General features: G+C 58.6%; 58 protein-coding genes (2 of these 58 only partly in view). 29 read left to right on the forward strand and 29 right to left on the reverse strand.

Going from position 1 to position 55629, the window contains the following annotated elements:
* The 3 genes in view from tatB to MUY35_RS12955 are tightly spaced (each overlapping or abutting the next) and all read left to right on the forward strand, a layout consistent with a single transcriptional unit that may run on beyond the window.
* Nucleotides 1-254 carry the end of a Sec-independent protein translocase protein TatB gene (tatB, locus tag MUY35_RS12945; protein WP_248369187.1) on the forward strand. 430 nt of this gene lie to the left of the window's left edge, so the window shows 254 of its 684 coding nt (coding positions 431-684); its start codon lies off the left edge, out of view; the stop codon is at nt 252-254.
* Entirely contained in the window at nt 251-1156 is a 906-nt protein-coding gene (gene tatC, locus MUY35_RS12950; RefSeq protein WP_248369190.1) for a twin-arginine translocase subunit TatC, read from the forward strand. The genes tatB and tatC overlap by 4 nt, the downstream gene beginning before the upstream one ends.
* Nucleotides 1153-1995 carry an ATP-binding protein gene (locus MUY35_RS12955; RefSeq protein WP_248369193.1) on the forward strand — a complete coding sequence of 281 codons (843 nt, stop codon included), beginning with the start codon at nt 1153-1155 and terminating at the stop codon, nt 1993-1995. Before tatC ends, MUY35_RS12955 begins: the two co-directional genes overlap by 4 nt.
* 51 nt (nt 1996-2046) lie before the next feature.
* Here the strand turns inward: MUY35_RS12955 and serS are convergent, their stop codons facing one another.
* Nucleotides 2047-3339, reverse strand: coding sequence for a serine--tRNA ligase (gene serS / locus MUY35_RS12960; protein ID WP_248369196.1), 1293 nt, complete (start codon nt 3337-3339; stop codon nt 2047-2049).
* 155 nt (nt 3340-3494) lie between these two features.
* Here serS and yajC point away from each other — a divergent pair, with 155 nt between their 5' ends.
* From yajC to MUY35_RS13005, 9 genes are all read left to right on the forward strand, one after another.
* The gene (gene yajC, locus MUY35_RS12965; RefSeq protein ID WP_248369199.1) at nt 3495-3824 is read left to right on the forward strand and encodes a preprotein translocase subunit YajC; all 330 of its coding nucleotides are present in this window, start codon (nt 3495-3497) and stop codon (nt 3822-3824) included.
* Between the two features lie 60 nt (nt 3825-3884).
* The gene (secD, locus tag MUY35_RS12970) at nt 3885-6515 is read left to right on the forward strand and encodes a protein translocase subunit SecD (protein WP_248369201.1); all 2631 of its coding nucleotides are present in this window, start codon (nt 3885-3887) and stop codon (nt 6513-6515) included.
* Entirely contained in the window at nt 6508-7263 is a 756-nt protein-coding gene (locus tag MUY35_RS12975) for a TSUP family transporter (protein WP_248369204.1), read from the forward strand. Before secD ends, MUY35_RS12975 begins: the two co-directional genes overlap by 8 nt.
* A 21-nt stretch (nt 7264-7284) precedes the next feature.
* Nucleotides 7285-7638: an Mth938-like domain-containing protein gene (locus tag MUY35_RS12980; RefSeq protein ID WP_248369207.1), complete on the forward strand. Its 354-nt coding sequence runs from the start codon at nt 7285-7287 to the stop codon at nt 7636-7638.
* A 10-nt stretch (nt 7639-7648) separates the two neighbouring features.
* Entirely contained in the window at nt 7649-8290 is a 642-nt protein-coding gene (gene ccmA, locus MUY35_RS12985) for a heme ABC exporter ATP-binding protein CcmA (RefSeq protein ID WP_248369210.1), read from the forward strand.
* Entirely contained in the window at nt 8287-8943 is a 657-nt protein-coding gene (gene ccmB, locus MUY35_RS12990; RefSeq protein WP_248369213.1) for a heme exporter protein CcmB, read from the forward strand. The genes ccmA and ccmB overlap by 4 nt, the downstream gene beginning before the upstream one ends.
* Before the next feature lie 67 nt (nt 8944-9010).
* Entirely contained in the window at nt 9011-9745 is a 735-nt protein-coding gene (locus MUY35_RS12995) for a heme ABC transporter permease (RefSeq protein ID WP_248369215.1), read from the forward strand.
* On the forward strand, nt 9738-9893 hold the full coding sequence (locus tag MUY35_RS13000) for a heme exporter protein CcmD (protein WP_248369218.1): 156 nt from the start codon (nt 9738-9740) through the stop codon (nt 9891-9893). Before MUY35_RS12995 ends, MUY35_RS13000 begins: the two co-directional genes overlap by 8 nt.
* Nucleotides 9886-10440, forward strand: a complete 555-nt coding sequence (locus tag MUY35_RS13005) for a DsbE family thiol:disulfide interchange protein (protein WP_248369221.1) — start codon at nt 9886-9888, stop codon at nt 10438-10440. Before MUY35_RS13000 ends, MUY35_RS13005 begins: the two co-directional genes overlap by 8 nt.
* Before the next feature lie 423 nt (nt 10441-10863).
* On the opposite strand, the gene acnA is transcribed toward MUY35_RS13005, so the two are convergent.
* On the reverse strand, nt 10864-13554 hold the full coding sequence (acnA, locus tag MUY35_RS13010; protein ID WP_248369224.1) for an aconitate hydratase AcnA: 2691 nt from the start codon (nt 13552-13554) through the stop codon (nt 10864-10866).
* A gap of 309 nt (nt 13555-13863) precedes the next feature.
* Here acnA and MUY35_RS13015 point away from each other — a divergent pair, with 309 nt between their 5' ends.
* Nucleotides 13864-14520, forward strand: a complete 657-nt coding sequence (locus tag MUY35_RS13015; RefSeq protein WP_248369227.1) for a DUF1223 domain-containing protein — start codon at nt 13864-13866, stop codon at nt 14518-14520.
* A gap of 24 nt (nt 14521-14544) precedes the next feature.
* Here the strand turns inward: MUY35_RS13015 and MUY35_RS13020 are convergent, their stop codons facing one another.
* From MUY35_RS13020 to MUY35_RS13060, 9 genes are all read right to left on the reverse strand, one after another.
* The gene (locus MUY35_RS13020) at nt 14545-15426 is read right to left on the reverse strand and encodes a lysophospholipid acyltransferase family protein (protein WP_248369232.1); all 882 of its coding nucleotides are present in this window, start codon (nt 15424-15426) and stop codon (nt 14545-14547) included.
* Between the two features lie 117 nt (nt 15427-15543).
* Nucleotides 15544-16662 (reverse strand): FliG C-terminal domain-containing protein, encoded by a 1119-nt coding sequence (locus MUY35_RS13025; protein ID WP_248369237.1) that lies wholly within the window; start codon nt 16660-16662, stop codon nt 15544-15546.
* Nucleotides 16663-16734: 72 nt separating this feature from the next.
* Nucleotides 16735-16896 carry a hypothetical protein gene (locus MUY35_RS13030; protein WP_248369242.1) on the reverse strand — a complete coding sequence of 54 codons (162 nt, stop codon included), beginning with the start codon at nt 16894-16896 and terminating at the stop codon, nt 16735-16737.
* A 75-nt stretch (nt 16897-16971) separates the two neighbouring features.
* Complete coding sequence (gene purB / locus MUY35_RS13035; protein ID WP_248369247.1) at nt 16972-18279, reverse strand: adenylosuccinate lyase; 1308 nt, start codon at nt 18277-18279, stop codon at nt 16972-16974.
* Between the two features lie 165 nt (nt 18280-18444).
* The gene (locus MUY35_RS13040; RefSeq protein WP_248369250.1) at nt 18445-19944 is read right to left on the reverse strand and encodes a replicative DNA helicase; all 1500 of its coding nucleotides are present in this window, start codon (nt 19942-19944) and stop codon (nt 18445-18447) included.
* A 145-nt stretch (nt 19945-20089) separates the two neighbouring features.
* A complete protein-coding gene (locus tag MUY35_RS13045) occupies nt 20090-20770 on the reverse strand; it encodes an orotate phosphoribosyltransferase (protein WP_248369253.1) in 681 nt (226 codons plus the stop codon).
* A gap of 24 nt (nt 20771-20794) precedes the next feature.
* A complete protein-coding gene (pyrC, locus tag MUY35_RS13050; RefSeq protein ID WP_248369255.1) occupies nt 20795-21835 on the reverse strand; it encodes a dihydroorotase in 1041 nt (346 codons plus the stop codon).
* A gap of 96 nt (nt 21836-21931) precedes the next feature.
* Entirely contained in the window at nt 21932-22864 is a 933-nt protein-coding gene (locus MUY35_RS13055) for a phosphoadenosine phosphosulfate reductase (protein ID WP_248369257.1), read from the reverse strand.
* A gap of 158 nt (nt 22865-23022) precedes the next feature.
* Complete coding sequence (locus tag MUY35_RS13060) at nt 23023-24069, reverse strand: glycosyltransferase family 2 protein (protein ID WP_248369533.1); 1047 nt, start codon at nt 24067-24069, stop codon at nt 23023-23025.
* Nucleotides 24070-24585: 516 nt separating this feature from the next.
* Here MUY35_RS13060 and MUY35_RS13065 point away from each other — a divergent pair.
* A complete protein-coding gene (locus MUY35_RS13065) occupies nt 24586-25563 on the forward strand; it encodes an XdhC/CoxI family protein (protein ID WP_248369259.1) in 978 nt (325 codons plus the stop codon).
* Between the two features lie 17 nt (nt 25564-25580).
* Here the strand turns inward: MUY35_RS13065 and MUY35_RS13070 are convergent, their stop codons facing one another.
* Together MUY35_RS13070 and MUY35_RS13075 are read right to left on the reverse strand one after the other, a co-directional pair.
* Nucleotides 25581-26201, reverse strand: coding sequence for a trimeric intracellular cation channel family protein (locus MUY35_RS13070; protein ID WP_248369263.1), 621 nt, complete (start codon nt 26199-26201; stop codon nt 25581-25583).
* Nucleotides 26202-26296: 95 nt separating this feature from the next.
* A complete protein-coding gene (locus tag MUY35_RS13075; RefSeq protein ID WP_248369267.1) occupies nt 26297-27196 on the reverse strand; it encodes a LysR family transcriptional regulator in 900 nt (299 codons plus the stop codon).
* A gap of 85 nt (nt 27197-27281) precedes the next feature.
* Between MUY35_RS13075 and MUY35_RS13080 the strand changes: the two genes are divergently transcribed.
* A complete protein-coding gene (locus tag MUY35_RS13080; protein ID WP_248369269.1) occupies nt 27282-27914 on the forward strand; it encodes a class I SAM-dependent methyltransferase in 633 nt (210 codons plus the stop codon).
* 93 nt (nt 27915-28007) lie between these two features.
* Here MUY35_RS13080 and infC read toward each other — a convergent pair whose 3' ends face one another.
* Entirely contained in the window at nt 28008-28553 is a 546-nt protein-coding gene (gene infC / locus MUY35_RS13085) for a translation initiation factor IF-3 (protein ID WP_248369535.1), read from the reverse strand.
* 301 nt (nt 28554-28854) lie between these two features.
* On the opposite strand from infC, the gene MUY35_RS13090 reads away from it, so the two are divergent.
* On the forward strand, nt 28855-29457 hold the full coding sequence (locus MUY35_RS13090; RefSeq protein ID WP_248369271.1) for a hypothetical protein: 603 nt from the start codon (nt 28855-28857) through the stop codon (nt 29455-29457).
* Between the two features lie 58 nt (nt 29458-29515).
* On the opposite strand, the gene MUY35_RS13095 is transcribed toward MUY35_RS13090, so the two are convergent.
* The 6 genes from MUY35_RS13095 to MUY35_RS13120 all read right to left on the reverse strand — a co-directional run bounded on the left by MUY35_RS13095 (nt 29516) and on the right by MUY35_RS13120 (nt 34457).
* Nucleotides 29516-30262, reverse strand: coding sequence for a DUF6639 family protein (locus tag MUY35_RS13095; RefSeq protein WP_248369274.1), 747 nt, complete (start codon nt 30260-30262; stop codon nt 29516-29518).
* A 145-nt stretch (nt 30263-30407) separates the two neighbouring features.
* The gene (locus MUY35_RS13100) at nt 30408-31262 is read right to left on the reverse strand and encodes a ferredoxin--NADP reductase (protein WP_248369277.1); all 855 of its coding nucleotides are present in this window, start codon (nt 31260-31262) and stop codon (nt 30408-30410) included.
* A 68-nt stretch (nt 31263-31330) separates the two neighbouring features.
* Nucleotides 31331-31741 carry a DUF934 domain-containing protein gene (locus MUY35_RS13105; protein WP_248369280.1) on the reverse strand — a complete coding sequence of 137 codons (411 nt, stop codon included), beginning with the start codon at nt 31739-31741 and terminating at the stop codon, nt 31331-31333.
* Nucleotides 31738-32478 (reverse strand): phosphoadenylyl-sulfate reductase, encoded by a 741-nt coding sequence (locus tag MUY35_RS13110; RefSeq protein ID WP_248369282.1) that lies wholly within the window; start codon nt 32476-32478, stop codon nt 31738-31740. Before MUY35_RS13110 ends, MUY35_RS13105 begins: the two co-directional genes overlap by 4 nt.
* A complete protein-coding gene (locus MUY35_RS13115) occupies nt 32468-34138 on the reverse strand; it encodes a nitrite/sulfite reductase (protein ID WP_248369284.1) in 1671 nt (556 codons plus the stop codon). The genes MUY35_RS13110 and MUY35_RS13115 overlap by 11 nt, the downstream gene beginning before the upstream one ends.
* Nucleotides 34131-34457, reverse strand: a complete 327-nt coding sequence (locus MUY35_RS13120) for a DUF2849 domain-containing protein (protein WP_248369285.1) — start codon at nt 34455-34457, stop codon at nt 34131-34133. The genes MUY35_RS13115 and MUY35_RS13120 overlap by 8 nt, the downstream gene beginning before the upstream one ends.
* Nucleotides 34458-34597: 140 nt before the next feature.
* Between MUY35_RS13120 and MUY35_RS13125 the strand changes: the two genes are divergently transcribed.
* On the forward strand, nt 34598-35059 hold the full coding sequence (locus MUY35_RS13125) for an Lrp/AsnC family transcriptional regulator (RefSeq protein WP_248369286.1): 462 nt from the start codon (nt 34598-34600) through the stop codon (nt 35057-35059).
* Here the strand turns inward: MUY35_RS13125 and MUY35_RS13130 are convergent, their stop codons facing one another.
* Nucleotides 35060-36235: a cytochrome P450 gene (locus tag MUY35_RS13130; protein WP_248369288.1), complete on the reverse strand. Its 1176-nt coding sequence runs from the start codon at nt 36233-36235 to the stop codon at nt 35060-35062.
* A gap of 59 nt (nt 36236-36294) precedes the next feature.
* On the opposite strand from MUY35_RS13130, the gene MUY35_RS13135 reads away from it, so the two are divergent.
* From MUY35_RS13135 to MUY35_RS13155, 5 genes are all read left to right on the forward strand, one after another.
* Nucleotides 36295-38052 carry an ATP-binding protein gene (locus tag MUY35_RS13135; protein ID WP_248369290.1) on the forward strand — a complete coding sequence of 586 codons (1758 nt, stop codon included), beginning with the start codon at nt 36295-36297 and terminating at the stop codon, nt 38050-38052.
* Complete coding sequence (locus MUY35_RS13140) at nt 38049-39290, forward strand: sigma-54 dependent transcriptional regulator (RefSeq protein WP_248369292.1); 1242 nt, start codon at nt 38049-38051, stop codon at nt 39288-39290. Before MUY35_RS13135 ends, MUY35_RS13140 begins: the two co-directional genes overlap by 4 nt.
* Nucleotides 39291-39536: 246 nt before the next feature.
* Nucleotides 39537-40538: a TRAP transporter substrate-binding protein gene (locus MUY35_RS13145; RefSeq protein WP_248369294.1), complete on the forward strand. Its 1002-nt coding sequence runs from the start codon at nt 39537-39539 to the stop codon at nt 40536-40538.
* Nucleotides 40539-40650: 112 nt separating this feature from the next.
* Nucleotides 40651-41310 (forward strand): TRAP transporter small permease, encoded by a 660-nt coding sequence (locus MUY35_RS13150; protein WP_248369297.1) that lies wholly within the window; start codon nt 40651-40653, stop codon nt 41308-41310.
* Between the two features lie 3 nt (nt 41311-41313).
* The gene (locus MUY35_RS13155) at nt 41314-42705 is read left to right on the forward strand and encodes a TRAP transporter large permease (protein ID WP_248369301.1); all 1392 of its coding nucleotides are present in this window, start codon (nt 41314-41316) and stop codon (nt 42703-42705) included.
* 125 nt (nt 42706-42830) lie between these two features.
* Here MUY35_RS13155 and MUY35_RS13160 read toward each other — a convergent pair whose 3' ends face one another.
* From MUY35_RS13160 to MUY35_RS13185, 6 genes are all read right to left on the reverse strand, one after another.
* Nucleotides 42831-43025 (reverse strand): DUF2892 domain-containing protein, encoded by a 195-nt coding sequence (locus MUY35_RS13160; RefSeq protein WP_248369303.1) that lies wholly within the window; start codon nt 43023-43025, stop codon nt 42831-42833.
* Nucleotides 43026-43105: 80 nt separating this feature from the next.
* Nucleotides 43106-43765, reverse strand: coding sequence for a Crp/Fnr family transcriptional regulator (locus MUY35_RS13165; protein ID WP_248369305.1), 660 nt, complete (start codon nt 43763-43765; stop codon nt 43106-43108).
* Between the two features lie 25 nt (nt 43766-43790).
* Complete coding sequence (gene mmsB / locus MUY35_RS13170; RefSeq protein ID WP_248369307.1) at nt 43791-44663, reverse strand: 3-hydroxyisobutyrate dehydrogenase; 873 nt, start codon at nt 44661-44663, stop codon at nt 43791-43793.
* Nucleotides 44664-44674: 11 nt separating this feature from the next.
* A complete protein-coding gene (locus MUY35_RS13175) occupies nt 44675-45703 on the reverse strand; it encodes an enoyl-CoA hydratase/isomerase family protein (RefSeq protein ID WP_248369309.1) in 1029 nt (342 codons plus the stop codon).
* On the reverse strand, nt 45703-46854 hold the full coding sequence (locus MUY35_RS13180) for an acyl-CoA dehydrogenase family protein (RefSeq protein ID WP_248369311.1): 1152 nt from the start codon (nt 46852-46854) through the stop codon (nt 45703-45705). Before MUY35_RS13180 ends, MUY35_RS13175 begins: the two co-directional genes overlap by 1 nt.
* A gap of 133 nt (nt 46855-46987) precedes the next feature.
* Nucleotides 46988-48121, reverse strand: a complete 1134-nt coding sequence (locus MUY35_RS13185; RefSeq protein ID WP_248369313.1) for a carboxylate-amine ligase — start codon at nt 48119-48121, stop codon at nt 46988-46990.
* Between the two features lie 191 nt (nt 48122-48312).
* On the opposite strand from MUY35_RS13185, the gene MUY35_RS13190 reads away from it, so the two are divergent.
* A complete protein-coding gene (locus MUY35_RS13190; RefSeq protein ID WP_248369315.1) occupies nt 48313-48747 on the forward strand; it encodes a hypothetical protein in 435 nt (144 codons plus the stop codon).
* Nucleotides 48748-48809: 62 nt separating this feature from the next.
* Here the strand turns inward: MUY35_RS13190 and MUY35_RS13195 are convergent, their stop codons facing one another.
* Nucleotides 48810-50309 carry a CoA-acylating methylmalonate-semialdehyde dehydrogenase gene (locus tag MUY35_RS13195; protein ID WP_248369319.1) on the reverse strand — a complete coding sequence of 500 codons (1500 nt, stop codon included), beginning with the start codon at nt 50307-50309 and terminating at the stop codon, nt 48810-48812.
* A 218-nt stretch (nt 50310-50527) separates the two neighbouring features.
* On the opposite strand from MUY35_RS13195, the gene MUY35_RS13200 reads away from it, so the two are divergent.
* The 6 genes from MUY35_RS13200 (at nt 50528) to MUY35_RS13225 (ending at nt 55429) form a co-directional block, all read left to right on the forward strand.
* Nucleotides 50528-51418: a LysR family transcriptional regulator gene (locus MUY35_RS13200; protein WP_248369322.1), complete on the forward strand. Its 891-nt coding sequence runs from the start codon at nt 50528-50530 to the stop codon at nt 51416-51418.
* A gap of 108 nt (nt 51419-51526) precedes the next feature.
* Nucleotides 51527-51961 (forward strand): CBS domain-containing protein, encoded by a 435-nt coding sequence (locus MUY35_RS13205; RefSeq protein WP_248369326.1) that lies wholly within the window; start codon nt 51527-51529, stop codon nt 51959-51961.
* 105 nt (nt 51962-52066) lie between these two features.
* Nucleotides 52067-52558 carry a pantetheine-phosphate adenylyltransferase gene (gene coaD / locus MUY35_RS13210; RefSeq protein ID WP_248369328.1) on the forward strand — a complete coding sequence of 164 codons (492 nt, stop codon included), beginning with the start codon at nt 52067-52069 and terminating at the stop codon, nt 52556-52558.
* Nucleotides 52559-52720: 162 nt separating this feature from the next.
* Nucleotides 52721-53737, forward strand: a complete 1017-nt coding sequence (locus MUY35_RS13215; RefSeq protein WP_248369330.1) for an AraC family transcriptional regulator — start codon at nt 52721-52723, stop codon at nt 53735-53737.
* Nucleotides 53738-53830: 93 nt separating this feature from the next.
* Nucleotides 53831-54871 carry an MBL fold metallo-hydrolase gene (locus MUY35_RS13220; protein WP_248369332.1) on the forward strand — a complete coding sequence of 347 codons (1041 nt, stop codon included), beginning with the start codon at nt 53831-53833 and terminating at the stop codon, nt 54869-54871.
* A gap of 54 nt (nt 54872-54925) precedes the next feature.
* Complete coding sequence (locus MUY35_RS13225; protein WP_248369334.1) at nt 54926-55429, forward strand: anthrone oxygenase family protein; 504 nt, start codon at nt 54926-54928, stop codon at nt 55427-55429.
* 102 nt (nt 55430-55531) lie between these two features.
* On the opposite strand, the gene gap is transcribed toward MUY35_RS13225, so the two are convergent.
* Nucleotides 55532-55629, reverse strand: partial view of a type I glyceraldehyde-3-phosphate dehydrogenase gene (gene gap, locus MUY35_RS13230; RefSeq protein WP_248369336.1) — the 3' end only. It continues 901 nt past the right edge of the window; the window shows 98 of its 999 coding nt (coding positions 902-999); its start codon lies off the right edge, out of view; its stop codon occupies nt 55532-55534.

The following is a 55629-nucleotide window of genomic DNA, read 5'->3' on the forward strand; positions in this document are numbered from 1 at the left end:
CCGCCAAGTCGGCCGAGATGCTGAAGGTGAAAAGGCCGCCTTCCAAACGGCCTACCGAAAGAACGATTGGCAAACCTGACGCCGCGAAAGCGCCCGCGAAAAAGACAGCCGCCAAAAAACCCGCTGCTAAAAAGCCTGCGCCTAAGACACAAGCTGCCAAGAAACCTGCAGCCAAGAAACCAGTGGCCAAGAAGCCTGCTGCCAAATCGGCAACCAAGCCCAAGACCAAACCCACGGACAAATCTAACGCATGAGCGACCCTGAAGAGATCGAAGACAGCTCGGCCCCGCTGATCGAGCATCTGACCGAACTGCGCACGCGCTTGATCCATTCGGTGCTGGCCTTCATCGTCGGCATGATAATTTGTTTCACCGTTTGGAACCCGATCTTCAACTTCCTGACCGAACCACTGTGTACAACAATGGCCGAACGCGGGCAGGACCAATGCGGGCTGATCCTGATCAAGCTGCAAGAAGGCTTCTTCGTTGCGATCTCGATCTCGCTGTTTGGCGGGCTGGTGCTGTCGTTTCCTTATATCAGTTATCAGCTTTGGCGGTTCGTGGCGCCGGGACTTTACAAGTCTGAAAAGAATGCTTTCCTGCCCTTCATGATCGCCTCGCCGGTGATGTTTTTCATCGGGGCGTCGTTTGCATTCTATGTCGTCATGCCGCTCGCCTTTGACTTCTTTCTAGGCTTCCAGCAAGCCGGAACCGTGGGCGAGACGGATGTCTCGGCCTCGATCGACTTTCAGGGGTCGGTGCAGGAATACCTGCGTCTGACGATCAAGTTTATCGTCGCCTTTGGCCTGTGTTTCCAACTACCGGTGCTGCTGACCCTGATGGGCAAGGCCGGGTTGGTCAGCGCGCAGGGTCTGGCGGACATGCGCAAATACGCGGTGGTCGCCATTCTTGTTTTGGCCGCGCTTGTGACACCGCCGGATGTGATCACACAGGTGATCCTGTTCGTGGTGGTTTATGGTCTTTACGAGATTTCGATCCAACTTGTGAAACGGGTCGAGAAGAAGCGCGAAGCCGATCTGCGCGAACAGGGCCTGTGGTTTGAAGATGACGAAGATGAGGCGTACGAAGACGAGTTGGTGGCCGAGTTTGACACCGATGAGGATGACGATCCGGGGCAGGTGGAGAAGGGCGAATGAGCGATGCAGACGCCGTGAAACGTATCGCGGATGCCCTGGAACGCATGTCGCCCGCGCCACTGTCTGCGCCGGATTTCTCAACCGCTGATGCATTCGTCTGGCACACATCCCCAGATCGGCTTGAGCCTGTTCTGAACGTCAATCGAGTCGCCATCGAACTTCTGATCGGCGTCAACCGGTCACGTGACACTCTACTGGAAAACACGCTGCAATTTGCCCGTGGTCTGCCCGCCAACAACGCACTTTTATGGGGCGCGCGCGGGATGGGAAAATCGAGCCTTGTCAAAGCAGTCCATGCCGAAGTTCTGAAACAGGGCGAAGCGTTGAAGATCGTTGAGTTGCAACGTGAAGACCTGCCATCCGTCAGCCGTCTTCTGGGGCTTCTGCGCGCCGCGCCGCACCGATTCTTGATGTTTTGCGATGACCTGAGTTTCAGCCATGACGACCAGCACTACAAAAGCCTGAAGGCGGTTTTGGATGGCGGGATCGAGGGGCGGCCTGAGAATGTTGTTTTCTATGCCACTTCGAACCGTCGCCACCTGATGCCGCGCGACATGATCGAAAACGAACGCTCGTCCGCAATCAGCCCGTCCGAGGCGGTGGAGGAAAAGGTTTCGCTGTCTGACCGCTTTGGTTTGTGGCTTGGCTTCCACCCCTGCGATCAGGACGAATATCTCGCGATGATCCGGGGGTATTGTGATGCTTACGGGGTCACAGTCGACGACGAAACTCTGCGCGCAGAGGCGATTGAATGGCAGGCGACCCGCGGGGCACGATCTGGCCGCGTTGCTTGGCAGTATTTTGTCGATCTGGCGGGGCGCAGCGGCGTCATGATCTAGCAAAAACCAGAGCCGCAATGGGCGCCGGTTTTTGTTAGAGATTTGAGCGGCTCAGATCAAGTTACCTTCAGCCGTGATCTGAGTTTTGCCACGCAGGTAAGGGTGCAGCGCTTCGGGCACATGGACCGACCCATCTTGTTGCTGGCCATTTTCCAGCACCGCGATTAGCGCACGGCCGACGGCCAGACCCGATCCGTTCAGCGTGTGCACAAACTGCGGCTTGCCACCATCGGCGGGCTTATAGCGTGCATTCATGCGACGCGCCTGAAAGTCACCGGCAAGAGAGACCGAGCTGATTTCACGATATTGATTCTGGCCGGGCAGCCAGACCTCGATATCGTGGGTGCGTTTCATGCCAAAGCCCAGATCGCCGGTGCACAGCACGACAGTGCGATATGCCAGCCCGAGGCGTTCCAGAATATCTTCGGCAAAGCCGGTCATCCGCTTGTGCTCGGCCTCTGAGTCTTCGGGGCGTGTGATCGACACCATTTCGACCTTTTCGAACTGGTGTTGGCGCAACATGCCCGCCGTGTCGCGGCCCGCGGACCCGGCCTCAGATCGGAAGCACTGGGTGTGGGCAACATAGCGGCGGGGTAGGTAGCTGTCGTCGACCGTGACGCCGTTGACGATGTTGGTCAGGGTAACTTCGGCCGTCGGGACGAGCCACCAGCCGTTGGTGGTTTGATAGCTGTCTTCGCCGAATTTCGGCAACTGGCCCGTGCCATACATCATTTCTTCTTTGACCAGAACAGGGGTCCAAGTCTCGGTCAGACCATTTTCCTCTGTGTGCACATCAAGCATAAATTGCGCGAGCGCGCGGTGCAGGCGGGCGACAGCGCCAGACAGAACCATAAAGCGCGAGCCCGACAGTTTGGCGGCGGTTTCAAAATCCATGCCGGATTTGACCGCCGGAAGCTCATAATGCTCCAAGGCTTTGAAATCGAACGTGGTGGGGGAGCCCCAGCGTTTGATCTCGACGTTATCATCTTCATCCGCGCCATCGGGGATGTCATCGCCGGGAATGTTGGGCAGCCCCATCAGCAGGTCAGTCAGCTTTGCGTCCAGTGCCTTGGCGTCTTCATTCAGCTTAGCGATCTCAGATTTCTTGTCGGCGACCAACGCGCGCAGACGTTCAAACTCTGTTTCGTCGCCGGATGCTTTTGCGGCTCCTACGGATTTCGCGGCCTTGTTCGCTTCAGCCTGGGCGGTTTCAGCGGCCAGGATCGACGCGCGCCGCGCTTCGTCCAGCGCCAGAATTTCGCCCGACAATGGCGACAGGCCCCGGCGTGCCATTCCGGCGTCGAAGGCTTCGGGGTTGTCGCGGATCAGACGAATATCATGCATTGTGTGCTTCCTCGTTTCTCATGCTCGGCATATGCCAGAAGCGCGTGCGTGGGGGAAGGGGGAAGATCGCTTTCGCTTGCTTGCCAACCCCAAGGCCCCCATATAGTGTGCGCCAACGTTTTGGGGCCGAGGCCCGCTTGAGAAGGAATATCCACATGTTTGCCACTCCTGCTTTTGCACAGGCCGCGGGCGCGCCCGCCGGGGGGCTTTTGAATTCGATGCTGGTGCCGATGCTGTTGGTATTCGCGATCATGTATTTCTTCATGATCCGTCCGCAGCAAAAGAAGATGAAAGAGCATCAGGCGATGCTGGGCGCGCTGCGCAAGGGTGATCAGGTGATCACGCAGGGCGGTGTCATCGGCAAGATTCTGAAGGTCAAGGACGACTCGGAAGTTGAGGTCGAGATCGCGACGGGCGTGAAGGTGCGCGTTGTGCGTGCCACGATCGTCAAGGTGATAGGCAAGACCGAACCGGTCGAAAGCTGATCAAGCGGCGGTTTGTCCGCCAATCAATAACGACATCAAACGCTTATAAGGCAGGGGCTTATGCTTCAAATCGCGACTTGGAAACGTCTTGTGATCTGGGGGCTGACGGCCCTTGGCTTGTATTTTGCGGCCCCCAACGGCTTTTACAGCCGGGTTGAGCTGCACAATGATGCGGCCACTTCAATTGAGGCTACGGGCGCGACGCCTGAACTGGAAGCGAACCTATCGGCCTGGCCCGACTGGGCGCCCAATTCGCTGGTGAATCTGGGGCTTGATCTGCGTGGCGGTGCGCATTTGCTGGCTGAGGTTCAGGTCGCAGACGTGTACGGCGCGCGAATGGATGCGATGTGGCCCGAGGTCCGCGACGTGTTGCGTGAGGAGCGTGCCACCGTTGGTACGATCCGTCGTCAGGACGGCGCAGCAGACGAACTTCGCATCCAGATATCGCAGCCCGAAGGTCTGCCCCGTGCCATCGAATTGGTGCAGTCACTGGCCCAGCCCGTTGTCAGCCTGTCCGGCGTCGGATCGACGGATATCGAGGTCAAGCCGGGTCGCGAAGGCGAGCTGGTCGTGACCCTGTCGCAAGCCGAACGCGTGGCGACTGACGACCGCACGATCCAGCAATCGCTCGAAATTATTCGTCGTCGCGTGGATGAGGTCGGTACTCGTGAACCCACCATCCAGCGTCAAGGTGACGCGCGCATTCTGATTCAGGTGCCGGGCATCGGCAGTGCGTCGGAGTTGAAAGAAATCATCGGCAAGACCGCCAAACTGACCTTCCACCCTGTGGTCAGCCGCACCACAGATGCCAGCGCGACCCCCGGTCCGCGTAACGTCCTTTTTCCGTCGCTGGACGAAGACGGCGTCTTCTATGAGTTGGAAAAAACGCCTGTCGTCACGGGTGAAGAACTAAACGACGCGCAGCCTGCCTTTGACCAGAACGGCCAACCGGCGGTGAACTTCCGGTTCAATGTGTCCGGCGCGCGAAAATTCTGCGACTATACTGGTGCCAACGTCGGAGCCCCCTTCGCGATCGTGCTAGATTCCGAGGTTATTTCCGCCCCGCGCATCAATGAACAGATCTGTGGCGGTTCGGGCATTATTTCGGGCAATTTCACGATCGAGGAATCAACGAACCTTGCCGTGCTACTGCGTGCAGGCGCGTTGCCTGCCGAACTGACTTATGTTGAAGAACGCACCATTGGGCCGGAATTGGGACAGGACAGCATCGATGCGGGCAAGATCGCCTCAATCGTTGCCTTCGTTGGGGTCCTGATCTTTATGGTCGTGTCTTATGGCTGGTTTGGCGTGATTGCCAACGTCGCGTTGATCCTGAATGTCGGGATGATTTTCGGCCTGTTGTCGATGATCGGCGCGACGCTGACACTGCCGGGGATCGCCGGGATCGTGTTGACCATCGGGATGGCGGTGGACGCCAATGTGCTGGTGTTTGAACGTATCCGTGAGGAGTTGAAATCCGGCCGTGGTCCGGCGCGTGCCATTGAACTTGGCTATGAAAAAGCCCTGTCGGCCATTCTGGACGCCAACATCACCACCTTCATCACGGCCGTGATCCTGTTTATCATGGGCTCAGGCCCGGTGCGCGGTTTCTCGGTCACGCTGGCGCTGGGCATCCTGACATCAGTGTTTACGGCGATTTACCTGACCCGCCTCATGCTGATCATTTGGTTCGAACGGAAACGCCCGCGCAAGCTTGAGATCAAAGGCTTGCGTATGGCGCCGCAAAACCGGGTCTTTGACTTCTTCCGCGCGTCGATTGCGACGATGGGGGCCTCGGGTTTGGCGATGGTGGCATCTGTCTTGCTGTTCCTGATCGTCGGCCTGAACTTCGGCATCGACTTCCGCGGTGGCACGACCATCCGCACCGAAAGCTCGCAAGCGGTGGATGTTGGTGTCTATCGTGACGCGCTGGCCCCGCTGGGACTTGGCGACATCTCAATTGCGCAAGTCTTTGATGTGAACTTCGCAGAGGACCAGCATGTGGCGCAGATCCGGATTGAGGCTCAGGAAGGCCAAGAAGCTATCACGCCCGAAACCATCATGATCATTGAGCAGGCGTTGATGGATGTGGATCCCGCAATCACCTTCCCAAGCGTTGAGAGCGTCGGCCCCAAAGTGTCAGGCGAGCTGGTCACAAGTGCCGTTCTGGCCGTCGTTGCCGCCATTGCTGCGGTTTTGGTCTATATCTGGCTGCGGTTCGAATGGCAGTTTTCGCTTGGGGCTGTAGCGGCGCTTGTGCATGACGTCGTGCTGACCATCGGGATATTCAGCCTGTTGGGCATCAAGTTTGACCTCGCCATCATTGCAGCTCTGCTGACCATTGTCGGCTATTCGCTGAACGATACCGTGGTTGTCTTTGACCGGGTGCGCGAAAACCTGCGCCGTTACAAAAAGATGGACCTGAAAGAGGTTCTGAACCTCTCGATCAATGAAACACTCGCGCGTACCATGATGACCTCGGTCACCACGCTTCTGGCGTTGATCGCGCTTTATGTTCTGGGCGGCGATGTCATCCGCGGGTTCGTCTTTGCGATGATCTGGGGCGTGGTCGTGGGGACCTATTCGTCGATCTTCGTGGCTTCGGTGATCTTGCTGAAACTGGGTGTGAAACGCGACTGGTCCAAGCCGGATGCCAACGCGGGCAACCAATTTGCGGACATAGATGCCTGATCTGCTGGCGCAAGCCCTGGCGCTGCCGGGGCTTGGCTGGTTATTAGCGGCCGCTTTTACCGCAGGGCTTGTGCGCGGTTTTGCGGGCTTTGGCACCGCGCTGGTTTTTCTGCCAGTGGCCGCACAGATTATCAACCCGGTCTGGGCTGTCACGGTTTTGATCGTGATGGATCTGGCCGGACCTGCCCCCGCAATCCCACGCGCCCTGAAAGACGGATATCCCAAGGATTTGATGCGGCTGGTCACAGGCACAGCGCTGGCGCTGCCGCTGGGATTGGCGGCGCTTTTCGCTGTCGACCCGGTCGTATTTAAGTTGGCGGTGTCGGTGGTCAGCCTGGCCATGCTCGCGGCTTTTATGACCGGCTTGCGATATTCCGGCCCTGTCACATCGCGCGTTGTCTGGGCGACCGGAGGCGCGGCGGGCCTGCTTGGTGGGGCTGCCGGCATTCCCGGCCCACCTGTCATCCTGCTTTACATGGCGTCGACCCACCCGGCGCGTGTCATCCGCGCGAATACGACAGCCTATCTGTTTTTCTTCGACGCGCTGATGCTGGTGGGCTTCTTCTTCGCCGGGCGTCTTGTTGGACTGCCCGTATTCCTTGGTTTGCTTGTCATGGTTCCCAACCTTCTGGGCAATCTTGTTGGGGGTGCGGTCTTTAACCCCAGACGCGAATCCCTTTATCGTCGTGTGGCATACCTGATCATTGCGGCCTCAAGCCTGTCCGGGCTTTATGCCGCACTCACCTGACCCAACCTGCAAGGACGCGACATGGAGTTCCATGAAGTCAAATATAACAATGCCCAACCGGTTGACGGTTACGGCCCAGGATTTTTCCGTGTCGCAGACGAAGTGATTCAAGGTGGGGTGCTTGTGACTGCGGACGCGGCGATCAAATGGGGTGGCCCCGACGAACTTGCACCGCTTTTGGCGTTGGCAGGTAAGGTTGACGTCTTACTTTATGGCACAGGCGCCGACCCCGCGCATCTGCCTGCCGACCTGCAAGAGGCGCTGGAAGAGGTTGGGGTCGCGGTCGAAGCGATGGCCTCTGCGCCAGCCTGCCGCACCTATAATGTACTGCTGGCCGAGGGGCGGCGCATTGCGCTGGCCGCCCTTCCGGTCTAAGGCTTCCCCCATGGAATTGAGGGTCGATAACCTGTCCGTCGCGCGCGGAGGCGTGCCAGTGCTGGAAGGCGTGAACTTCACGCTATCTGCCGGGCAAGTGTTGATCCTGCGCGGGCCAAATGGGTCGGGTAAAACCACGCTTCTGCGCACGTTGGCGGGGTTGCAGCCGCCAATCGCCGGGCAAGTGTCTGCGGACCCAGAGCACATCACCTACGGTGCCCATGCAGACGGGCTGAAAGCTACGCTGACTGTGGAAGAAAATCTGCGGTTCTGGGCCTCGGTGCATGGGATCGACAGCATTGCGCCCGCCGTCAACGACTTCAATCTGGAAGGGTTGACCCACCGTCCTGCGGGCAATCTTTCCGCTGGTCAAAAACGCCGTCTGGGTCTGGCGCGGCTGTTGGTCACAGGTCGCCCGATTTGGTTGCTGGATGAGCCGACCGTGTCGCTTGATGTGGCCTCGGTCGGGTTGTTCGCCGATGCGGTGCGCGCCCATGTCGCAAACGGAGGTGCGGCCCTGATCGCCACCCATATCGACTTGGGACTAGAGGCTGACACGTTTGACATCGGCCCCTTCCGCGCCGACCCCAAACGGGCCCGCGACCAGAAGACTCGCGACAATTATGCAGATTTCGACGAGGCGTTTTCATGATCGCCCTTTTGGTCCGGGACATGCGGCTGGCAATGCGCGCAGGCGGCGGCTTTGGGCTGGGGCTGGCGTTCTTTCTGATCGTATCAACGCTTGTCCCGTTTGGTGTTGGACCCGAGGCCGCGATCCTGTCGCGCATTGCGCCGGGCATTCTGTGGGTTGGGGCTTTGCTGGCCTGCCTTCTGTCGCTGGACCGTATTTTCCAATTGGATTTCGAGGATGGATCGCTGGACCTTCTGGCTACGGCCCCTATCCCGATGGAGGGGACGGTCGCGATCAAAGCGCTGGCGCACTGGCTCGTCACCGGCCTTCCCCTGACGCTGGCCGCGCCGGGGTTCGGAGCGCTGATGAACCTGCAATCGCCGGGCCATTACTGGATATTTATCACCCTTTTAATCGGGACACCTGCGCTGTCGATGATCGGCGCGTTCGGTGCAGCACTGACCGTTGGGCTGAAACGCGGCGGGTTGCTGTTGTCGCTGCTGGTCCTGCCGCTGTATATCCCGACGCTGATCTTCGGGGCCGAGGCGGCGACGCGTGGCACCGCAGGGCTGTCCGCTCTGACGCCGCTGCTTATGATGGCGGGGATCACTGCCGGATCCATCGCGCTTCTGCCCTTTGCCGCCGCCGCCGCCCTTCGTATTAACCTGAGATAGGTCAAGTCGCTGTGAGCCACAGAGCTCTATGCTTGCGCAAATCATAGCCACCGAATAGAGGAAGCAAATGTCACTTTGGGAATTCGCAAACCCGGTCAAGTTCATGGCGCTCAGCGGCAAGGTGTTGCCGTGGGTGATTGGTCTGGCTGCGTTGACGCTGGTACCGGGCCTGATCTGGGGCTTCTTTTTCACGCCAGAGGCCACGAACTTCGGCAACTCGGTCAAAATCATCTATATCCACGTGCCGTCGGCAATGATGGCGATCAACATCTGGGTGATGATGCTGGTCACGTCGCTGATTTGGATCGTGCGCCGCCACCACGTTTCGGTGCGCGCCGCCAAGGCTGCGGCCCTGATCGGCGTCACCATGACAGTCATCGCGCTGATCACCGGCGCGATCTGGGGTGAACCGATGTGGGGCACCTACTGGGCGTGGGACCCGCGCCTGACCAGCTTTTTGATCCTGTTCCTGTTCTACTTGGGCTATATGGCGCTTTGGGCGGCCATCGAAAACCCGGACACCGCCGCCGATCTGACCTCGGTCCTGTGTATTGTCGGGTCGGTCTTTGCGCTGCTCAGCCGCTATGCGGTGAACTTCTGGAACCAAGGTTTGCACCAAGGCGCTTCGCTGTCGCTGGACAAGGAAGAACATGTGGCCGATGTCTACTATCAACCGTTGCTGTTGTGCATTGCAGGCTTTGTCTTGCTTTTCGTCGCGCTGGTTCTGATCCGCACCCGGACCGAACTGCGCCTTGTGCGCCTGCACCGTTTGGAAATCCGCGAAAGGATGAAAGATGCTTGAGCTTGGCAAATATGCAAATGCAATTCTGTCGTCTTGGGGCATTACTCTCGGTCTTTTGATCGCCCTGATCCTTGTCACTTGGCGCCGTTCGGTCCATGTGAAGAAGGCACTTCATGCGGCTGAGAAAAGGGCGTCCGACAATGGCTGAAGAAAAGAAAAAAGGTATTTCGTGGTTGATGGTGCTGCCCCCGGTGCTGTTCATCGGGCTGGCCACGATGTTCCTGTGGGGCATGAAACAACCCGATCGAAATGCCCTACCATCGACACGCGAAGGTGGCATTGTTCCGGCCTTGCAGCTGACGGATTTTGACGGGGCCGAAGGCTTCACCCATGACGACCTGACCTCGGGCGGCGTGAAACTGGTGAATTTCTGGGCCAGTTGGTGTGCACCCTGCCGTGCCGAGCACCCGCAACTGGAAACGCTTGCGCAAGAGGGTTTGGCGATCAACGGCATCAACTACAAGGATGAGCCCGCCAATGCGCGACGCTTTCTTGAGCAATTAGGCGACCCCTATGCCAAATTGATGGCCGACGCCGATGGGCGCACTGGTCTTGAATGGGGGCTATATGGTGTGCCGGAAACATTCATTATTGCCGCAGATGGCACGGTGGTGAAACGCTTTGCCGGTCCGATCACAGAAAGCATTCTGGAAAACGTGATCCGTCCCGCGATCAAGGACGCCGAAAACCGTTAGCCTGCGGCGCTCAACATCAGGATGAACACGCTGAACGCAATGGCTTCAAGTATCGGCAGTGAGAATTGGCGCAATAATCTGAACATAAATCTTCTTTTGCTAAAAGCATCATAAGGTTAAATTCGGAAAAACCGGAAACAATTACCCAAAAATCATCGTATTATATGCAAACCAGTGAAGCAGATCACAGCCTGTAATACCAGTCTGGTTTCCCTTTAATTTACGAATATCGGCGACAGTTCGCCTGCGATTTTCTGATCATTGCGATCACACCAAGGGATAGAAGATGCAGCGATTGCGGTACGGTTGCTTGGCCAATTTACGGTTAATGTAGCGCAAACCTCTTTTGTCTTTGCGACGAAAAAATCATAGAAAAAACGCGCCCCCGAAGGGACGCGTTCAAATCTTTAGATGTCGTTCAGTTTACGACTTAGCGAGGTTACGCAGAACGTAGTGCAAGACACCGCCGTTCTCGACGTATTCAATCTCGACTTCCGTGTCGATCCGGCACTTCAGCTCGATCTCTTTCACCGAACCATCGGCAAATGTGATCTCGCAAGGGACGTTCGACAAGGGTTTCAGATCGCCTGCCAACCCTTTGATCGACACGGTTTCTTCGCCGGTCAGACCCAAGGATTTGCGGGTGTCGCCGCCGGTAAATTCGAACGGGATCACACCCATGCCAACAAGGTTGGAGCGGTGGATACGTTCGAAGCTTTCGGCGATCACGGCCTTGACGCCCAGAAGGCTTGTGCCTTTGGCCGCCCAGTCACGCGATGAGCCTGCACCATATTGTTCGCCACCAAAGACGACCAGCGGAGTGCCAGCGTCTTGATAAGCCATCGAGGCGTCATAGATTGACGTCTGCTGACCGTCAGGGCCTTTGGTATAGCCGCCTTCGACGCCGTCCAGCATCTCGTTCTTGATGCGGATGTTGGCAAACGTGCCGCGCATCATGATCTCGTGGTTGCCGCGACGCGACCCGTAGGAGTTAAACTCGCGCGGGGCGACCTGCCGTTCGGTCAGATACTGACCTGCGGGCGACGAGACAGGGAAAGACCCGGCCGGCGAAATGTGGTCGGTGGTGATCATGTCACCCAGAACGGCCAGCACTTTCGCGCCTTCGATGTCCGAGATCACGCCAGCATCTTTCGACATCCCTTGGAAATAGGGTGGGTTCTGGATGTAGGTCGAGGACGCCGGCCAGTCATAGGTTTCGTCCCCGGTCGTCTCAACCGCTTGCCACTTCTCATCGCCTTTGAAGACGTCAGCGTATTTCGATTGGAACGCTTCGCGGGTGACGGTTTGTTCGACCAGTTCGGCCACTTCTTGTGTCGAGGGCCAGATATCTTTCAGATAGACATCATTGCCATCCTTGTCCTGACCGATAGCTTCGGTGGTCAGATCAATATCCATGGTGCCAGCCAAGGCATAGGCTACGACCAGCGGTGGCGAGGCCAGATAGTTGGCGCGCACGTCGGGCGAAATACGACCTTCGAAGTTGCGGTTGCCGGACAGGACCGATGTTGCCACCAGATCGCCTTCGGCAATCGCTTCGGACAGCTCTGCCTGGATCGGACCGGAGTTACCGATACAGGTGGTGCAACCATAGCCCACAAGGTTGAAGCCGATCTTGTCCAGATCTTCTTGCAGGTTTGCGGCCTCAAGATACGCCGACACAACCTGGCTTCCCGGTGCCAGCGAGGTTTTAACCCACGGTTTGCGATCCATGCCCAGTGCTGCGGCTTTGCGGGCCACAAGGCCAGCGCCGATCATCACGTAAGGGTTCGAGGTGTTTGTGCACGAGGTGATCGACGCGATCACGACCTTGCCCGATTCCATAGTGTAGTCTTCGCCTTTGACAGCGACTTCCTTGCCCATGGGACGCTTGAAGGTTTCTTCCATTTCCTTGCGGAAAGCGTGCTTGGCGTTGGTCAGCGGCACATAGTCCTGCGGTCGTTTCGGGCCCGAGATGGCAGGAACGATGGTGCCCATGTCCAGCGACAGCGTGTCGGTATAGATGGGCGCGTAATCTGCATCACGCCAGAACCCATTTTCCTTGGCATAGGCTTCGACCAGCGCGATGCGGTCTTCGTCGCGACCCGTGGTGCGCAGGTAACGCAGGGTCTCACCGTCAATCGGGAAGAAGCCACAGGTCGCGCCATATTCCGGCGCCATGTTGGCGATGGTTGCCCGGTCGGCCAGCGGCAGTTTGTCCAGACCTTCGCCATAGAATTCGACGAACTTGCCGACAACACCCATGGTGCGCAGCATTTCGACGACTTTCAGAACAAGGTCGGTGCCTGTTGTGCCTTCCATCATCTCGCCGGTCAGCTCGAAGCCGACGACTTCGGGGATCAGCATTGAAATCGGTTGGCCCAGCATCGCGGCTTCGGCCTCGATACCGCCAACGCCCCAGCCCAGAACGGCCAGACCGTTCACCATGGTGGTGTGGCTGTCGGTGCCGACCAATGTGTCGGGATAAGCGACTTGATCACCGTTCTGATCTTCGTCTGTCCAGACGGTCTGTGACAGATACTCAAGGTTCACCTGGTGACAGATGCCGGTGCCGGGAGGCACAACGCGGAAGTTGTTAAATGCCGACTGACCCCATTTCAGGAAGGTGTAACGCTCAAGGTTGCGTTCGTATTCGCGGTCGACGTTCATCTGGAACGCGCGCGGGTTGCCAAATTCGTCGATCATGACCGAGTGGTCGATAACCAGATCAACCGGGTTCAGCGGGTTGATCATCTGGGCGTCGCCACCCAGTGCCTTGATGCCATCACGCATCGCAGCAAGGTCAACAACAGCAGGCACGCCAGTGAAGTCCTGCATCAGAACGCGGGCGGGGCGGTAGGCGATCTCGCGCGGGTTCTTGCCGCCTTTTTCGGCCCATTCGCTGAACGCCTTGATATCGTCCACGCTGACGGTGCGGCCACCGTCTTCAAAGCGTAGCATGTTTTCCAGAACGACTTTCAGCGCGGCAGGAAGGCGCGAGAAATTGCCAAGGCCTGCAGCCTCGGCGGCGGGGATTGAATAATAGGCGACGGATGAGCCACCAGCCGTGAGCGTCTTGCGCGTCTTGGCGGTGTCAGAACCTACGATAATGGTCATTGGAATGGCTCCCTTATGGTCAGGATACAGGGTTGGGCTGGCTTGCATTTGCCCCAAAAACCGGGTGCGACGCAAGAGGTTTCGCGCGCTTTGTATACTATTGCACACCAGAAATCGACCCCAATCTCTACTTATCAGCGAGAACTGTAACAAACCCCTCGCAAAACCTTGATTGGCGGCGCCGCGACGGGCGCGCTATCTAAAGGTTGACCCCGACGGAAAAGAGACCCGATGAAAGCTGTTTTGCCCCTGTTTTTAGTATGCGCCGCTTGGTTTGGCGCCCTGCCTGTAACCGCTCAAGAGCGGCCAGTGACAGTTGTTGAACTGTTTACATCGCAGGGGTGCTCGTCTTGCCCACCAGCCGATGCGTTGTTGGGCAAGCTGGTCGAATACGACAATATTCTGCCGCTGGCGATGCATGTGGATTACTGGGACTATATCGGCTGGAAGGACACGTTCGCGAAGGCTGCGCATACCAAACGGCAAAAGGCTTATGCGTATGGCTTCGGAACACGCTCGATCTATACACCGCAGATGGTGATTGGTGGCATTGATCAAGCGGTCGGCAGCCATGTTGTCGAAGTGATGGATGTCATTCACCGCCATCAAGCAAAAACACCGCGTGTGGTGTTGCAGACAACCACCAGTGATGCGGGTGCGCCGCGTTTGCGCGTGGCGCGCATGACCCATCGCGCGCTGCCGGGCAATATCCTTGTGCAGATCGTGCGCTTTTGGCCCATGGCGCAGGTGAACATCAGCCGGGGCGAAAATGCCGGGTTGTCGATCACGTCAACCAACGTCGTGACGGACATTCAAGGCTTTGGCGCTTGGGATGGGATGGAAACAGTCGAATTTGACCTGCCGGTTCCCGTCGCGCCCGAAGGACAGTCCGCCGCAATCGTTCTTCAAACCGCCACGAAAGGCGGATATCCCGGAGAGATTCTGGCCGCGATCAAGCTGAACTAGGCGATAGGCTGCTGGATTGGCGGCTCAATCCGCGCTGGGCAATTGCCAGCGGTTATGAATCCATAAAAACTGATCCATGTTCTGACGCACGCGTGCCTCTAGCCGATCATTGAATTGCTGCATCATTGTTTCCGCGTCGCTATGTGCGATCGGATCTTCGACCACAATGTCGAAATCCAGCCCGTTTTCCTGACGGATGGCGAAGATGGGAATGAACAATGTATCGTATTTCAAGGCCATTTCTGCCACCGCCAACGTGGTCATGGCGGGCTGACCAAAGAAGCTGAGCTTTGCGCCCTGATCTTCGCGCTGATCCAAAAGAATTGCCAGCAGGCCGCCTTGGCGAAGATGCTTCACCATCTCGGCCATGCCGCGGCGGGATTGCTCGAACGCCTTACCTTCGAAGCCTACCATGCGGGCTTTGTAGCTTTCGTTGAAATAGGCGTTGGACATCGGGCGATACAGCGCACCGGCGTTGTATCCGGCCTGAATTGTGACAGCGCGGGCCGCGTCGTAATTGCCGAAATGCCCCGAGATCGCGATGATGGGACGTCCGGCCGCTTTCGCGGTTTCCATAGCTGTGACGCCGGGGCCAGACAGTTTTGTGTTCTGCAGTCGCTTGTAAAAGGCGTCGCCAGACCACATCTCGGCCAGAAAGCGTCCGGCATTGGTCAGAACGGCGCGGACCATCTGTTTGACCTGTGCGGGCGGCATGTCCGGGCAAGCCACCGCCAGATTGTTACGGATGCGTTTGTCATATCCGGCAATTGGCCCGACGATGTTTGCGGCCAGCCAGCCGACCGCAGGCAAGCGCCGGTTATAGGGCAAAAGACGGGGCAGGTTCAGGACGGCAGACAGCGCCACATGAGTCAGGTAGGGGCCAACGCCCCGTTTTTCTTGCACCATCTTCCCTGTCTCCATAAGCGCGGCGGTCTGGCGCTGCGCGCGTGGTGTTCATAGGTTCTCAGACATAACCACAAGGGCTGGTGCTCGCAAGCACTTGCGGCCTGCGTTGGCGTGTGATCAGTCTTCTTCCTCCTCTTCTATGATCAAGGATATCTCACCCGCGGTTTCAAGTTCTCGGATTTGGGCGACGATTGCCGCCATCGCGGCCTCGCCATCCTTGGTTTTGACTTTGCCGCGCTCGGCCATCTCTTCGCGGATTTGTTCAGCCAGACGCTTGGACATAGCCCCAAGGATGAAGTCGGCCGCAGTTTCTAGATCGCCGGTGGCCGCAGTCAGCGCGGTGACCAGCACCGCTTGATCAATGTCCTTGGTGACTTTCGGAACGTCGGCGGGTTCGACCCGCGCGGGTATGTCCGCAAAGGTAAAGATAGCCTTGCGCACCGCCGAAGCGAACGCCGTATCATCCTGATCCAATCCGTCCAGAACATCATCACGGGTGGCAGCCGGTGAGGCGTTCAGGATCGCCCCCACCCGCGCCACCGGGCCGTTGTCGAAGGCTTTTGGTGGGCGGGCTCCCAGTTGATCCGCCAGCGAACGTCCGATTTTTTCGACCACATCGGGCGCGATCGACCCGGTTTGCGACACTGCGTACGCCACCTTGCGCGCCCGTGGTCCGGGCAATTGACCCAGCAGGTCAGCGGCGATCGAGACTTTCAGCTTCGACAGCAGAACTGCAGCAATTTCGATGCTTTCTTCTTGCAGAGTGGACAGCAGCACCTCTGGTTCCAGCTTGGCGATGGTGTCCCACGGATCGCCGCACAGATTGACTCCGGCCAGCTTTCGCACACGCGCAGCAGTGGCGGGGCTGATGGCCCCATCCAGCACCGTCAAAGCGCCTTCGATCCCGTTTGGAAAGGCCAAGCCAATATCTTCAATCTCGGCCACAAATTCATCAACAACGGCTTTCAGCGTGGCGCGATCCACGTAGCGCATACCTGATATTTGGCGGATCATTTCAGTTTGAAGGGCTTCGGGCAGGGCTTGCAACGACAGCTCCGCCCCCTCTGCAAGCAGCAAGCGCACGATGATCGCTGCTTTCTGTTTCCGTGACAAAGCTTGCGCCACATTTTCTGATCGGCCTGCCAAGGGCAGCCGATTGAACGTGCCGACGTTTTGGTTCGGCATCTCGATATCCGCTGACAGGATATCAGTATTGGCGATTTCAATTGCGGTCAACGCAGCCTCTTCAATCTGGTTTTTGCCAGATTGGCATGGTTTCGTTAAGGCGGGCTTACCGCCATCGCAATTTTAGCTTGAAACGGCGTCAACGCAGGCTTGCGTGGCGTCATCCCAAGTCTGACCTGCGTCACAGCTTGCTGCTGTGTGGTCGCCGCGCTCGCAGCCCATTGCAACGGAGAGCGTTGGCAAAATGGTCAGCACAAGTGCGCAGATAAGGGTCTTGAAACGCATTGGGGCCTCCTTTCGGAAGCCCCATGATAGCATGAATGTCGCGAGCGTCCAAATGGAGCGCCGCACGTGTCCCGATCAGGTCTCGCCGAACACGCGTTTGAAAATCGTGTCAACGTGTTTGGTGTGATAGCCAAGGTCGAATTTTTCTTCGATTCCATCGACACCCAGCGCCTTGACGACGTCTTCATCCGCCAATAGTTCGCCCTTGAAATCGCACCCGGTTTCCCAGACTTTCAATGCGTTACGCTGCACCATGCGGTAAGCGTCTTCGCGGTTCACGCCAGCTTGGGTCAGGGCCAAAAGCACGCGCTGCGACATGACCAGACCAGGGAACTTGTTCATGTTGGCGATCATGTTTTCGGGATAGACAAGCAGCTTGTCGATCACCGAGGTCAGGCGCGCCAAAGCGAAGTCCAGCGTGATCGTGGCATCAGGCCCGATGTTGCGTTCGACCGAGCTGTGCGAGATGTCGCGTTCGTGCCAAAGCGTCACGTTTTCCATCGCGGGCACCACGGTCATGCGCACCAGCCGGGCCAAACCGGTCAGGTTCTCGGTCAGCACCGGGTTCTTTTTGTGCGGCATGGCTGACGAGCCCTTCTGACCCATCGAGAAGAATTCGGCCGCTTCCAGCACCTCGGTCCGCTGCATGTGGCGGATCTCGGTGGCGACGTTTTCAATTGACGACGCCACGACACCAAGGGCTGCGAAAAACGCAGCGTGGCGGTCGCGCGGGATGACTTGGGTCGAGATCGGCTCGGGTTCCAGCCCCAGTTTTTCGCAGACATGATCTTCCACGGCGGGGTCGATATTGGCGAATGTGCCGACGGCGCCGGAAATCGCGCCCGTTGCGACCTCCATCCGGGCTTTCTTCAAGCGGTTCAGGTTGCGGTCCATTTCCGCATAGAAGCGCGCGAAGGTCAGGCCCATGGTGGTGGGTTCTGCGTGGATGCCGTGGCTGCGCCCGATGCGAATCGTGTCCTTGTGTTCAAGCGCGCGGCGTTTCAGAGCGGCCAGCAGGGCTTTCGTATCTTCGATCAGGATGTCCGCGGCGCGCACCAGCTGCACGTTGAAGCAGGTGTCCAGCACGTCCGACGAGGTCATGCCCTGATGCACGAACCGTGCCTCTTCGCTGCCGACATGTTCGGCAAGGTGGGTCAGAAAGGCGATGACATCGTGCTTGGTTTCGGCCTCGATCTCGTCAATGCGCGCCACATCGAATGTCACGTCCTTGGCCTTCCACACGGCGTCGGCATTTTCGCGCGGGATCACGCCCAGATCGGCCATGGCGTCGCAGGCATGCGCCTCGATCTCGTACCAGATCTTAAACTTGGTTTCAGGCGACCAGATGGCGACCATATCGGGGCGGGAATAACGAGGGATCATGCGGGCAGACCTTTTCGGTTGGTGAGCAGTCGCGCCGGTCATAAACCGCTGCGGCGCGGCAAACAAGAGAAGGGGCGGGGGACGATGCGGATTCGGGTGATGTTAGCGGCGCAAGATATAGACTCGATTGCGCAGGGAGACGCGCTGGTCAGGACAAAACGCCCATCAGAACCCGCTGTCCGACCCTTGCTGCCATTTCTGCACGAGGTTGCCGAAGCGTGTGAACTGCGCTTCGAAGGACAGATCTACAGTGCCGATGGGGCCGTGACGTTGCTTGCCGATGATGACCTCAGCCTTGCCGTGCAGGTTGGACATTTCGTCCTGCCAACTTGCCATACGGTCCAGCTCGTGATCGCCGGGTTTTTCGCGTTCTTTATAGTATTCCTCGCGGAACACGAACATGACCACGTCGGCGTCCTGCTCGATCGAGCCGGATTCGCGTAGGTCCGACAGTTGCGGGCGCTTGTCGTCGCGGTTTTCGACCTGACGGCTGAGCTGTGACAAGGCGATGACCGGAATGCCAAGTTCCTTGGCGATGGCCTTCATGCCCATCGAGATCTCGCCGATTTCGTTCACCCGGTTGTCTGATGTGCCGCGACACAGCTGCAGATAGTCGATGATCAGAAGGTCCAGACCATGGGTCCGTTTCAGGCGGCGCGCGCGGGCGGCCAACTGGCTGATCGGCAGGGCGGGCGTGTCGTCGATGAACAGTGGGCAGCTTTCCAAGTCCTTGGCCGCATTGACGAAACGGCGAAATTCGCCTTCGTCCATATCACCCTGACGGATTTTATGGGATGAAATTTCCGAGGCTTCCGCAAGGATACGACCAGCCAATTGTTCGGCTGACATCTCAAGCGAGAAGAACCCGACAACGCCACCATCAATCGCGCCTTCGCTGCCATCCGGGCGCGTGCCCTTTTTGTAAGCCTTGGCCACGTTGAATGCGATGTTGGTTGCAAGCGAGGTTTTCCCCATCGACGGACGACCCGCAAGGATCAGAAGGTCCGAGGGGTGCAGCCCCCCAAGCTTGTTATCCAGATCGGACAGGCCAGTTGACACGCCCGCCAGCCCGCCTTCGCGTTGATAGGCGGCGTTCGCGACCTGAACTGCATCAGTCACAGCTTTCAGAAAGCTTTGGAACCCGCTGTCGGTCTGGCCAGCCTCACCCAGTTTATAAAGCGCCTGTTCGGCTTCGACGATCTGCTCTTTCGGCTCAGACGAAATGTCGACCTTCTGCGCCTTGGAGGAAATATCCTGGCCCAACTGGATCAGCTCGCGACGGATCGCGAGGTCATAGATCATTTGCGCATAGTCACGCGCCGCGAAGCTGGAGATCGCAGCGCCGGCAAGGCGCGCCAGATAGGCGGGTCCGCCGAGTTCCTTCAGCCCCTCGTCATCTTCCATGAACGCTTTCAGCGTCACGGGGCTGGCGAGTGCGTTTTTCGAAATCCTGCTGGCGGCGATTTCCCAGATGCGGGCATGCACGGGTTCATAGAAATGACCCGCATTGATGATCGAGGCGACGCGGTCATAGACGTCGTTGTTCGTCAGGATGGCACCCAGAAGCTGCTGTTCAGCTTCGATATGGTGGGGCAGGGCGTCCTGCACACTTTCGCTGGCGTCGCCCGATTGTGCGCCCTGAGGAATACTGCTGATTTCGTTCATGACTGCCTGCCCCTTTTTGGGGATTGTTTAGCGCCTTGGGATGCACAAAGGCAAAATGTATGTTCCTGTGGGAATCCTGTGGATAACGTGAGCCTACCATATCTGGTGCGGTCCCGCAAAATGGTGCCTATGGATAGTAGGTGTGTTACTTGTTTGCGCGGGCTTTTTGCCACGCACGAGGATCGTTTAGGAAGCGTTCCACCTCGTCCAAAGTCTCGGTCGAAAACGTGCCTTGGGCCTTGGCCTCAGTCAGAACATCCCACCATGTGCACAGGTGGATCAGTTGAACACCATGATCGCCAAGGGTTTTTTCCGTCTCGGGGAAGATGTCGTAATAGAAGATCACGGCAGTGGCCGCACAGGTGGCCCCAGTGTCGCGAATCGCATCAACGAAGCTGAGCTTGGATCCGCCGTCCGTGGTCAGGTCTTCGACCAAGAGCACGCTCTGCCCTTCGCTCATCGCACCCTCGATGCGTGCGTTCTTGCCATAACCCTTCGGCTTCTTGCGCACATAGGTCATGGGCAGGGCCAAGCGTTCGGCGACCATGGCCGCGAAGGGGATGCCCGCGGTTTCGCCACCGGCGATGTTGTCAAACGCCTCGAACCCCGCTTCGCGCATGATTTCGACCGTCATGAAATCCATCAGAGTCGAGCGGATGCGGGGGAAGCTGATCAGTTTGCGGCAGTCGATATAGGACGGGCTAGGCAGGCCAGAGGCGAGCGTATAGGGCTCGTCGGTGTTGAAGTTCACGGCCCCAATTTCCAACAGCATCCGCGCGGTCAGGCGGGCGATTTCATCCTTGGTGGGGAAGGTCGAAGGGATCATGGGCAGCGGTCCTTGTTCAGTGGTTCAGGCCTCGACCCGCCAGTGCAGTGGAAAACCGGGGTCGAAGGTGGTGACGGTGTGTTCGCCTGTCTGCAATGTGGCAGGATAGGTGATCGGGTCGCCCTTGCGGAGCGTGATCATGTCCTCATTCACGGGAAGGCCATAGAAGGCTGGGCCGTGCAGCGATATGAAGCCTTCGAGCTTGTCCAGCGCGCCTGCTGCCTCGAATGTTTCGGCTAGGATCGACAGGGCGTTCGGCGCGGTGAAACACCCGGCGGAGCAGCATTCGCTTTCCTTGGCGTGGGTGGGATGTGGTGCACTGTCAGTGCCGAGAAAGAAGCGAGGGTCGCCCGATATGGCCGCGGCCAACAAGGCCTCGCGGTGTTCGCGGCGCTTCAGGATCGGCAGGCAATAATAGTGCGGGCGCATGCCACCGACCAGCATGTCGTTGCGGTCCAGGATCAGGTGCTGCACCGTGATGGTGGCGCCGATATTGGTGTCATTCGCCTTGACGTAATGGGCGCCGTCGCGGGTGGTGATATGCTCCATCACCACTTTCAGGTCAGGTGTCGCGCGGCGGATCGGGTCAAGCACGCGGTCGATGAAAACGGCCTCGCGGTCGAAGATGTCGATATCGCTGTCGGTCACTTCGCCGTGGACGCAGAGCGGCAGGCCGATCTCGGCCATCTTCTCAAGCACCGGGCGCACCTTGTCGAAATTCTGCACGCCCGAGGCGGAGTTAGTTGTGGCGCCTGCCGGGTAAAGCTTCACCGCTTTCACCAAGCCGCTGGCGGCCGCCGCAGCGACGTCTGCCGGGTCCGTATCCTCGGTCAGATAAAGCGTCATCAAGGGTTCAAAGCGCATGTCGGCGGGCAGCGCGGCCATGATGCGGTCGCGATAGGCCTTGGCGTCCGCGCTTGTGACCACCGGGGGCACAAGGTTCGGCATGATGATGGCGCGCGCAAAATGACGTGCGGTTTCGGGCAGGACGGCGTTCAGCATCGCGCCATCGCGCAAGTGCAGGTGCCAGTCATCGGGGCGGCGGAGGTTCAGTGTCTGGGTCATCGGCACAGGGCATAGCGCAGGGTCACGCTTCGTGCCAGATGATTCGATGGATAGGTGTCTCGAATCGAACGACCCGTAGGGGCCGCCGCGCAGGGGTCACGTGGGCGGACCCTGTAGATTGGACTGAGCCAGCGCGCGATTTGCGCGTTTAAGTGCTTTCTTGAACCGGGGCGCGCGATGGGTCGTCGTAACCGCGCCCGCCAACCATTTGATCAATTGGGGCTTTGCGCGCGCCTCGGCCCCCTTAAGAAGCTTGCGCAGGTAAGGAAGGTATCGCCGCCGCACCCGTAAGGCGCGATAGCAGTCGTGTTCGGTCAGCGCATCTTTCGCAGCCTGATCGACCAGAGTTTGTGTCACACCCATCGCAAAAAGCGCCTTGGGCAGGCTGTTACCGAAACGTCGGCAGCGAATGCGGTGGATGTGATCGCCCCTGAACAGTGCCGCGTGAACAGTGTCTTCGATGATCGCCGGATCGAACAGCACAAACACAGCCTGTGCCATTTCAGTCATCTCGGGTGCATAATCATAGCGGCCCTTGAAATCCCGTTGCTGAGCTTCGGGAAATCGGCGGTCGAAATCTACGCGATCCGGATCAAGGGTGGCTTGTGGCTGCACGGAAATGACCGTCACATCTGGCGCCACAACCGAGAAGGCCGCCGCTGCATAGCCGCACATGCCAACGCCATAAAAAACAACCTTTTCAAACTCTTCAAAGAACCCATCTTCGATCAACCGATCGAAATACCCATAGACGGCGCGATCACGGAACCACGTTTTTTTGTGCGCCAGAATGCATAGGTTGGACCAGTTGTTTTCGCGTACAAGATTCCAGCCAAGCGGCTCTTGCAGCGGGGCGGTTTCGCGGATGTCCTCAAGTGTTTCGAAGGTAACAATAAGCGTCGACCCTTCGTCGGTCAGGATGGCGGAATGATCTGGACCCAGCGGTTCGAAATATCCACGCTCGTCGCCAAGGCTCTCAATCTGGTTCAGCCAGTCCTCTCGGGATGCGTCCATAAGGTCCGGGCCCATCTCATCTTCTGGCGGATTATTTTGTATCACCCAAACCTCGGCACTGGTTGCTCTACTCGCCTTGTTCCTTGGGCGTGAAAGCAGGCGGATTTTAGTGAGCAATGCGGCAATAAAAGGGAGAGATGCGCCAGATGCACCGCACTGTTTCCGGCACCGTCTTAATCGGTGGAACTGCGAGGCATTTGCGCAAATTTGTATATCCTTTGCGCGTCTTCCAACAGCACCGGGCGGGCTGGCGGCGTCATCAGGAGCCGTCCAAACAGGGCGCGATTGGCTTCGTGCTGCATCAACTCATCAAACCGGTTTTTGCGCCAATTGACCGCCGCGTCATGCAGGTTGGCCAGTGTTGGATCGGCCATCAGGCGCGCCAGATGCGACTGGCGCGACGTCTCTGTTTGCTGGATTGAGGTGTCTTCGACGTCGGACCAGTTCCGCTCGCACCAGTAATCCATATCAATCGGACTGTCGGCCCGGTTCACACGCCCTCGATCGCATTTCAGAACGAAGCTTTCCATCGCCCCCAGCGGGTAGTGGTTCAGTTGTACAAACCCGTAATTCGGGCGGGTAAATGGCGAAAAGATTTGGTTGCGTTGAAATCTTTCATCCAGCGTACGGCCGCTGCCGTCAAACCAGCGCGTGGTTTCGACAATGCCGTCGACAGGCGCGCGCGGACGGTGCACGCCGAGTTTTCGGTAAGCCCCCCGATTGCGATAAAGCGTCTTGAACATGAAGGCGCGCCACGGCCAGGTCATGACCTCGGGCGCGGCGCGGCTAAACTGATTAGTGATCGGGTAATCGTGATAGTCCACCACGCCATCATTGCCGAAAAGCCGCCACGTCATCGTGATCGCGTCCGCGTCGGGCAGGGCGGCCAGCAGGGCGTCAAGCGTATGGTCGCCCGTGTGGATATTCACGAACTCGTCCACATCCAGCGTCATCAGCCAATCGGCGTCTTGCACCAAGGGATGCTTATCTGCGATCTTGAACCCGGTCCATTGGATGCCACCCTGACCGTAGGGGCCATCATTGCGCAGGTGCGTCAGTTCGCCCATTTCCTGCAAACGGTCCAGCATGATGTCGGTGCCATCGTCGCACCCGTTCGACAACACCAGAAAATCGGTGAACCCAATCGCCCTGTGGTGGGCCAGCCATTCCAACAAGAAGGCTGCCTCGTTTTTCATGCAGGTGACGGCGGTAATGCGCATAGTCACGCGGTATTCCGGTGGGCTGGCGTGCCGCGCGGGAAAGATTTTGTTCGTTGTAACATAAGCTTAGCGCGCGCCCTTTTTTATTGCTATGTTCAGTGCGCCTGACTGTGGCAGACCTGTCAAAACCCGTCAACGGCGGGCTAGGCGGGCATTAACGTTCAGCAACGCGCTATCGTGAGGGTAGAGCTTACGCAACGGAAGGCCTTAATTCCTTGCGGCGGACGTCCCTTGAATGGCAATTAGCATCTAATACGAAGATGGGAATCAAGCGCGAAGACCATTGGTCTAAGACCTCTGGAGAATTGCGATGATGACGGGTTTCGCGCGCCGACGCAGCTTTGTGAGGCGCGTAGTGAGTGAAATTTTGTGTGGTAAGCGGTATACTCCATAATGGGCCGTCTGACATGTCGGGCGGCCCTTTTTCATGGTCAAAGGCTGTTTTTTTCATTGCGGCCAAGCGTCAGGCCGGCGACATATCGCACTCGGATTTCGACGATGGTTGGCGACAGCAGAATGGCAGATGTGACAGGTTTGAAAACGGTCCCGGAAACGGCCTTGCATTGGCACTGCGCTGGGCGACGCGTGGCGATTGCCACGGTGGTTGAAACTTGGGGCAGTGCGCCGTGCCCGGCGGGCAGTCAGGTGGTGATTGCCGATGACGGAGCGATCGAGGGGTCAGTTTCTGGCGGGTGCGTCGAAGGGGCCGTCGTGGCCGAAGCGCAGGCGGCGCTGGAAGTTGGCGTGCCGCGTTTGCTGACCTACGGCGTGACGGACGACGATGCTTTCGCCGCCGGGTTGGCCTGTGGTGGCACCATCCGCATTCTGGTCGAGCCCGTGACAGATGGCGATGGGTCGGGCCTGCCGGTTGCGATCCTGTCGGACCTTGTTGAAAAACGCGCCGCGCGGGTGGCGGTGATGTATGAGGTCAACCTTAGCACCTGGGTGCGCCGCCTGTTGGCAATGACGCTGCCCCTTCCAAACGCCGAAACTGGTGTTAAAGGCGATCTATTTGTCGCCATTCACACCCCGCCGCCCCGTCTGATCCTTGTCGGGGCGGTGCATATCGCGCAGGTGCTGGCCCCGATGGCTGCGGCAGCCGGCTTTGACCCTGTGGTGATAGATCCGCGCAGCAGCTTTGCGACCCCCGAGCGTTTCCCAACGCTTCCCGTGATCTGCGATGATACCGAGGCAGCACTTGTACTGGTCGGCGTGGACCCCCAGACCGCCATCGTGACATTGGGGCATGATCCCAAGATTGACGACCCGGCGATCCTTAAGGGGCTGGCGAAAGGGGCCTTCTATATCGGATGCCTTGGCTCGCGCCGCACCCATCGTGCGCGGCTGGATCGGTTGCGGGCAGCAGGCGTGCTGCCAGCTGATGTGTCGCGCGTTCATGGTCCTGTGGGTCTGGACATTGGCGCAAAGGGCCCCGCCGAAATTGCCGTGTCGATCATGGCCGAACTGATCGCTGCCCGCCGGGGAAAGGTCTAGGTCTGGTGCGCAGCGCCCTAAGCTGTGTCACGCGGCGGTTTCAGCTGCAAGACCAACAGACGTGCCGCCAGAATGACCGCGAAGCTGATGCCCGCGGCCAGCGTGTCACCTAAATAGGTGAGCAGCGCCAGATATACCGCCCCGCCTAGAAGCGATAGCGTGGCGTAAAGGTCCTCTTTCAGCAGGCTGGGCGTCATGTTGCACAGAAGGTCGCGGATCATCCCGCCTGCTGTGCCTGTCACGCAGCCGATAACGATTGCCAGAACAGGTGAAATGCCAGCGTCTAAGGCCACCTGAACCCCTGTCAAAGTGAACAGCGCCAACCCGATTGCATCTAATTGCATGAGCATTTTCAGCCTGCGCCCACCGCCGGACGACATGCGTGTGGCGAAGGCAAAACTGATCAGTGCCACCGGAACCGCAGTTGCAAGATAACGGGTGTCGGTGATCCAGAACACCGGCGTCAGCCCCAGAAACAGATCGCGCAGCGTGCCACCGCCCATGGATGTGGCGATGGCCAGGACAGTGGCCCCGAACAAGTCCATATGAACCCGGTGGGCTTGGATCGCGGCGGATGCGGCCATGACCGCGGTTGCCAGAAGCGACAGCGGAACGAACAGGAAGGACAGTGTTTCCATAAGGGTAGCCTTAGGCGGTAAAATGGGACTGGGAAAACGGTGGGATGTGCGGCGGTCTTAACCCGACTAAGCTGTGCGCAGGAAGATCAAAATGATCACTTGCGGGGTGCGCGCGACAGAAAATCCGCCAGCGTGTCAAAGATCAGACGAATGCGGGGGCTGGTGTGCAGATCGCGGTGGGTGACCAGCCAGACGGGAAAGACGATGGGGTCCATGTCGGGCAGCACCCGTTCAACGCCGGGGGTTGCGTCGCCGACCTCGGCTGACATGAAGGAAATGCCCAAACCGCGCTGCGCATATTCCCATGCAACAACGCCGCTGTTTGAACCGATATGGAAATTGTCGCCGGTGATTGTGATCCCAAGGGGTGCGAGGTAGGCGATCATCGTCTCTGCAAACCCAAAGCTGATGAAATCATGATGCGATAAATCCGCTTTGGTGGATGGGCGGCCTCGACGCTGAATGTAGGGCTTTGCTGCATAAAGATGTGCCTCAGCCTCCTGCACAAGACGGCCGTATAGTTCTGGCTGTTCCGGGCGCACGTGGCGGATCGCGATGTCTGCCTCGCGCCGTTGGATGTCGCGGATGTCGTTGGCGGCGACAATCTCGATTTCCAGCTTCGGGGCGATTTCGCGCAGATGGCGCAGGACAGGCGGCAGAATATGCGCGGCAAACACGTCCGAGGCCGTGATACGCACCTTGCCGTCAATGGTCTGCGTCTGCGCCGCCGCCACGAGCGAGATTTGGACCGCCGCATCCGCCATCTTGCGCACATGCTCCAGCAGGTTGCGCCCCGCAGGCGTTAGAACCAGCCCACGCCCCACCCGTTCAAACAGCGCAATGCCCAGCTTGTCCTCAAGCCCCGAAACCTGACGCCCCAAGGTCGGCTGCGTCTGTCCCAGCGCACGGGCGGCGGCGGACAGCGATCCTTCCTCGGCGGTGGCCATGAAGGCCCGCGCTTGGTTCCAGTCAAAAGAGATTGCCGCCCAATTCATGCATTTACGTATAGCAAAGCAACGAAATTGGGCAATTTCTATCGGTGCTGTGCATAGATATAAATTGGCGCAAAGGAGATTACAGATGATCAACTCGGCCAAATTCTGGGACAAAATTGCCCCTAAATATGCGAAAGCCGCCATCAAGGACGTGGAAAGCTATCAATACACGCTGGACCGCACACGCTCGTATCTTGGTGCACAGGACAAAGTGCTGGAAATCGGCGCGGGCACCGGGTCGACCGCGCTGGAACTGGCCAGCTCGGCTGGTCATGTGACGATCACAGATGTGTCGCCCGAGATGATCAGGATTGGGCAGGAAAGGGCGCAAGAGCAGGGGATCACCAATGTCGATTTCCACGTCACGGACGCGGGTGTGTCAAACCTGACGGGTCCCTACGATGCGGTGCTGGCCCATAACGTGCTGCATCTGATCGAAGATCTGCCGGCTGCGTTGGACCGTGTGCACGACCTGTTGGCGCCCGGCGGGGTGTTCATCTCGAAAACCTTTTGCAAACCGACGCGGCGCGGACCTTGGTTTTACTATGCGATGAAACTGCTGCTGCCAGTGATGCAATTGGTCGGCAAAGCGCCGTTCGTGTCGATGATGACCATCCAAGAGTTGGAGGCTATGATCACCGCACATGGGTTCAAGATCATTGAAAGCGGGAACTTTCCGGCCAAAGAATTGCGCCGCTATATCGTTGCGCGCCGCTGATCGGGCTTAGGACCCGCGCCAACCGCCCAAAAAAGCAAAACGCCCCGCAATCGCGAGGCGTTTTCTTGTGTCAGCCACGTGCTTGGAGGTGGCTTACTTGGTCATCGGGCCGATCATCATTACCATCTGACGACCTTCCATCTTCGGCATGTTTTCGACCTTGCCAACCTCTTTGGTGTCTTCGGCAACGCGTTCAAGCAGTTGGCGGCCAAGGTTCTGGTGCGCCATTTCACGTCCACGGAAGCGCAGGGTCACTTTGACCTTGTCGCCGCCTTCCAGAAATTTGAACACGTTGCGCATTTTGACGTCATAGTCATGCGTGTCGGTGTTCGGGCGGAACTTGACCTCTTTAACCTCGATGGTTTTCTGCTTCTTGCGCGCTTCGCTTTCCCGCTTCTGCTGTTCATATTTGAACTTGCCGAAATCCATGATCTTACACACGGGCGGGGTGGCATTGGGCGAGATTTCAACCAGGTCCAGACCTGCTTCCTGTGCCATCACCATTGCCTGAGCCGGGGTGACGACGCCGGCGTTTTCGCCTTCGGCGCCAATAAGGCGGATTTCAGTGGCCTTGATGCGTTCGTTAACGCGGGGGCCGGTGTCGCGCGTCGGCGGCGCGTTGTGAGGTCTGCGGGCTATTGTGCCATTCCTTCTGACGTTACAGTAAACTTCGATTGCGGAAGGTAAGCCCCAACCGGGCGTGTTTCAACCCGATAAAGCGTTTTGCCAGTGGATTGTTTACAGTGAGCCGTGAATTGACCACTGATGGAGTTGGATTTTACCTGCGGCGCTGCTTTTACTACGTTTTTCCGGATGGATTGGCGTATTGACGCGCATCGGGTGGAACTGCCCTTGCGCTCGACCGGCTTAGCCCTCACATCCCTAGTGGATGCTGCGCAGATCTGTGCAGCGCATGTATAGAAAAGTTGAGGATGTCGATATGAAAAATAGCATTATCGCTCTTGTGATCGTGGGTGCGGCCGCCATTGGTGGTTACATCTGGTACAGTAACAGTCAGGCCGACATGGTGTCTGAAGATGCAGTGCCAGAAGCTGCTGCGGACGTAAATGCGGCGGAAACAGCCGCTGGGGAAGCCGCTGCGGCCGCTGAAGCCGAAGCTAAGGCCGCAGCCGATGCTGCCGCCGAAGAAGCCGCAGCCGCTGCGGAAGCTGCCGGCGAGACGCTGAACCAAGCCGGTGAAGCCGTGACTGACGCGGTCGAAGGCGCCGTAGAATCCGCGACCGACGCCGTCGAAGGTGCCGTCGAATCTGCCACCGACGCTGTAGAGGGTGCAGTCGAATCCGCGACCGACGCGGTCGAAGGTGCCACCGAAGCGCCCGCTGCAGAGGCATCCGACGAAGCTGCAATGGACGCTCTGACCACAGACGGCTTTGACGCCGCCAAGGTCAACGAAATGATTGACGGGTCGTCGCTGGGCGATGCTGAGAAGGCGGGCCTGAAAGCCGCAGTCGATGCAGCCGCACAAAACCCGGCATTGCTGGAAGCCGCGATCAACCAGGTGAAATCCGCTTTGGGCATGTAAGCCGCCTTAGCAGCCGAAATCACAACGCCGCGCGGGAAACTGCGCGGCGTTTTCTGTTTCACTCCGCGATGTCAAAACGCTCGTGATCAAGATAGACAGCGCCGCCGGTGAGCTTATGTATAAAGGCGCACGCATCAGGCCTTTGGGATAAATGCGCCCATGTTTTCTGTGCGAACCGATCTGGCGACAAGAACAGCAAAATTTCTGACAGTTCATCGCGCGAGACTTGATGATCAAGGTCAGATTTGGCTCTAAAAACCTCTTGTGCATCTACTGACAATGACATGATTTGCATTGCATAGGCGACATACTCATCTGTGACGATGCAGGTGTTAAAAGGACAGGGCACCTTGTCAAAGGAAGCGTGTGTAAGCTCGTGCACAATGACGCTTTGATAAAATGCGTCATCGGTCAGGAAACCGAAAGCACCGTCCTTGTTGCGATGCCGCCTCATGATTTCGGGAGACAACACTTCAATCCGGTTTTTGCCGCAATGATACTGGGCGTTGCATCCGTCCGGCAGCACCGAAACAACATCTATCTGGATTGTTTCTGCCAATGCGGGAAGATGACACTGGCTGAAAAGGCGCGCGGCGCGGTGGGCTGTATCACACACAGTTTCGACGATTTTCTTGTCGTTCGCGGACACGGCGACATTGACGTTCTTGCAAAGCGTAGTTTCAGCAGCGGCAGGCTGAGCAAACAGAAACGCAAGGATAAATCTGAGAATGAGTATGCGGCAATTCCGCATGATGCACCTGCGCTTGTTCAAATACCAGTTGGAACCTGCCTTTGAAGATTGCACAGGTTCCGATCCTGAGCAAATCCGCCACATGGACGCGCGTCGTCTTGGCTGAGTTTCCGTTGGAGGTTCTGCGCAAAAAAAGGGGAAGCCATTGCTTCCCCTTCCATGATTGGCGGCGGCGGTTGCCGCAATCGACGCTTGCATTTTATTCGAGGAACGCCTTCTCAACCACATATTGTGCGGGTTTCGAATTGGCACCTTCCTCAAGCCCTGCTTCTTCCAGCAGTTCCTTGAGTTCAAGGTTGAAGGGCAGGTTGCCGCAGATCATCGCGCGGTCGTTTTCGGGGCAGAGCGGGTCGATGCTCAGATCCTCGAACACCTCGCCCGAGCGGATCAGGTCGGTGATCCGGCCCATCTTCGGGCTCTCTTCGCGGGTGGTGGTCGGGTAGTATTTGATCTTCTTCCAGAAGCCTTCGCCGATCACCTCGTTCAGAAGTTCATCTTCCTTCAGCGCCTCGATCAGGTTGCGGCCATAGGTCAGTTCGCCCACTTCGCGGCAGGTGTGAGTGATGATGATCTCGTCATAATCCTCATAGGTCTGCGGTTCACGCAGCAGCGACGCAAAGGGGGCAAAGCCTGTGCCGGTGGCAAAGAACCAGATGCGCTTGCCGGGGATCAGCGCGTCATGCACCAAGGTGCCGACAGGCTTGGGCCGCAGAATGATCTGGTCGCCTTCCTTGATGTGCTGCAGTTTCGACGTCAGCGGGCCGTCTGGCACCTTGATCGAGTAGAACTCCAACTCCTCATCCCATGACGGGCTGGCAATGGAATAGGCCCGCAAAAGCGGTTTTTGCTTGCCGGTCTTGGGGTCCGGGTCGCCCATCAGGCCGATCATCACGAATTCGCCTGACCGGAAGCGCAGGGTTTGCGGCCGGGTGCAGCGGAACCGGAACAGGCGGTCGGTGTAATGCTCCACCTCGGTCACGGTTTGCGCGTCGGGCAGGGTTGGCACGGGTTTCACTTTGGCTTCAGCATCCATCACGGGCGTCACTTTGTTCATATGCATCAGCGGGGCACAACGCCCCGCCCTTTTCTGTTGGTGTGTATAAGAGGGATCGGCGGAAGGGTCTAGCCGGTCAACCGCGACCGATAGTCATAGGCCTGCCAGTCCGCACGTGACAGCCAATCGGCTTCGGGCTGGCGCAAGGACAGGTCTTCGCTGATCTGGACCTCGTCGAACCCGGACCGCCGCGCCATGGCGTATTGGTCCGAGATCACGTGCCCATGCGCACGCAGGCGACCCATGTATCCCAACAGGCGCAACTGGCGACCCAACGTGAAGCCACGCCCATCGGCGAAAGACGGAAAGTCGATGCGGATCATGTCAACGCCAGCCACCAACTGCGCCAGCATCGCGGGGTTGGTGTCAGACGCCAGATGCAGCCCGCGCGTGTCGTTGGCGGCGCGCTCGTCGGGCGTGGCAAAGCCGTGATCCCAATCATCATGGCTAAAGCCTTGGTCTGTTACGATCACAGTCATGCGCTTGCTCCTATCCGTTGCACCTTGCCATCCACGAAATGAATGCCGCATTCGGTCTTTTCCGCCCCGCGCCAGCGCCCGGCGCGCGGGTCTTCGCCGGGCTTTACCGGCGAGGTGCATGGCGCACAGCCGATCGACGGGAAGCCACGCCCGACCAGCGGGTGACGGGGCAGGCGGTTGTTGATCATATAGTCGCGCACGTCCTCGGACGCCCAATGTGCCAGCGGGTTGACTTTCAAGCGGTTGTCTTCGGCCTCGAAGAACTGAAGATCGACGCGTTTGCCGCCCTGAAACCGTTTGCGTCCGGTGATCCAACCGTCAAAGCCCTGAAGGGCGTTTTCCAGTGGCTCGACCTTGCGCAGGTCACAGCAGGCATCAGTGTCGGCCAGATGCAGGATGTTGTCCGGGTCGCGTTTGAACAGCTCGTTTGCGTCCGGGTGGATGACCCGCACATCGGTCAGGCCCAGCTTTTCCGAGACCTCGACCTGATACTCCAGCGTTTCCTGAAACAGCATCTGCGTGTCCAGAAAGATAACAGGAACTGTCCGATCAATGCGCGACACCATGTGCAACAGCACGACGCTTTCCGCGCCGAAGCTCGACACCATCGCCAGCGCGCCAATGGTACTGTCGGTCAGGGCGCGTTCAATCACCGAGGTGGCCGAATGGTGCTTGTAGCGCGCATTCAGCGTCTCGACTCGTTCAGCGGGGGCGGGAAGGGGGGCTTCAAGCGGCATTGGTCTTCGCCTCCTCTGGATAGAGCGCGGCCTTGAATGGCGCCTCGCCCAAGCGGCGGAAGGTGTCGATGAAGCTCTCGCCCGCGTCTTCGCGCAGGTCCAGATAGGTCAGCACAAGGCGCTCGATGGCGGGCACGATCTGGTCATAGGCAAAGCCCGGCCCGGCACGTTTGCCGATCAGGGTGTCGGGCCCGGCGTCACCGCCAAGAGTGATCTGGTAGTTCTCGACGCCCGCGCGATCCAGCCCAAGAATGCCGATATGACCCAGATGGTGATGCCCGCAGGCGTTGATGCAGCCCGAGATCTTGATTTGCAGGTGGCCGATATCGTGTTCGATCTTCAGCGCGTCAAAACGTTCAGCGATTTCTTGTGCGACAGGGATCGAGCGGGCCGTGGCCAACGCGCAGTAATCCATGCCGGGGCAGGCGATGATGTCCGAGATCAAACCGGCATTCGCCGTCGCCATGCCGTGGTCACGCAGCGCGGCAAAGAACGCAGGCAGGTCGGCGCGGTGCACATGCGGCAGGATCACGTTCTGTTCGTGACTGATGCGAATATCGCCGTGCGCGTAGTGTTCCGCCAGGTCAGCAATCACCCGCATCTGGTCGCCGGATGCATCGCCCGGCGTGGCCCCGTGGGCTTTCATCGAGATCGTGACGATCCCATAGCCGTCTGCGCGGTGCTCGGCGACGTTGGTGTCGCTCCAAGACCGGAAGATCGGGTCGGCGTCGCGCGCTGTGTGATAGCCGTCCAGCGGTGCGGACTTAAACTCAGGCGCTTTGAAGTTGGCGGCGATATCGGCGAAATGCGCCTGATCCACACCGGAAAACAGCGGGCGGAGTTGTGCAAACCGCGCCTCGACCAGTTCGTTGATCTTGTCGATCCCGTTCTCCATCGTGGTGATCTTGATGCGCGCTTTGTACTTGTTGTCGCGCCGTCCCAGCGTGTTGTAGACGCTGACGATTGCCTCGACATAGGGCAGCAGGTCTGTGCGGGGCAGGAAGTCTTTCAACACCTGACCAACGACAGGTGTGCGGCCAAGGCCACCGCCAACGATGATCTGGTAACCAACCTCGCCCGCCTCGTTCTTAACGATCCGGATGCCGATGTCATGCGCCTTGGTCACGGCGCGGTCGGCTTTTGATCCCGTCACCGCCAGCTTGAATTTGCGCGGCAGGAACTGAAATTCAGGGTGGTCGGTGGACCATTGGCGCAAAAGCTCGGCGGTTGGGCGGGGATCTTCAATCTCGTCCGCCGCGGCGCCTGCGAAATGGTCAGCGGTCACGTTGCGGATCGTGTTGCCCGAGGTCTGGATGGCGTGCATCCCCACATCGGCCAGCGCGTCCAGCATATCGGGAATATCTGCCAGACGCGGCCAGTTGTATTGGATATTCTGGCGTGTGGTCCAATGGCCGTAACCCTTGTCCCAACGCTCGGAAATCATCGCGAGCTGGCGCATCTGATTGGGGTTGAGCGAACCATAAGGAATCGCGACCCGTAACATATAGGCATGCAGTTGCAGATAGACGCCGTTCATCAGGCGCAGCGGTTTGAATTCATCCTCGGTCAGCGCGCCCGAGATGCGGCGCGCGACCTGGGCGCGGAACTGGCTGACGCGGTTGCGCACGAAGCCTTCGTCGAAATTGTTGTAATCATACATGGGCGGCGGCCTCCGGCTGCGCATGGGCAATCTGCTTGCCGTGGAAGCGGTTCGATGGCCCTCTGGCGCGGAAAACTTCGCGGAAATGGGTGGGAACGGGGCCATTGGGGCCAGCTTTGGCGTCGGCCAGATAGGCACCCACGGCGATCTCGGGCTGTATTTCGGCCAGCGCAAGCTGGGTGGCGGCCTCGACCTCATCCTCGATCAACCAAGCCATACACATGTCACGCACCCAGGCGCCATTCTGGGCCAGATAAATCACATCACCTTCGACAAGGTCGTTTGCGGTTACCACTTTGGGTGTGAAGGGGCGGGGCATGGCCGATCCTTTCTTATTGCGTTCCCGCTCTATATAGGACATTTTCCCACCAAACGGCGATACGCCGCGCCAGATAAGGAATATTGTTTCGGTTTTCGCCCTACGCGGAACGCCTGGACCAAAAGAAGGAAGAAAACGAAATGTCTGTTCGGCTGGACGAGATTGACCGGAAAATCCTGCGCGAGCTTCAGCGCGATGCGGGGCAATCGCTGGACGTGATTGCCAAGAAAGTCGGGTCATCCAAGACCCCAGTCTGGAACCGGATTCGCAAGATGCGCGGAGGTGGGGTGATCGGCAAAAACACCATGGTGATGGATGCCGAAAGCCTTGGGTTCGAGGCGTGTTTCTTCGTCCTGATCCGCACTTCGGAACATGATGCCGACTGGCAGGGCAATTTCCTGAAGGCGCTGATGGCGCGCCCCGAAGTGATGGAAGCGCACCGGCTGGCGGGCGAGATTGACTATATCCTGAAAGTCCGCGTCGAGAACGCCCGCGCCTATGACGAGTTCTATCAGGCGCTGATTTCCGAGGTGAAGATCTTCAACGTCACCGCGCTATTGTCGATGGAAGAGATCAAGTTTTCGACCGAGCTGCCGATCTGATCACGCCCTGACCATCAGCTTTTCCAGCCCGTGGAAGTGATAAACATTGCCGAAGTGCGGCGGGGCGGTCAGGCGCAGGTTCGGACAACGGTCAAACAGGATCGGCAGGGCGCGGTTCAGTTCCAGCCGTGCCAGCGGAGCACCAATGCAAAAATGCGCGCCTGCGCCGAAGGATGTGTTGGGCTTGATCGGGCGTTCGGGGTCGAAGATGTCGGGATCGTCCCAGATATCCGGGTCGCGATTGGCCCCGCCCAGAAGCAGCCCGATCTTGTCGCTGCGCTTGAAGTTTTCGCCGTAAAGCACTGTATCTTCGTAAACATATCGCGTGAACATGTGCAGGGGTGGGTCGAAACGCAGCGTTTCCTCGATGGTAGCATCGCGGGCCTGCGGGGCAAGGGCTGATGCGGGTGTCTGCTGCTCCAGAAGCGTTTTCACGGCAATCGCCATCGCGTGCACCGTCGCCTCATGCCCCGCGTTTAGCAGCAGGATACAGGTCGAAATCAACTCGTCGCTGGATAGTTTCTCACCTTCCGCTTCTGCGGCGATCAATTCAGTGATCAGGTCGTCGCGCGGGTCATTGCGGCGCTGGTCTACATAGTCGCGCATGAAGGCGACGAAGGCTTCGGTTGCAGCGATTGCCTCGTCCTCGACCGCGCGTGTGCGGCGCGCCTGATACATCGAGACCATGGCGTTGGACCATCTGAGCAGATCATCCGCCATGTCTTCGGGCACGCCCAGCAGGCGGCAGATGATGATGACGGGAATGCGCGTCGCAAAGGTGGGCAGCAAGTCGAATTCGCCGCCTGGAAAGGCGTCGATCAACTGATGCGCCAGAGCGTCAATCTCAGGCCCAAGACCGGCAATCCGGCGGCTGGTGAAGGCACGCAGCACCAGTTTGCGCAGGCGCGTGTGGCGCGGGGCTTCCAGTTCCAACATGGAATGCGCCTCGACCGCATAGAAGGGTGCGAGGTGGTCAGGAAACTCAAGCGGTTCAACGGGTTCGCGCCCAAACCGACGATCCCGCAACAGCGCATTCACTGCCCGGAAGCTGACCGCCATCGGCAGGTCATAATCCTCCCACCAGAAGATATCGCCACCTGCGCGGGCACGGTCATAGAACGCATAGGGGTTCTGGATGAAGTCGGGGTCGGTCGGGGACTGGGTCAGGCGCAACATCTGCGCATGGTCGTCAAAGCCGCTGGTCTTTGCAAGCGCGGCTTTCTATTCTTTCCCTCATGTTTCGATACCTGCGCACAAAATGGGTATTTCCCTTTCTGCTTGGCACCCTTGCGATCAGCGCGGGCGTCTGGGCGGTGGCGTGGCGCGCGGCGCTGTCGCCACTGTCCGAACAAGCGGCGTCCGAGCTTGCGCTGGCGTCTGACCAGCTGACGCGCCACCTGTTTCGCTATCGTGAACTGGCGGTGGTGCTCGCCGAACACCCCGTACTGCGTGACCGCCTTGGCGGTGAGGTGGACAGCGAAGGCGAGGCGGACAGGCTGCTGCAAGCCATGGCCGACATGACCGGCGCGCATCACCTGTCGCTGGTCGGGCCGGATGGAATGGTCTTGGCCGCGTCAGGAGAAGGCGAGGCGCAGGTTGACCCGCGCGCGCCGTTGATCCACCGCGCGCTGACTGGCGCTTTGGGGGTCGAGGCGCGATTTCAGCCAGTGCCAGACCGCCCCACGCAGCGCATCTTTTCCTTTGCAGCACCGATGCACGGGCAACAGGACCAAGCGCTGGGCACTGTTGTCGCGCGCACGGATTTGCTGGATTTCGAAGAAAACTGGCCTTCGACGGCTGCCGCCCTCTTCTTCACCCTGAACGGCAAACGGGTGTTTGCGGCCAACCGTTCCGAGCTTGTGAACGCAGAACGCCCCCGCGAAGGGTTCTTGAAAAACTCGGCCAGTCGCTGGACCGGGCACGAGGTCTGGACGCTGGACGCTGGCCCCTATCTACCCGACCGCGCAGTCCATCTGACACGTGATTTGCCGGTGATCGGCTTGGCCGGAGAGATATTGCTGGACACCGCGCCTGCCGAACGCAGCGCCACCCTGTTGTCCGCCGTCGCCGCAGCTATCTGCCTTGGCATTGGTGCTCTGTTGCTGGCCGTCGGCGAACGACGCCGCGCCCTGAACAAGCGCCTGCGGATGGAGGCCGCGGTGAACGCCCGCCTTGAAGCCCGCGTCGCGGAACGCACCACGGCGCTGTCCACGGCCAACGCCGACCTCGTGCGCGAAAACCGCGAACGGCGCGAGGCGGAGGCCGCGTTGAAAAAAGCGCAGGCCGATCTGGTGCAGGCCGGCAAACTGTCGGCCTTGGGTGAAATGTCCGCAGGGATCAGTCACGAACTGAACCAGCCGCTGATGGCGATCCGATCCTTTGCCGACAATGGCGCCGTGTTTCTTGAGAGGGGTCAGGTCGATATGGCGGGTCAAAACCTTGACCGTATCTCGCAACAGGCGGGCCGGATGGGCCGGATCATCAAGAACCTGCGTGCCTTTGCGCGGCAGGAAAGCGAACCGATTTCAGATGTGGACTTGGCGCAGGTCGTGGATCAGGCGCTTGAGATGTTGGCCCCTCGGATCAAGGCTGAGCGGGTGAATGTGGAGTGGCGGCGACCGGACGGCGCGCCGAAGGTGCGCGGTGGTGAGGTGCGGCTTCAACAGGTGGTGATGAACCTGATGTCCAACGCAATGGATGCAATGGCGGATCGGGTTCACAGAAAGATCGAGATCACGCTGGCGCCGTCAACCGACCGTGTGACCCTGTCGGTGCGCGACACCGGGCCGGGGATTGACCAGCCCGACCGGATTTTCGACCCGTTCTACACAACGAAAGAGGTCAGCCCGACCGAAGGGATGGGGCTTGGGCTGTCCATCTCTTACGGTCTTGTGCAAAGCTTCGGCGGGGCGATCCGGGGACGCAACCACCCTGACGGGGGCGCGATCTTCACCGTCGAACTTGACCGCGCCGGCGCGCAGGAGGCCGCATGACCAACACCGTCCTTCTGGTTGATGACGACGCCATGGTGCGCGAGGCGCTGGGCCAGACGCTTGAACTGGACGGCCTGACGACGATCCTTGCAGGCAGCTATATCGAGGCCAAGGATCACATCGTGCCGGGCTTTGATGGGGTGATCCTGTCCGACATCCGGATGCCGGGCAAAGACGGGTTCGCACTGCTTGCACAGGCCCAAGCGGTCGACCCGGAATTGCCGGTGATCTTGTTGACAGGCGAAGGGGACATCCCGACCGCTGTGCGCGGGATCAACGAAGGCGCGTTTGATTTTTTAGGAAAGCCCTGCGAGCCTGCCGCGCTGTTGGCGGTGGTCGGGCGCGCCTTGCGCACCCGTGCGTTGGTGCTTGAAAACCGCGCCCTGAAGGCGCGCACCGAAACGGGTGATGCAGCCGCGCGCCTGTTGATCGGAGACAGCGCCTTGGCCGAGGATCTGCGCAACCGGGTGCGGGCCGCCGCGCGTGCAAAGGCCGAGGTTTTGATCTGTGGCGAGCCGGGAACGGGCACCTCGAAGGTTGCGGAAGTGGTGCATCTTTTGTCGGGCGACGCGACGCGCCCGTTTATCAAGCTGCCTGCCTCTGGTCTGGCTCCCGTCACCCTTGAGGCCGCCTTTGAAAGGGTCGAAGGAGGCACGCTGTTTCTTGACGAGGTGGCCGCGCTTGAGGGATCGACGCAATATCAACTGCTGGACCTTCTGGATCGAGCAGGCGAGGCGCGGGTGGTCGCCGGCACCTATCGTGATCTGGAGGCCGAAGTCGCGGCGGGTCGGTTCAACCCCGATCTGTTTTACAAACTGGACGTGCTGCGCATCCGCATTCCGGCGCTGCGCGAGCGGAAGGATGATATCCCGGTGCTGTTTCGCCACTATGTCTCGATCGCCAGTGAACAGGCTGCCCTGACCCCGCCCGAGATCGAACATGATGTGATCGCCCGGTTGATGTCGCAGGACTGGCCCGGCAATGCGCGCGCGTTAATGAACGCCGCCATGCGCTTTGCGATGGGGCTGGGATTGGGGGACGTGGAAGGCACGGTGATTGACGGTCGTCCCGGCCTGACCGAGCAGTTGGCGCAGGTCGAACGCTCACTGTTGATCGAAGCGCTCAGGCGTCACGGGGGTGGCGCCTCGGCGGCGGCGAGAGAGCTGCAACTGCCGCGCAAAACCTTCTACGACAAGCTGGCCCGACACGGGATTCGGCCTGAAACCTATCGCAACTAACCAGGCGTGACCTGTGTGGATTTCCGCACAACTTCGGCAGATGGCTGTGCGAAAATCCGCCCAGACCGGTCTTGCTGCACTGATTGGGTGCCTAAATAACGCGCCGTAAAATTATGAAACTGATATGAAAAATGAAAAATCACGCCCGCGTGATCGTTTTTCTTGGTGCCGTTAGGGAACCGTGGCCCAATAGAACCGAGGCGCCCAACCGGGTTGCCCAAGGATAACTGTCTGGGAGGACACCATATGAAATTCCTGACCATGGCCGTATCAGCGATCGCGCTGTCGGCATCTGTAACCGCTGCATCTGCTGCATGTGATGAGGGCGAGATCGTCATCAAGTTCAGCCACGTCACCAACGCTGACAAGCACCCGAAAGGCATTGCGGCCTCGCTGCTGTCCGAGCGTGTGAACGAAGAGATGAACGGAACCGCCTGCATGGAGGTTTATCCGAACTCGACGCTCTATAACGACGATCAGGTTCTGGAAGCGATGTTGCAGGGTGACGTGCAATTGGCCGCGCCTTCGCTGTCGAAATTCGAAGCCTTTACCAAGCAATTCCGCATCTTCGATCTGCCCTTCATGTTCAAAGACATCAAAGCTGTGGACGAATTCCAAACGTCAGAAGCCGGTGTGGCGATGAAGGCCTCGATGGCCCGTCGCGGCCTGATGGGTCTGGAGTTCTGGCACAATGGCATGAAACAGTTTTCAGCCAACAAACCGCTGATTCTGCCGACCGACGCTGCCGGTCTGAAATTCCGCGTGCAGCCGTCTGACGTGCTCGTCGCGCAGATGCAGGCGCTGGGCGCAAGCCCACAGCCGATGGCTTTCTCGGAAGTCTATGGCGCGCTGCAAACCGGCGTTGTCGATGGACAGGAAAACACCTGGTCCAACATCTATGGCAAGAAGTTCTTCGAAGTGCAGGATGGAACAACGGAAACCAACCACGGTGTTCTGGACTATATGGTCGTGACCAATGTGGATTGGTGGGAAGGTCTGGACGCGGGCGTTCGCGACCAACTTGCCACGATCTTGCGTGAAGTGACCGAGACCCGCAACGCCGCGGTTGGCGAAGTTGACGCAGAAGCGCGCCAAGCCGTGCTGGACGCTGGCGGAGTAATCCGCGAGTTGACAGACGAACAGCGGCAGGCGTGGCTTGAGGCGATGAAACCGGTCTGGTCGCAGTTTGAAGCAGACGTCGGTGCCGATAACATCGCTGCCGCACAAGAAATCAACGCAATGTTCTAACAGAACGCACCGGGGCCCGACCACAATTCGAGCCCCGGTTTTATCCCACTGATACGACCTGACCTGCGCCAAAGGTCACCGTCGTGCCCAGCTTCATGGGGAGGGGACAGCCATGAGCACACATACTCACAACACCAAAGGCTTCGAAGAAACGGCGATCGCGCTTATTCTTGGCCTGATGACGATGATCACCTTCGTGAACGTGGTCATGCGATATGTATTCAATACCTCGCTGATCTGGGGGCTAGAGGTCACGCTGATCCTGTTTGCCTGGCTGGTGCTGCTTGGCGTCAGCTACGGCGTGAAGGTGACGGCCCATTTGGGTGTCGATGCGCTGACCAACCTGCTTTCAGACGGACCGCGCCGGTTTCTGGCGCTTCTCGCGGCGGCAATCTGCATCATCTATGCGTTTCTTTTGCTAAAGGGCGCGTGGGATTATTGGGCGCCCTATGCTTCGCTTGATCGCACGTCAGGCCGCTGGTTTCCGACCGGGTTTGAAAATACGCGGTCACAGGCGTGGTACATCACCGATCAGGTGCCGATGCTTGATTCCCTGCGCTTTTTGGAAGGCTGGATCAACGAGGGCGAAGCCTATGACAAATTTCCCCGCGTGATCCCTTATGCCATCCTGCCTGTCGGCACGGCGCTGCTGTTGTTTCGGTTCATCCAGGCGACGATCCGCATCTGGCGTGGCCAGCAAGACAGCCTGATCGTCAGCCACGAGGTGGAAGACGAGATCGAGCAACTTCAAGACACGCAGTCGGAGGCTTAACCCATGGACGTCATCTTCCTATTTGCCATGGTCATCGGGTTTCTGATGATCGGCGTGCCGATTGCGGTCGCCCTTGGCATGAGCTCTATCATCTTCCTTCTGCTCTTTTCCGACACCTCGCTCGCGTCGGTCGCGCAGAGCTTTTATCAGGCCGAGGCCGGGCACTATACGCTTCTGGCGATCCCGTTTTTCATTCTTGCCTCAAGCTTCATGTCCACGGGTGGCGTGGCGCAGCGGATCATCCGCTTTTCGATTGCCTGTGTGGGGCACTTCCGGGGCGGGCTGGCGATTGCGGGCGTCTTTGCCTGTATGCTGTTCGCCGCCCTGTCCGGGTCCAGCCCCGCGACCGTGGTTGCCATCGGGACAATCGTCATCGCGGCGATGCGTCAGGTGGGCTACACCAAGGATTTTGCCGCAGGGGTCATCTGTAACGCTGGCACGTTGGGCATCCTGATCCCGCCATCCATCGTGATGGTGGTCTATGCCTCTGCCGTCGAAGTGTCGGTTGGCCGCATGTTCCTGGCCGGCGTCATTCCCGGCATCATGGCCGGTGTCATGCTGATGATCGCGATCTATGTGATCGCCACGATCAAAGACATGCCAAAGGGTGATTTCGCAGGCTGGAAAGAGATCATCGCCAGCTTCTCAGACGCGCTTTGGGGTCTTTTGTTGATCGTGATCATCATGGTTGGCATCTACGGCATCCCCGGTGTCACCGGCGCGCTGTTCACCCCGACCGAGGCTGCGGCGGTTGCCTCCGTCTATGCCTTCGTGGTTGCCACATTCATCTATCGCGACATGGGGCCATTGGCGGATAAGGGCGACGGTAAGAAGTCGCTGTTGCAACGGCCGCAGGCGCTGTTGACCGCGTTCTTCCACCCCGACACGCGTCAAACACTGTTCGAGGCCGGGCGCCTGACCATCACGCTGATGTTCATCATCGCCAACGCGTTGATCCTGAAACACGTGCTGACCGATGAGCAAATTCCGCAGCAGATCGCCGGTGCGATGCTGTCGGCGGGCTTTGGCAAGATCATGTTCCTGATCATCGTGAACATCATCCTGCTGATTGGTGGGCAATTCATGGAGCCATCTGGTCTGATCGTGATTGTCGCCCCGCTGGTGTTCCCGATTGCCATCGAGCTGGGTGTCGACCCCATCCACCTAGGCATCATCATGGTGGTCAACATGGAGATCGGGATGATCACACCACCGGTCGGCCTGAACCTGTTCGTCACATCCGGGGTTGCCGGGATGCCCATGATGAAGGTGGTGAAGGCCGCATTGCCCTTCCTGGCCGTGCTGTTCGTGTTCCTGATCATGGTCACCTACATCCCGTTCCTGTCGACATGGCTGCCGACGACGCTGATGGGGCCAGAGATCATCACGAAATAAGAAAGGGCGGGCTGCAGACGCGGCCCACCCTTTACAACACAACGCCGGGCGTGATGCGCCCGGCGTTTACCGTTTCACTCGCTACGCCTTTGGGTCTAGCAGCCAAAGGTTGCGAAACGCTGAACTTAGTTTTTCAGCTTGCAGGTGTTGACCCCCAGCAGCGTGTAAAGGCCACAAAAGCCCAAGGCACCCGTTGCCAACGGTACGATACCGATCAGCGCCCAGATCGGGCCGCCTGCAAAGAAATACCAACCCAGCAGGGCAAGGCCGATTACAACGCGCACGATGCGGTCAATGTTACCAGTGTTTGTCTTGAACATGGTTTAGCTCCTTTTCCAGTTGCCTCACCTTACATATGGGGTGTCGCAAAGGCATGTGACGTGGTCACACAGAAAAAGGGTCAAAATGCCGCGCCTCGCACGACCTCGTTCAACGCTTTGCGGTTAAGGATCGTGACCGCGCCACGCTCGTGGCTCAGGCAGCCGGTCTGCGCCAACTTTTCAAGCCGCCGCGATACGACTTCGCGCGCGGTGCCGATGGCGGTTGCCATTTCGGCTTGGGTCATGTGCAGGCATCCGTCAGGGCCGGATCGGTCAAGGATCAGAGCGGCCAGACGCGCCTCGACAGACATAAAGGACACGTTCTCGATCAATTGCATCATCGACTGCATCCGGTCCGCAAACGCACCGAACACCAGCCGTCGAAAACCGGGCGAGCTGTCAAGCAGGGCAAAGAAAACGTCACGCGGGATCAGGACAAGGCGGGCCGGGGTTTCTGCCGTTGCCTCGGCCGTATAGGCGTCGCCACCCAGAAGGCCCAAGGTGGACTGAATGCAGCTTTGGCCCGGTGCCACGCGATAAAGCAGGATGTCGCGCCCATTGGGGCCGATCAGGTTTACATCCACCTGACCGGACAGCATCACAACGTAGCCTTTGACCGCTTCGCCCGGACAGAACAGCACAGCACCGCTTGGCACCTCGACAGGGGCAAGCGTGTCCAGAAGCGCGCGCGCGGGCGCTTCCAGACCAGCAATTTCGTCAGTGTCTTGTGTCCAGCTCATAGCGCTAGACTAGGCGGATTGAACCTTAGCTGCGACCGCGTTTTTCAAACCGCGGCAACATGGCGGAAAAGTCCATGCCCTTGCCGTCTTCATCTTCGACGAATTGGGTGTAAAGCGCGGTTGCGGCTTGGCCCAGCGGAGTGTCGGCGTCGGCCGCTTCTGCTGCTTGCTGGCTCAGGCGCAGGTCTTTCAGCATCAATTCGGCTGCGAAACCGGGTTTGTAGTCGTTATCGGCGGGGGATTGCGGACCAACACCGGGGGCCGGGCAGTAGGCGTTCATCGACCAGCTATAGCCCGACGAGGTGGACACGACATCGAACATCTTCTGGCGGTCCAGTCCCAGCTTGTCGGCCAGCGCAAAGGCTTCGCAAGTGCCAATCATGGTGATGCCGAGGATCATGTTGTTGCAGATCTTTGCCGCCTGACCCGCGCCGCTGTCACCGCAATGCACGGCTTTCTGACCCATGATGTCAAACAGCGGGTCGGCCTTGGCAAAAGCTTCCGCCGAGCCGCCCGCCATGAAGGTCAGCGTGCCGCCGGAGGCACCACCGACGCCGCCGGACACCGGCGCGTCGACAGGCAGTAGCCCGGCGTTGGTTGCTTGTTCGGCCACGACGCGGGCGCTTTCCACGTCTACGGTCGAGCAGTCGACGAACGCGGTGCCCTTGTCCATCGCCGGAACGATCTCGTTCGCCACTGCGCGCAGGATTTGGCCGTTGGGCAGCATGGTGATCACCACGTCCTGACCTTTGGCGGCCTCGGCCCCAGATGCGGCCATGGTGACGCCGTCGATATCGACCGGCGCCATGTCAAAGCCCGTGACCTCGTGGCCAGCCTTGGCAAGGTTCGCGGCCATTGGGCCACCCATGTTACCCAGTCCGATAAATCCGATTTTCATGGCAGGTCTCCTTAAAATGTCAGTTCGTTGTCGCCCAGCGGGGCCAACATGGCCGCGACAGCAGATGCGGGCAGGGTGTTCAGATCGTGTTTCCAATTGGGCGTGCGGTCCTTGTCGATCACGGCGGCGCGGATGCCCTCCATCAGGTCAGACTGCTCCAGCGCGCGATAGACAAAACGGTATTCAAGCTGCAACGAAGGGCGCACGTCATAGGTGGTCGACAGGCGATGCGTTATTTCGACCGTGCAGGCCATCGACAGGGGCGAGTTGCGGCCCAGAAGCTCCAGCGTGTTAGTGGCGAAGACGCTGTCCTCTGCCTTCAGCGAGGCGACAATTTCGCCCAGACTGCCGCCGCCGAAATGCGCGTCGATCATTGGCTGCATCGCCGACAGGTTGCCGGGGATCGCCGGGATCGCAGCCTCATCAATGTGGCTTGGGTCGCCGGTGCGGATCAGCTCCGCCTTTAGCGCGGGCCATTCGGCTTGCCGGATCACATAATCCGCAAACCCCGCATGGATCGCATCGCCCGGTGCCATGCGCGCACCGGTCATGCCGATATATTCGCCCAATCGCCCCGGCGCGTGTGCCAAGATCAGCGAGCCACCCACATCCGGCACAAGCCCGATACCACATTCCGGCATCGCCATGCGCGACGATCGCGCCATGATCCGGTGCGAGGCGTGGCACCCAAGGCCCACGCCACCGCCCATGGTGAAGCCTTGCATGAAGCTGACAACCGGTTTGGGAAACTCGAACAGCCGCGCATTCATCCGGTATTCGTCGCGCCAGAAATTCTGCGCGCGGGTGGGATCGCCGGACTGGCCGATCTCGTAAATCTCGCGGATGTCGCCACCCGCACAGAAGGCCCTGTCGCCCTCGGCGTCGATCAGGATCAGCGCGACCTCGTCGTCGTCGATCCAGTCGATCAGGGCCGCATCAATCGCCAGACACATATCATAGGACAGCGCGTTCAGGGTCTCGGGGCGGGTCAGGGTGATCCGCCCGGCTTTGCCTTCTTTCCGGATCGAGATGTCAGACATCAGCCGCGGTCGCGTTCGGCCAGCAATTGACGGGCGACGATCAGGCGCATGATCTCGTTGGTGCCTTCCAGAATCTGGTGCACGCGCAAATCGCGCACGATCTTCTCGATCCCGTAATCGGACAGGTAACCATAGCCGCCATGCAGTTGCAGGCAGCCATTGGCCACGTCAAAGGCCGCGTCCGTCACCATCAGCTTGGCCATGGCGCAGAATTTCGAGGCATCCGGTGCTTTGTTGTCCAGCTTCCACGCCGCCTGACGCAGGAATGTGCGCGACGCCTGCAGGCGGGTTTCGTATTCCGCCAGCTTGAATTGCAACGCCTGAAATTGGTCGATGGTTTTGCCAAACGCTTTGCGCTCGCCCATATATTGCAGGGTCAGGTCCAGTGCCTTTTGCGCGCCGCCAAGCGCACCTGCCGAGATGTTGAGCCGCCCACCATCAAGCCCGGCCATTGCATAGACAAAGCCTTTGCCTTCTTCGCCCAGCAGGTTTTCGTGCGGCACGGCGCAATCGTCGAACTGCACCTGGCTGGTCGGCTGCGCCTTCCAGCCCATCTTGCGCTCATTCGCGCCAAAGCTCAGGCCGGGGGTGCCGTCTTCGACAATCACGGTGGAAATGCCCTTGGGACCATCTTCGCCTGTGCGGCACATGGTGACATAGACGTCGGAATAATTGCCGCCGGAAATGAACGCCTTGTTGCCGGTCAGCACATAGCTGTCATTGGTCTTCTGCGCGCGGGTTTTCAGTGCCGCCGCATCCGAGCCGGAACCGGGTTCGGTCAGGCAGTAAGAGAACACTTTTTCCATCGAACAAAGCGACGGCAACCATTTCTGCTTGTCTTCTTCCTTGCCGAACTTGTCGATCATGCCGCCGCACATGTTGTGGATCGACAGGAACGACCCGATCGCGGGGTCGGCCATGGCAAGCGCTTCAAAGACCAAGGTCGCGTCCAGTCGCGTCAAGCCCGAGCCGCCATATTCTTCGCTGACATAAATGCCGCCAAATCCCAGCTCGGCCAGTTGTGGCCACAACTCTTTCGGGATGCTTTCCTCGGCCTCCCATTTCTCGGAATAGGGGGCGATGTGTTCTTCGCCAAATCCCTTTGCCATATCGAAAATGAGGGTTTGTTCCTCGGAAAGCGCGAAATCCATGTATCTCTCCCGTCCACGTGTTTGCGGATACGTTATGGCGCAATTCTTACAGGAGTTTTTCAAGGCAGGGCAGAGTTCCGTCGCGTCGCAAATTGCCGCTAGGTCACTTCGGATACGCGTGTCAGAGGGCAGGTTAGAGGTCGGCGTGGAATTCGTCGATCAAGTGACGCACAACATCCTGAAGGGCCTGCTCTTTCGGTTTTTCCGCCTGAATGCTGTCGTGATAGACTGCGCGTTGGCGATCCGACGATATGCCGGTCGTCAGGATGCTGCGCGCGGCCTCGACTTCGGCTAAGCAGCCAAGGGCCTCTGCGTCTTGTTCAATCAGATGAAACATATCTTTCAGAAGCTGTTCGAAATCGACAATCTCGCCTACGCCAAAGTCGATCAATCCGCCGCTTACGCCATATCGCTGCGCGCGCCACCGGTTTTCAGCCACAAGGAAATTGTCATAAAGCCGCCAGCGTTGGTTCTTGGCTTTCAGTCGCCACAACATGCGCGACAGGCATTGGGTTAGCGCCGCCAGACTGACCGTGTGTTCCAGCCGGGGCTGCACATCGCAGATACGCGATTCGATTGTCGGAAAGCGTGATGAGGGGCGCAAATCCCACCAGATTTTCGAGCTATCCTCAATGACGCCGATATCGACCAGCGCCTGCACCGAGCGTTCAAATTCAGACCAGCCAGACAAATGCGGCGGAAGGCCAGTGCGGGGCAGGTTGTCAAAGACGGTCAACCGATAGGATGCAAGCCCGGTGTCATCGCCCTGCCAAAAGGGCGAGCTGCCGGACAAGGCCAGAAGATGGGGCAGGAAATAGCTAAGCTGGCTGACCAGATCGATCCGTGTGTCCGGGTCGGGTATGCCGACATGAACATGCATGCCGCAGATCAACATCCGGCGCACAACCCCGGCCAGATCGCGTTTCAGGTCATTGTAACGGTCCTTGTCGACATGGTGCTGTTCTTTCCAATCCCCAAAAGGGTGGCATGAGGCGGCAATGGGGGACAGCCCATAACTTGCCGCATGTTTTGACACCGTCGCGCGCAGGCGCTTCAGGTCATCGCGCGCCTCTGAGACATTGGCGCAGACATGGGTTCCGATTTCGATCTGGCATTGCAGGAATTCCGGACTGACCTGGCCTTCAAGCTCGGCCTTGCAATCCTCCATCAATCGATCAGGCGCGCGAGCAAGGGCGCAACTGTCGCGGTCGACCAGCAAGTATTCTTCTTCGACACCGATTGAAAACGGCGGTTCCTGCAGGGCCATGGCGTGTCCTTTCGGTCGTGTCTTGTCGATGCCAGCTTTGCATCAAAAGGGAAGTGCGACAAGCATCAGGCAAGACGAGAGGCAGCGGTGTCAGACACACCGCCCAAAATGACAATTTCACTTTGAATGTTGACCTTAGGTAAAGATGCGGCTTTGTTTGAGGTGGCGATTTCGCGCCGAGGTTGAACAAAATGCATACTGCCACCTTTTTCGATGACCATAATCTTTTGTTTGTCAGCTGCTCTGAACACATCCATTTCGCAAGTCTAACGGCGCGGATTGCCGAGTGGATCATCACCATCGACGCCCCCGATGACCGGTTGGTATTGGTTGATTTGCGGCGATTGCGCACGATTGACCGCCCCACGGATGGAACGGACGAGTATGTGAAACTGCAACGGAAACTGTCGCAGGACTACCGTCCGGCCCGCAAATTGGCTCTGCTTGCCACCCGACCCGAGACTTTTGTGCTGGCGCGGATGTTCGAACAATCGGCGCAGGATCAATTGCCAACCGAGATTGATGTGTTCCGCAGCGGGTCGGACGCGCTTGCTTTTTTGGGTATATGCGCCGATGACGTGGATGATTTCATCAAATCACTGGGTTTGGGGCAGAAATTGGGCTGACCCAAAAAAATACCCCGGCGGAAAGCCGGGGCAATTCGTTTTTTCTGATCAGAAATGGTGGATCAGTCCATCGCTTTGAAGTTGAACTCGCCACCTTCTCGGATGCCTGAGGGCCAGCGCGATGTCACGGTTTTTGTGCGCGTATAAAACTTGAACGCGTCCGGACCGTGCTGGTTCAGATCGCCAAAGCCGGATTTTTTCCAGCCGCCAAAGGTGTGATAGGCTAGCGGAACCGGGATCGGCACGTTGATGCCGACCATGCCGATGTTGATCCGGTTGGCGAAGTCACGCGCGGTGTCACCGTCGCGGGTGAAGATCGCTGTGCCGTTGCCATACTCATGGTCCATGGCGTGGCCGATGGCCTCTTCGTAATTTTGGGCGCGTACCATGGACAGGACCGGGCCGAAGATCTCGGTCTTGTAGATGTCCATGTCTGTGGTCACGCGGTCGAACAGGTGTGGGCCAACGAAAAACCCGTCTTCATAACCTTGCAGTTTGAAATCGCGGCTATCGACCACCAAATCGGCACCTTGTTCGACACCGGTGTTGATCAGTCGCAGGATATTTTCCTTGGCGGCTGCGGTCACAACAGGTCCGTAGTCCACATCGTCGCCAGCGGTATAGGGCGCGACCTTTAGCTTCTCGATGCGGGGCACAAGCGCGTCGCGCAGGCGGTCGGCAGTTTCTTCGCCCACCGGCACTGCAACCGAAATCGCCATGCAGCGTTCGCCAGCCGCGCCGAAACCGGCACCGATCAGTGCGTCGGCGGCCTGTTCGATATCCGCGTCTGGCATGACGATCATGTGGTTTTTTGCACCGCCAAAGCATTGCGCGCGTTTCCCGTTCGCCGTAGCGCGCGAGTAGATGTAATGCGCGATCGGGGTCGAGCCGACAAAGGCCACGCCCTGAATGGTCTCGTTGTCCAGGATCGCGTCGACCGCGTCCTTGTCGCCGTTGACGACTTGAAGCACGCCGTCAGGAAGGCCAGCTTCTTTACACAGCGCAGCCAGCATCAAGGGCACTGAGGGGTCACGCTCGGACGGTTTCAGGATCATAGCGTTGCCTGCGGCCAGCGCAGGCCCCATGCCCCAGAGCGGGATCATGGCGGGGAAGTTGAACGGGGTGATCGAGGCAACAACACCCAAGGGCTGACGCATGGAATACATGTCGATGCCGGGGCCAGCTGAGTCGGTGAACTCACCCTTCATCATCTGGGCGGCGCCAATGCAGTATTCGATGACCTCTAGCCCACGCTGAACGTCGCCCTTGGCGTCGGGGATGGTTTTGCCATGCTCGCGCGACAGCGCTTCGGCCAGCTTGTCCATGTCGCGGTTCAGCAAGTGAACCAACGCCATCATGACGCGGCCACGCTTCTGCGGGTTGGTAGCGCCCCACGCCTTTTGCGCTTCGGCGGCCTTTGCGACGGCGTCGTCCATTTCGGCCTGTGAAGCCAGTGCGACCTTTGCCTGCACCTCGCCGGTGGCGGGGTTGAAAACGTCTGCCGTGCGGCCCGATGTGCCGTCGACCATCTGGCCGTTGATCCAATGTCCAAGTGTCTTCATGGTAATTCTCCCATCATTTCGCGGTCAGGATAACCTTGCATATATGCTGGGAAAAGGGGCAGTTTTTCAAAAGGGTTTTGCAAATTTGCAAAATGGATGATGAAGGGTGGGGTGCCACCATGCGCCCTTCGGTGCGTGGAGGGCGGTTCGGATGCCTCCGGCGGGGATATTTTGAGGCAGAAGAAGAGGTTGCGACGTGATTGCGGAAAGGGCTGTAGATGGACTGGAATGATCTGAGGGTGTTTTTGGCAGTGGCGCGCGCCGAAAGCCTGTCGCGGGCCGGTCAAGTATTGAAGCGCGATGCGGCCACCGTGGGGCGACGGGTGGCGAAGCTTGAGCGGGATCTGGGCCAGCCGCTGTTCACCAAATCGCCGCAGGGTTATGCGCTGACAGAGGCGGGATCGCGCCTGTTGTCCCATGCCGAGCGCGCCGAACAGGCCGTATTGTCGGGCGTGGACGAGTTGGCTGGGCAGTCCGGGCAGTTGTCGGGTCAGGTGCGGATCGGGGCGACGGATGGGTGTGCCAGCTACATTCTGCCGCAGGTTTGCGCCGCCATTCAGAAAGAACACCCAGAGCTTGAGTTGCAGATTGTCGCATTGCCGCGGGTCATCAACCTGTCCAAGCGCGAGGCAGATATGGCGATCACGGTGTCACCGCCGCAGACCGGGCGGATCACCGTGCAGAAAATCACCGACTATCACCTGCATCTGGCCGCAGCGCAAGAATACCTAGCCGATGCGGCGCCCTTGGTGACGTTGGATGATCTGAGCGCCCACCCGATGGTGGGATATATTCAGGACATGATTTTCTATCCGGAACTGGATTTTCTAACCGGTATGGGGATTGAGCGGGTGGCGCTTGCGTCAAACCTTGTGTCGGTGCAACTGGGAATGGTGCGTCAGGGGGGCGGCGTCGGGATCACCCATGATTTCATTCTACCGTTTGCACCAAATCTGCAGCGTGTGCTGATGGATCAGGTGTCCATCACCCGCTCGTTCTATCTGATCCGGCACGAAGGCGACGCGCGGGTTGAACGCTTTGCCCGTGTCGCCGAAGAACTGGCGCGGGGTATCCGGAACGAAGTCGCCCGCTTGGAAGCAATGGCATGAGCCAATATTTCCTTTGCTGCAATTGCAAACAGGTCTTGACATATTGTTGCGCTTGGGGCGACGCTGAAGACAGAAAAATGCAAGCATTTCATCAGACAGGAGGGCACAATGCTCATTCACCAGATACTAAAAAACAAAACGCTGGCGGGTGTTGCGACGGTCAAGCCCGGCAGTAAAGTGTCTGATGCGGCAAACCTTCTGTCGGAAAAGAAAATCGGCGCAGTGATCGTGTCCGAAGATGGCGTGCGCCCGGCGGGCATTCTATCGGAACGCGACATCGTCTCGGCGTTGGGCAAGGTTGGCACCGGGTGTCTGGATCAGCCAGTGGATGATCTGATGACGTCAAAGCTTGTGACCTGCGTGCCGGGCGATCGGGCCATCCAGGTTCTGCAAACCATGACCGAACGCCGGTTTCGCCATATGCCGGTGATGGACGGGGACAAAATGATCGGGCTGGTGTCTATCGGGGACGTTGTGAAAGCGCGTCTGGATGAGCTGTCGCAACAAGCCGATGCCCTGAAAAACATGATCATGGGTTACTAATCCGCGTCGCTTTGACCAATTGGTAATAATGCGCTGCATTGCGGAAAAAACTTGCAATGCAGGACGCATTATTGTTGCGTGCCCGCATTGCAGGGAGACCAGATCATGCGCGTCGGACTTTACCCCGGAACATTTGACCCCATAACCTTGGGGCATACTGACATCATTCGCCGGGCCTGCGCTTTGGTCGACCGCTTGGTGATTGGCGTTGCAGTCAACACCGGCAAAGGCCCGATGTTCACGTTGGAAGAGCGTGTTGCCATGGTCGAGGCGGAATGTGCCCAACTGTCGCGTGAAACCGGCACCGAGATCGTTGCGCACCCGTTCGAGAACCTGCTGATTGATTGCGCCCACGATGTGGGGGCACAGATCGTCATCCGCGGCCTGCGCGCTGTGACCGATTTCGAGTATGAATACCAGATGGTCGGCATGAACCGGGCCATAGATGACAGTGTCGAAACGGTCTTTTTGATGGCGGAAGCCAAGTATCAGGCGATCGCCTCGAAGCTGGTGAAAGAGATCGCGAAGCTTGGCGGGGATGTATCGAAATTCGTGCCGCCGAGTGTGAAAAAGCAGCTATTGGCGAAGATCGGCTAGGCTCGGGCGTTGGGCAATTTGCTTGATGATCCATGCGGACACGCGTTGATGTGTCAAACGTCTGGGTGCCGGTGCCTACTTTCGGTTTCTGCGCGATTTGTCGCAAGAGCCGAAGTGAAAACCAAATGAGTGACAGCAGAAACCGCTGAAATATGCAATATTATGTCCATCATGGATGCGGTGACTTCTCTTTTTGTGCGCAAGATGGTGGCGGCGGCAGGGTCGCGTGTTGACGGGCCCGCCCTGTTGAAATCTGTCGGCCTTGATCCCGATGGCAAGGTTGACCCCAAGACTATGGTGGCAGCGGGCGTTTACTACGATCTGCTTGAGACGATTGCGGATGAGTGCGACGTAACGGATCTGCCACTGCGCACGGGTGCGTCAATGCGCTGCGATGACTACGGTGCTTTGGGGCTTGCGTTCAAAGCTGCGCCAACGCTTTTTGGCTCGTTCTCGCGAATTTCCCGATACGCGCGCCTTTGGACAAGTGTCGTCGAATACGACCTTCAGCCAGACGGCGAGAACACTTGGTTTACGTTGCACCGTGCTGGGCCACGCCGACTCGGATTGCGATTGTCCAACGAGGCGACATTGGCGAGCGCGACGGCGATAAGCCGGGAAGTCTCCCCGCATGGCACGTTCTCTCCGGTCGAGGTGCATCTGATCCATCCTGCGCCCTCATTCATAGCGCGTCACGAAAGCTATTTTGGCTGCCCGGTGTTCTTTGGGTCGGACCGCGACGCTCTGTTAATATCGCGCGAAACCATGAGCGGAGCCAACAAGCTTGGCGATGAGGGAATTACAAAGTTCCTGCTTGGGCATCTCGATCAGGCGTTGGCGCAGATTGCGGACACAAGGTCGCTAAAGGATATGATTGCACGTGCGCTGAGCGAGGGGTTGCCGAAGATGGAGGATGTCGCGCGGCGGCTTGGTATGAGTGTCAGATCACTGCATCGGCGTCTGGCGGAGGATGGTTTGACCTTTCAGACTTTGACAGAGAATACGCGCCGTGAATTGGCTGAAGGTCTTTTGCGGGACCAGCGATATTCAATCGCCGAGATCGCGTTTCTGACCGGGTTTTCTGAACAGAGCCCGTTCAACCGCGCCTTTAAGCGTTGGACCGGCTCTACCCCGGCAGCATATCGCAAAGGCAGTTCGGGGCCTAAGATGACCACTTGACCGCACAGGTCAACTTCTTGGCAGCCTTGGTCAATACGCGAGGCCCCGCTGTCTTCTATCCCTTGGCTATCGAAATCACCCAAGGGAAACAAAATGCGCCATTTAACGACATTCGCCGCCCTCGCTCTGGTTGCCACGGCAGCTACTTCTCTGGCCGAGACTGAACACAACACGGCCAACACGATCTCGCTTGAGGCAGACCATGCAGACAGCTTTCTGCACTTCTCGCCCGAACTTCCGCAAATGCGCGCCCGCGCAGCCAAAATCAACACCGACTTTGGCCTGCATGTAAGCGAAATCGAGCCGGGGCTCTTCTTTGTCACCGATCTGGTCTATCAGTCGGCATTTGTTGTGACCGACGACGGGATTGTCGTTCTGGATGCGCCGCACAGTTTTGGCGATAACCTGCGAAAAGTCATCGAGACAACCGCCCCCGGCGCGCCAATCACGCATTTGATCATGAGCCATGGTCACCGCGACCATAACGGCGCAAGTGCCAGTTTTTCCGGCATTCCTGATCTTGAAATCGTGGCGGCGGCTGAGGTTGCGCAAACGCTGGCGATGTTCCCGCTTGATGGCGTGCTGAACCCAACGCGAACGTTCGACGGGGCGTTGGATCTGACCGTTGGTGGTGTTGACATCCAGCTTCAGACGGCGCGTTTTCATGCCGAGGACATTGATGTGATGATCTACCTGCCGGACCAAAAATTCCTCATGGCTATCGATACGATCACACCGGGCGAAGCTCCGTTCATGAACTTTGGCGCCACGACCAATGTAAACGCCTATTTTCAGACGTTCGACACTTTCCTCGCTTACGATTTCGCGCACTTCCTTTCTGGGCACGTCTCGGTTCTGGGCAACCGAACTGACGTGGTCGCTGCACGCGACTACACCTTGGACGTCCGCGAAACGGTTTACGGGATGATGCCCAGCTTCAATGATCGTTTTACGAAAGGGCTGACAGCAGTAGAATTCCAACATGCGAACCTGGCTTATCGCTATGCGATGGAGGGTATCCGTGACGATTGTGCTGAACAGGTCGTCGGCCGATGGGAAACGCAACTTTCTGTTGTTGACCTTTGGGCCGACAGCCACTGCGAAACAACGCTTCTGTACGCAATCATGCACTGAACCCGCAAAAGCCCCCCACGCTTTTCAAAAAACCACCTCCGAAAGGTCATTTCAATGTCCATATGGTTCTTCGCTCTTGCCCAGTTCGCCGTTCTTGCCTTTGCCGTTGTAGGGGGTGTTTTTCTGGCGTTTTCAGACTTCATCATGCGGTCGCTTTTCCAGACCGGCGGAGTGGGCGGCATTGAAGCCATGCAGATCATAAACCGCGAAGTTTTCCGCTGGATTTTCATGACTTTATTCCTGGGCCTCGCTCCGATCTCAATCGTGATTATGGGCTACAGCGTGGTTTATATCGGCGGTCTGGCCGGCGCTCTGATGGCGCTTGCGGGCCTGATGTATCTAGTTGGCTGTTTTGGTGTAACGGTGGTGCTCAATGTGCCAATGAACAAAGCACTCGCAAGCATGGATTTGTCCGACAGCACGACAAAGGATTATTGGACCCGCAGCTATGTCCCGCGCTGGACATTCTGGAACACCGTTCGCACGGCAGCCTGCGTGATATCCGCCGCCCTTTTGCTGGTTGGGTTACTTTGGACGTTGCAGAATCAACGGGTTTGAACATGCGACTGTCCACCGTTGACGGTGCCGTTCGACGTCAACAACCGCCCAACGAAAAAGGCCGGGAGTATTGCCCGGCCTTTGCTCTGATTTGACGTTTGACTACAGGTGCTTCGCCATCTCCACTGCCGTATCCAACATGCGGACGCTGAACGCCCATTCGTTGTCATACCAGCTCAGCACGCGGACCATGTTGCCGT

The sequence above is a fragment of the Aliiroseovarius sp. S1339 genome (assembly GCF_023195695.1).
Classification (GTDB): Bacteria; Pseudomonadota; Alphaproteobacteria; order Rhodobacterales; family Rhodobacteraceae; genus Aliiroseovarius.

Excerpts from the sequence above, each read along its gene's own strand:
- MUY35_RS13140 (WP_248369292.1), top strand. The coding sequence starts at position 38,049 with ATGACCAACACCGTCCTTCTGGTTGATGACGACGCCATGGTGCGCGAG.
- MUY35_RS13055 (WP_248369257.1), bottom strand. The coding sequence starts at position 22,864 with ATGGGCCCGGACCTTATGGACGCATCCCGAGAGGACTGGCTGAACCAG.
- MUY35_RS13065 (WP_248369259.1), top strand. The coding sequence starts at position 24,586 with ATGGCAGATGTGACAGGTTTGAAAACGGTCCCGGAAACGGCCTTGCAT.
- MUY35_RS13020 (WP_248369232.1), bottom strand. The coding sequence starts at position 15,426 with ATGGTGCAAGAAAAACGGGGCGTTGGCCCCTACCTGACTCATGTGGCG.
- acnA (WP_248369224.1), bottom strand. The coding sequence starts at position 13,554 with ATGACCATTATCGTAGGTTCTGACACCGCCAAGACGCGCAAGACGCTC.
- purB (WP_248369247.1), bottom strand. The coding sequence starts at position 18,279 with ATGATCCCTCGTTATTCCCGCCCCGATATGGTCGCCATCTGGTCGCCT.
- MUY35_RS13005 (WP_248369221.1), top strand. The coding sequence starts at position 9,886 with ATGGCTGAAGAAAAGAAAAAAGGTATTTCGTGGTTGATGGTGCTGCCC.
- MUY35_RS13080 (WP_248369269.1), top strand. The coding sequence starts at position 27,282 with ATGATCAACTCGGCCAAATTCTGGGACAAAATTGCCCCTAAATATGCG.
- yajC (WP_248369199.1), top strand. The coding sequence starts at position 3,495 with ATGTTTGCCACTCCTGCTTTTGCACAGGCCGCGGGCGCGCCCGCCGGG.
- MUY35_RS13105 (WP_248369280.1), bottom strand. The coding sequence starts at position 31,741 with ATGACTGTGATCGTAACAGACCAAGGCTTTAGCCATGATGATTGGGAT.
- MUY35_RS13115 (WP_248369284.1), bottom strand. The coding sequence starts at position 34,138 with ATGTATGATTACAACAATTTCGACGAAGGCTTCGTGCGCAACCGCGTC.
- MUY35_RS13180 (WP_248369311.1), bottom strand. The coding sequence starts at position 46,854 with ATGGATTTCGCGCTTTCCGAGGAACAAACCCTCATTTTCGATATGGCA.
- MUY35_RS13215 (WP_248369330.1), top strand. The coding sequence starts at position 52,721 with ATGTCCATCATGGATGCGGTGACTTCTCTTTTTGTGCGCAAGATGGTG.
- MUY35_RS13060 (WP_248369533.1), bottom strand. The coding sequence starts at position 24,069 with ATGCGCATTACCGCCGTCACCTGCATGAAAAACGAGGCAGCCTTCTTG.
- MUY35_RS13100 (WP_248369277.1), bottom strand. The coding sequence starts at position 31,262 with ATGAACAAAGTGACGCCCGTGATGGATGCTGAAGCCAAAGTGAAACCC.
- MUY35_RS13075 (WP_248369267.1), bottom strand. The coding sequence starts at position 27,196 with ATGAATTGGGCGGCAATCTCTTTTGACTGGAACCAAGCGCGGGCCTTC.
- ccmB (WP_248369213.1), top strand. The coding sequence starts at position 8,287 with ATGATCGCCCTTTTGGTCCGGGACATGCGGCTGGCAATGCGCGCAGGC.
- MUY35_RS13205 (WP_248369326.1), top strand. The coding sequence starts at position 51,527 with ATGCTCATTCACCAGATACTAAAAAACAAAACGCTGGCGGGTGTTGCG.
- MUY35_RS13125 (WP_248369286.1), top strand. The coding sequence starts at position 34,598 with ATGTCTGTTCGGCTGGACGAGATTGACCGGAAAATCCTGCGCGAGCTT.
- MUY35_RS12995 (WP_248369215.1), top strand. The coding sequence starts at position 9,011 with ATGTCACTTTGGGAATTCGCAAACCCGGTCAAGTTCATGGCGCTCAGC.
- MUY35_RS13165 (WP_248369305.1), bottom strand. The coding sequence starts at position 43,765 with ATGAGCTGGACACAAGACACTGACGAAATTGCTGGTCTGGAAGCGCCC.
- tatC (WP_248369190.1), top strand. The coding sequence starts at position 251 with ATGAGCGACCCTGAAGAGATCGAAGACAGCTCGGCCCCGCTGATCGAG.
- MUY35_RS13185 (WP_248369313.1), bottom strand. The coding sequence starts at position 48,121 with ATGGCCCTGCAGGAACCGCCGTTTTCAATCGGTGTCGAAGAAGAATAC.
- mmsB (WP_248369307.1), bottom strand. The coding sequence starts at position 44,663 with ATGAAAATCGGATTTATCGGACTGGGTAACATGGGTGGCCCAATGGCC.
- secD (WP_248369201.1), top strand. The coding sequence starts at position 3,885 with ATGCTTCAAATCGCGACTTGGAAACGTCTTGTGATCTGGGGGCTGACG.
- MUY35_RS13160 (WP_248369303.1), bottom strand. The coding sequence starts at position 43,025 with ATGTTCAAGACAAACACTGGTAACATTGACCGCATCGTGCGCGTTGTA.
- MUY35_RS13000 (WP_248369218.1), top strand. The coding sequence starts at position 9,738 with ATGCTTGAGCTTGGCAAATATGCAAATGCAATTCTGTCGTCTTGGGGC.
- MUY35_RS13155 (WP_248369301.1), top strand. The coding sequence starts at position 41,314 with ATGGACGTCATCTTCCTATTTGCCATGGTCATCGGGTTTCTGATGATC.
- MUY35_RS13135 (WP_248369290.1), top strand. The coding sequence starts at position 36,295 with ATGTTTCGATACCTGCGCACAAAATGGGTATTTCCCTTTCTGCTTGGC.
- MUY35_RS13145 (WP_248369294.1), top strand. The coding sequence starts at position 39,537 with ATGAAATTCCTGACCATGGCCGTATCAGCGATCGCGCTGTCGGCATCT.
- pyrC (WP_248369255.1), bottom strand. The coding sequence starts at position 21,835 with ATGACCCAGACACTGAACCTCCGCCGCCCCGATGACTGGCACCTGCAC.
- MUY35_RS13195 (WP_248369319.1), bottom strand. The coding sequence starts at position 50,309 with ATGAAGACACTTGGACATTGGATCAACGGCCAGATGGTCGACGGCACA.
- MUY35_RS13150 (WP_248369297.1), top strand. The coding sequence starts at position 40,651 with ATGAGCACACATACTCACAACACCAAAGGCTTCGAAGAAACGGCGATC.
- MUY35_RS13175 (WP_248369309.1), bottom strand. The coding sequence starts at position 45,703 with ATGTCTGACATCTCGATCCGGAAAGAAGGCAAAGCCGGGCGGATCACC.
- coaD (WP_248369328.1), top strand. The coding sequence starts at position 52,067 with ATGCGCGTCGGACTTTACCCCGGAACATTTGACCCCATAACCTTGGGG.
- MUY35_RS12975 (WP_248369204.1), top strand. The coding sequence starts at position 6,508 with ATGCCTGATCTGCTGGCGCAAGCCCTGGCGCTGCCGGGGCTTGGCTGG.
- MUY35_RS13220 (WP_248369332.1), top strand. The coding sequence starts at position 53,831 with ATGCGCCATTTAACGACATTCGCCGCCCTCGCTCTGGTTGCCACGGCA.
- MUY35_RS12980 (WP_248369207.1), top strand. The coding sequence starts at position 7,285 with ATGGAGTTCCATGAAGTCAAATATAACAATGCCCAACCGGTTGACGGT.
- MUY35_RS12955 (WP_248369193.1), top strand. The coding sequence starts at position 1,153 with ATGAGCGATGCAGACGCCGTGAAACGTATCGCGGATGCCCTGGAACGC.
- MUY35_RS13090 (WP_248369271.1), top strand. The coding sequence starts at position 28,855 with ATGAAAAATAGCATTATCGCTCTTGTGATCGTGGGTGCGGCCGCCATT.
- MUY35_RS13225 (WP_248369334.1), top strand. The coding sequence starts at position 54,926 with ATGTCCATATGGTTCTTCGCTCTTGCCCAGTTCGCCGTTCTTGCCTTT.
- MUY35_RS13190 (WP_248369315.1), top strand. The coding sequence starts at position 48,313 with ATGCATACTGCCACCTTTTTCGATGACCATAATCTTTTGTTTGTCAGC.
- ccmA (WP_248369210.1), top strand. The coding sequence starts at position 7,649 with ATGGAATTGAGGGTCGATAACCTGTCCGTCGCGCGCGGAGGCGTGCCA.
- MUY35_RS13040 (WP_248369250.1), bottom strand. The coding sequence starts at position 19,944 with ATGAACGAAATCAGCAGTATTCCTCAGGGCGCACAATCGGGCGACGCC.
- MUY35_RS13030 (WP_248369242.1), bottom strand. The coding sequence starts at position 16,896 with ATGCGTTTCAAGACCCTTATCTGCGCACTTGTGCTGACCATTTTGCCA.
- MUY35_RS13045 (WP_248369253.1), bottom strand. The coding sequence starts at position 20,770 with ATGATCCCTTCGACCTTCCCCACCAAGGATGAAATCGCCCGCCTGACC.
- MUY35_RS13110 (WP_248369282.1), bottom strand. The coding sequence starts at position 32,478 with ATGCCGCTTGAAGCCCCCCTTCCCGCCCCCGCTGAACGAGTCGAGACG.
- MUY35_RS13200 (WP_248369322.1), top strand. The coding sequence starts at position 50,528 with ATGGACTGGAATGATCTGAGGGTGTTTTTGGCAGTGGCGCGCGCCGAA.
- MUY35_RS13130 (WP_248369288.1), bottom strand. The coding sequence starts at position 36,235 with ATGTTGCGCCTGACCCAGTCCCCGACCGACCCCGACTTCATCCAGAAC.
- MUY35_RS13070 (WP_248369263.1), bottom strand. The coding sequence starts at position 26,201 with ATGGAAACACTGTCCTTCCTGTTCGTTCCGCTGTCGCTTCTGGCAACC.
- MUY35_RS13120 (WP_248369285.1), bottom strand. The coding sequence starts at position 34,457 with ATGCCCCGCCCCTTCACACCCAAAGTGGTAACCGCAAACGACCTTGTC.
- serS (WP_248369196.1), bottom strand. The coding sequence starts at position 3,339 with ATGCATGATATTCGTCTGATCCGCGACAACCCCGAAGCCTTCGACGCC.